We start from the raw sequence: 57448 nt of genomic DNA, 5'->3' as shown, positions 1-57448 counted from the left end.
CACCTCGGCCACCACCCCACGGACGAGAACCCGTCCCCTACGGATACGAAGGAGGACGACTCACGTCCGTGAGGGCGGTCGGCCGACCGGCGAACCTCAGAACCTCAGAACCTCAGAACCTCAGAACAGGGTGTCGGCGAACCGGTCGACCTGGTCGGTGTCCGGGGACCAGCAGTAGAGGATCACTTCGTCGGCGCCGAGGTCGGTGTACGTACGCACCGCGGCCTTGATCTCCTTCGGATCGCCCAGCAGTCCGTCGGCGAAATGGGACGCGTCGCCGAGGAACGCGTAGTAGTGGCCGACGTTCTTGCGGGCTTCCGCGACCACCGCGTCCGGGCCGATGGCGACGTTGAGCTGGGCCACCAGCCGGGGCGCCGACGTACGCCCGGCGTCGCGCCAGGCCTGTTCCGCCTGGCGGAACAGGCGGTCGGTGAAGTGCGGTGACGGCGCGGCGCCGAGGAAGCCGTCACCCCAGCGGGCGGCGCGGGCGATCGCGGCGGGGGTGAAGCCGCCGAAGAGCACTTCGGGGCCGCCGGGTGTCACGGGCGCGGGTCCGATCGGTCCCACACCGTCGCCGTAGGGCTCGCCCGCCCAGACGCGGCGCAGTACCGCCATCTGCTCGTCGAGCCGGCGGCCGCGCCGGTGGACGTCGACTCCGGTGGCAAGGTAGTCGTCCTCGCGTCCGCCGATCCCGATGCCGAGGGTGAAGCGGCCGCCCGAGAGGTGGTCGAGGGTGGCGGTCTGCTTCGCCAGCAGTGCGGTCCGGTGCAGAGGTGCGAGCAGTACCTCGGTCTGTACGCGGATGCGGTGGGTGGCACCGGCGAGGGCGGCCAGGGTGATGAGTGGTTCGGGGTTGTCGTGGACCAGCCGGTCCAGCAGTCCGAGGGTGGTGAAGGGGCCGGCGTCGGCACGACGGGCCCAACTCAGCAGCCGACCGGGATCGTCGACGGGAAGACCGAGACCGATGTTCATGTGTGACTCCTCAAGAAGGGCAGACGAAATCGATGCCGCCCCTCCGTGATCTCGCACGAACGATACGTGCGGGCGCGCTCCCGTTTGCGGGGTACCTCCAGGGAGCGGTGCTCGGAGTCCAGCCATCCTAGAGCAAGCCGCGAGGGACGAGTGGGGTCTTGGGACGGGATCAGGACACCGCGGCGGGTCCCGGCGCCCAGTGGGCGCGCTCGCATAGGGTCACGTGGTGGCTTTGATCAGGATCGAGCGCTCCTCCCCACTGCCCGTCGACGAGGTGTGGCGGCGGCTCACCCGCTGGGAGCGGCACGCGGCCCATGTGCCGCTGACCAGGATCACCGTCACCACCCCGCCGCCCACGCGGCTGGGCACCGTGTTCGTGGCGCGGTCCGGCCTGGGGCCTGTCGGGTTCGACGACCCCATGGAGATCGTGCGCTGGGAACCGCCCGCGCCGGGTGGCACCGGCCGTTGCCGGCTGGAGAAGCGCGGCACGGTCGTCGTGGGGTGGGCCGAGATCGAAGTGGCCGCGCGGGACACCGGATCGCGGATCGTGTGGACCGAGGATCTGCGGGTACGGGGACTGCCGCGGCTGTTCGACGGTCTGACCGTCCGGTCCGGCCGGCTGATGTTCGGCCGGGCGATCTCCGGACTGCTCGCGGAGGCATAGCCCCGGCGTGCCGGGGCGCCCGGTCGCGACGACGAAGAGAAGGACATCGGTGATGGACGAACGGCTGGTCGTGGTCGGCAGTCTCAACATGGACCTCTCGGTCACGGTGCCGCGTCTCCCCCGGCCGGGCGAGACGGTCTCCGGCGCCGATGTCGTCCGCGGACCCGGCGGGAAGGGCGGCAACCAGGCGGTCGCCGCGGCGCGGCTCGGCGCACGGGTCCGGATGGTCGGGCTGCTCGGGGACGACGCCCATGGCGTGGAACTGCGGGCGGCCCTGACGGCGGAGGGGATCGACGACAGCGCGGTGGGCACCCTCCCGGACACCGCTTCCGGACTGGCGCTGATCGTGGTGCAGCGCGACGGCGAGAACACCATCACCCTCTCCCCAGGCGCCAACCACCACCTGGACGAAGCCACGTTGCGGAACCTCACGGAAGGCATCGTCGCGAACCGCGCCGACACCGTCCTGCTCCAGCTCGAAGTGCCGCTGCCCACCGTGCTGGCCGCGGCCCGCGAGGCGCGCGCCGCCGGGGCGCTGACCGTGCTCAACGCCGCTCCGCTGCCCGGTCCCGGCCCGCTGCCGGCCGAACTGCTGCGTGCGGTCGATGTCCTCATCGTCAACGAGACCGAGGCCGCCGGACTGCTCGGCCTCCCCGACGTACCGTCCGGGGGCCGGGACGAGGATTGGACGGCGCGCGCGGACCAGCTCCGTCGGCTGGGGCCCGGGACCGTCGTGATCACGCTCGGCGCGGCCGGCGCGGTCGCCGCCGATGCCCGGGGTCCGCTCACCGAACCGGGCTTCCCGGTCGACGCGGTGGACGCCGTCGGTGCGGGCGACGCCTTCTGTGCCCAACTGGCCATCGCTCTCGGTCTCGGCCGCCCGCTCGCCGAGTCCGTCCGCCGGGCCTGTGCGGCCGGCGCCGTGGCCGCCACCCGGCGCGGCGCGCAGAACGCGCTGCCCACCCGGGCCGAAGTCGACTCGCTGCTCGCGGCAACTCCCCGATGATCGCGCGGCAAGGCAACGGTTTAGCCTGGGAGCGACCCGAGTCGGGTGGTCCCGAGTGAAGGAAGAACATGAACGGCGTCACCGGATTCACCAGCGTTTCCCCGACCACGCTCGCCGACGTCCTGGGCCATGAGCAGGTCATGGACATCGGCATCCGCCCGCTGTGGCCCTCTCCGCGGATTGCCGGCCCGGCGTTCACCGTACGGTGCCCTCCCGGCGACAACCTGATGCTGCACGCGGCCATCCACCGCGCGGAGCCCGGCTCGGTCATCGTCGTCGAAGCGGGTGACGTGGACTACGCGCTCGCCGGCGGCAACGTCTGCGCCGTCGCCCAGCGCCGGGGGATCGCGGCGTTCGTGCTCGACGGTGTGATCCGTGACCTCGCCGAGGTGCGCGAGATGGGCTTTCCCGTCTTCGCCAGGGGCGTCATCCCCATTCCCGGGACCAAGAAGGCCGTTGCGCCGCTCAACGGCACGGTGCGGTGCGGCGGCGTGAACGTGAGCGCCGGCGACATCGTGGTCGCCGACGAGGAAGGCATCGTCGTCACTCCCGGCGCCCGTCAGGAGCAGGTGCTCGCCGACGCCCGCACGAAGCTGGCCAAGGAGGCCGGCGAATCCCTCGATGCCTGGGAAGCGGCGCATCGTGCCCGCATCGACGCGATCCTGGCCGAGAAGGGCTTCACCGGCTGACCGAGGCCGTTCGGCTCAGGGGGCGTCGTGCCGCGGCGCACCTCGTGCGGTCCGGTCCGGTTGGTGCGCGCGGTGCTTCCGGTGCCAGTGGGGGCGGTGCACGGAGACGGCCGTGGCCCGGCGCGTCAGGGCTCCGAGTCCGATCAGTGTGACCGTCCAGGTGCCGACGAAGGTGTAGATCAGCGTCGGTGCGTCGGCGCGTACCGCTTCGATCAGCAGGATCAGGGATCCGGCGGCCAGTCCGCCGAGCAGCGCCACCAGCCAGCGGACCGGCGGGCGTCGCACCCTGCGGTAGGCAGGGGCGACCCAACTGGCCAGCCGGCGCAGGAGTCGGCCTTCACGGCGGAAGTTGACCTCCATGCTGCTGAGGATCCGGCGTTCCTCGTCGGTGAGTTCTACAGCTCCCATCGTGTGGGTCCCTCCCCCGTGCGGCTGAACGGACTGATGGCGCGGCGGTCCGCACCGTGCTTCCCGGGGGTTGGAGGGGCGGCGCGCTCGGCTGCCGACGCGGCCGCTCCGGGAAGATCGGGAACCTCGACCAGGGCAGGTAAGTCCGGTGTGAGCTGTGAGTGTTCGTCAGCGTCCATGGGGTGTCTCCGCGATGTCTGGCCCCCGGGCGGAGGCCGCCTCCTGCGCTCCTTCGTCAACGCCGGCCGCGCTTCCGGCCGGACGATACTCCATGCTCCGCACCGTGCCGTCGTACACCCTCGTGGGTGGCAGGTCTCCGGCCGGTTCAGCTCCGCACGGGGGCGGAGGTCCGCCGGCCGGCCGGAGAACTCTGTACTGAAGCCGCTTCCCCCGGCTCGGGGAGGCAAAACGCCCGGCGCGTGACAGGGCTCCCGTGGTCCACGTGGACCCGAGCGCGCCCGTCGACGCGCCGCGGACCGGTGCGCGGCACGCCCGGGAATCCTGGCGTGCCGCGCACCGGTCCGCGGCGGACGGGCGGGAGTTCGGGCCGTCAGAGGCCCGACTTCTCCTGGGGGATGCGTTCCAGCAGCCCGCGCAGGTCGTCCGCGTGCTCCTCCTCCTGCGCGAGGAGCTCCTCGAACACCCGGCGGGTGGTCGGGTCGCCGTTGCCAAGCCACTGGGCGATCTCCGTGTAGGAGGCGATGGCGACCCGTTCCGCCACCAGATCCTCCTTGATCATGTCGATCAGCCCGAGGCTCGCGTCGTACTCGGCGTGCGACCGCTTGGTGAGGGTGTCCGGGTCGAAGTCCGGCTCCCCGCCCAGCTGGACGATCCGCTGGGCCAGCTTGTCCGCGTGCGCCTGCTCCTCCTGGGCGTGCTCCAGGAACTCGGCGGCGACGGGCTCGGAGTACAGCCCGGTGGCCGTGAAGTAGTGCCGCTTGTAGCGGAGCGTGCACACGATCTCGGTGGCCAGTGCCTCGTTCAGCACCTGGATGACCCGTTGCAGGTCAGCGCCGTAGGCATCCGTCACCGGACCCTTCTCGATCTCCTTGCGTGCCCGGCTCCGGAGCGTTTCGATGTCGGTCAGGAACTCCGCCATGTCGTACTACCGTCCTTCGTGATCTGCGGCCAAGACGAACGGGAGACCCGTCCACGCGCTGCGCGTACCCGGCCGTCCCGCCCGGTACGCCCTCCCCGGCCGGAGATCAGCCACCCGGCCCCGGCGTTGCCGGTGGCAGCGGGTCATCCGGCCGAATCCGGCTCCCCCGCCGCGAACCGCACACCCGGTCGCACCGACGGCGTTCGGCCCGTGCAGACGCCCCAGGACGGGGTAGCAGACCGGCATGGGCTCGGATCCTGTTCCCGGTACCCGCCGCACCGCGCACTCCGGCTCGGACGGTCCGTCGTCCCGCCGGGGGCCGAAGCCTGCCCGGGTGGCGCGCCGGATCTGGCGGCGGGGCGTGGAGATAGAGCTGATGCAGCGGTCGATGGGCTTCGCCGCACTCGGCCTGGTGACGCTGATTCCGCTGCTGATCGTCGTGGCGGCGGCGCTGGGGCACAACGGCCAGGGGTTCGTGGCGTGGGTGCGGGACGCACTGGGGGTGACGGGCGGTTCCGCCCGCGCGGTGGAGAGCCTGTTCAGCAGCCCGGCGCGGGTGCTGAGTACGACGACCGCGCTCAGCCTCGCGTCCCTGGCGGTCTTCGGGCTGTCGTTCATCGCCGCCATCCAGACCGCCTACGAACGCATCTGGGACCTGCCGTCCGCACCCTGGCACGCCACCTGGCGGCGGGCGCTGGCTCTCGCGGTCCTGGTCGGCTACCTGCTGACGGCCGAGTACGCAGACCACGTCCTGCAGGACACTCCGCTGCAGCCCCTCATCCGCATCGTGGTGACGGGAGTCGGGGGCGTGGCGTTCTTCTGGTGGATCCAGCACTTCCTGCTGTGCGGCCGCATCGGCCAGCGGCTCCTGCTGCCCGGCGCCCTGCTGACCGTGGGCGGGCTGGTCGGTCTCCGGTTCTTCTCCATCACCGTCTTCTCGCCGCTGATCGCCGGCAGCGCGGTCTCGTACGGGCCCATCGGCACCGTCCTGATCGTCCAGTCCTGGCTCATCGGCATCGGATTCGTGATCTATGCGGGAGCGCTGGCTGGGCAGGGGCTGTACGAGCGCAAGCGTCCTCAGTGACGTGACCGTGCCACCATCCGACCGGTTGGGAGAGGACGACAGTGGAGCGTTGGCAGTACGGCTTTCTGTACATCGGGTACTACGGGCCCCCGGGGGCGGAAAAGGTCTACGAACTGGTGGTCACCGGCGAAGGCGCGGAGATCGTCGCGCTGGAGGACTCGACGCTGCAGACCCCCACCCTGATCCTGGCCCGGCTCGACCGGCTGGGCGGCGAGGGCTGGCTGCTCGAGGCCCGCGGCGATGCCGAGTACAGCGCACAGGGGATGGCACCGGCCTGGATGCTCGACAAGGTCAGGGAGCTGGATCCCGGGGGCGAGATGGGGACGTACTCCATCTACACGATGCGGCGGACGCTGGACTGACCGCTGTCAGCCGATGTTGCACTTGCGGGCGGTCAGCGGCGGGCCGTCCACCGCGCAGTGCATACGCGGCGCGGGCTGCTCCTCCTCCCCCTCCTCCTGCGGCGCTGCCGGCGCTTCGGCGGGCGGCGGAGGTGGGGTGCGGATCGTGATGGCGGCCAGCGCGGCGCCCGCGGCGAGCAGCGCCGCCGCGATGACCAGCGACTGGTGGAATCCGTGCGAGAACGCCTCGGGGTCGTCGTAGCTGCGGCCCGTCAGTCCGGTGACGGCGGGCAGCGCGGCGACGGCGATGAGGCCGGCGGCGCGGGCGACCGCGTTGTTGACCCCCGACGCCACGCCGGCGTGCTCGGCGCCGACGGCGTCCAGGACGGTGGCGGTGAGCGGGGCGACCAGGACGGCCAGGCCGAATCCCAGCACCACGACGGCGGGCAGCACGTCCTGGACGTAGTCGGCGTCCGGCCCGATGCGGAACATCAGCAGGATCGCGGCCGCGCAGATCAGCGGTCCGATCGTCATCGGCAGCCGGGGCCCGATGCGCTGCGACAGCCGGCCGAAGCGCGCGGAGAGCAGGAGCATCATGATCGTGATCGGCAGCATCGCCGTCCCGGCGGCGATCGGCGAGAATCCGGAGACGACCTGCAACTGGACGGCGAGCAGGAAGAACACTCCGCCGAACGCCCCGTAGACGGCGAACGTGACTCCGTTCGCGGCGCTGAACTGGCGTGAGGAGAACATGCTCAGCGGCAGCATCGGGTGCGCCTGGCGTGCCTCCGCGACGAGGAAGCCGGCCAGGGCGGCGATGCCGAGCGCACCGCTGACGAGCACCGTCGGCGACCCGGCTCCGTGCTCCGGGGCGGCGATGATCGCGTAGGTGACGCCGGCCAGTCCGACACAGCTCAGGGCCGCGCCGAGCACGTCGATCCGGCCGGTGGCAGCCGGATCGCGGGTCTCGGGGACGTGCCGCCGCGAGATGAGGACGACGGCGACGGCGAGCGGGGCGTTGATGAGGAACACCCAGCGCCAGGAAGCGGCCTGGACGAGCCAGCCGCCGAGGAACGGGCCGATCGCGGTCGCGACACCGCCGAAGGCGGACCAGGAGCCGATCGCCCGCGCCCGGTCCTCCGGGTGGAAGGACGCCTGGATCATGGCCAGGCTGCCGGGCATCAGCAGCGCTCCCCCGACGCCCTGCAGCGCTCGTGCGGCGAGCAGCAGGCCGGATGAGGGCGCCAGCCCGCACAGCAGGGAAGCGGCGGCGAACCACAGGACGCCGACGTTGAAGACCCGGCGCCGGCCGTACCGGTCGCCCAGCGCTCCGCCGAGCAGGATGAGTGAGGCGAGTGCGACGGTGTACGCGGTGACCGCCCATTGCAGGGTGCCGAATCCTGCGCCGAAGTCACGGCCGATCGCCGGCAGGGCGATGTTGACGACGGTGGCGTCGATGCCGGCGAGCGCCGACCCGAGGATCGAGGCGACGAGCACCCACCGCCCGGCGGCGGAGCGGACGCGGATCTCCCCGGCCGTCCCGGTCCCGCCGGGTTTCCCGGCCACGCCCGCCTGCCCGGCCTCGTCCGTCTTCCGGCGGGCCGCCCGCGACAACGAGAACATGGCAGGGCCTACCGTTCTGATCCGGGCAGCCGGAGCGATACACCGCCGGTGGCGGGTGCGGGCGCGCGGTCCCGGAACTCGATCGGGTCCGTGGTGATCGCCTCCCAGGTCAGCGCTGCGCGATCCGGTGGGCCGGGGGCCCGGCCGGCACGGTTCACGCTAGGTGCGCCGATCTCCTACGGCAAGCGGTCCGGGAGCCCGGACGGCGACCACGCGGCGCCCCGTGGCCGCCGGTCGTGCGACGTCAGGCGTCGATGTCCCGGAGGCGTTCCATCGCGCGCCGGTCGCGCTTGGTGGGGCGTCCCGCCCCGCGGTCGCGGTGGCCGATCGCCAGGAGGTCCGCACGGGCGGGCGGCGGCGGGCTGTTGTCGACGAAGCACTCCGCGGCGACGGGCGCCCCGACGCGCTTGCGCACGATGCGCGAGACGACCACGATCCGCTCGGCACCCTCCCCGCGCAGCCGTACCTCGTCCCCGGCCCGCACCGTGTGGGCCGGTTTCACCCGCTCTCCGTTGACCTTGACGTGGCCGGCGCGGCACGCCGCGGCGGCCATCGACCGGGTCTTCGTCAGCCGTACGGACCAGATCCAACTGTCGACCCGTACGGTCCCCTCGTCTGCAGCCATGACACGACCTTAAAGCCGGCGCGGCCCGGCGTGGCCAGGATGGGGTCAGCTGCCGCCGACGGCCCCGCTCTCCAGGGGTACCTGCCGCAGTCCGGCACGGCGTCCGGTCGCACGGGAGGTTCGGCCGGACGGGACCGCCGCGCGCCACAGCCGTACGCACGACAGCAGCGTCGCGGCCGCCAGCAGGCTGTTGCGCGCCAAGAGGACGGCAACGCCCTGCCAGGAGCTGTTCAGCACCGCGCCGAAGAACAGCGGGAAGTCCACGGCGGTGACGGCGGTGGCGAGGAGCAGCAGTACCGCCACCGGGCGCTGGGTGGTGCCGCGCACCGTCAGGCACACCGCGGCGAGGGCGATCAGCCAGATCAGGTACTGCGGGCTGATCACCCGGCTGGTGGAGGTGAACAGCAGCACCGCCGTCAGGGCCGCGTCGTAGACGGTGGCCTCGCTCCAGACCCTGGCCCGCCAGCGCCACAGCAGCAGCCATCCGAACGCCACCGCGGTCAGCAGCAGGGAGCCGCGGGCGACGCTGGAGACGTAGGGGCCGAGGAACTCGAACGAGCCGTAGTGCATCCTGACGCGGCCGGGCCAGCCGCCCAGCCGGGCCAGGTGCAGCAGGGTGCCGCCCATCGACTCGACCTCGACGCCCCGGTTGCCCTGCGAGGACAGGAATCCGAACGTCCCGCGGAAGCCCAGCGCCAGCACCGTCAGCAGCACCGCCGCGGACCCCAGCACCGCGCTCCAGGCCTGGCGGGTGGACCGGCCCCTGGGGGTGCCGAGCACGATCAGCGCCGGCCACACCTTGATCATCGCGGCGAGCCCGGCGAGGGTGCCGCCGAGCCACGGCCGCCGGCCGATGACCAGCAGGGAGAGCACGGCCAGCGCGGTGACCGCCACATCGAACCGCGCGAAGGGCAGTGCCAGCAGCAGGGGCAGACCGCCGGCCCACAGCCAGGCGCCGGCCGCGCTGCCGGACCCGCCGGCCGGACCGCCACTGCGCGCGGCGCGCACCAGGGCCAGCACCACAACGGCGTCGGCCAGCACCATCAGTGCGACGAATCCCTGCAGGTACGACACCACGGGCAGCAGACGGGGCGCGAGCATGACCAGCCCCGCGCCCGGTGGGTACTGCCAGGTGACGTCCCCGGCCGGGAACGATCCGGCCGCCAGTTCGCCGGCCCAGCGCGTGTACAGCCGGTGCACCTCTTCCGCGATGTCCCCGCGCCCGGTGCGCAGCATGGCCAGCATCACCAGCCGCGAGGCCACCCAGTAGGCCGCAAGCGGCCACCAGCGGGACCCGATGCCGAATCCAGCAGGCGCCGTACGCTCCCGGTCCGTTTCGCACGCACATCCCGTGCACTCGGCCTCACCGCACGACGCCACCCGAACCTCCACAGTCCACGCCACCCGCCAACCACACCACCCCGACGCTAAAACATCACAAAAGCCGCCAAAATGACCAACACGCTGAAATCGTTCACCAAAGCTCAGCCTGCTCAGCGGCTCAGCCGGGCAGGTCCTGCTCCGCCACCAGGTCTTCCAGGAGCGAGACGGCCCGGTCGGCGCCCGGCAGGGCGGCGATCTCGTCCCGCAGTCCTTCGGCGGCCAGCCGGTAGGACGCGTCCGCCAGTACCTCGACGACGGCCTCGCGGACGTGGTCCGGGGTGGCCGACACGGCGTCGAGCACGCGGGAGACACCCAGCGCGGCACAACGGGCCGCGTTCTGGGGCTGGTCGGCGCCCATCGGGATCAGCACCGACGGCAGACCGTACGCCAGCGCGCCGATCACGCTCCCGGACCCGCCGTGCGAGACGACCACGTCGCAGTGCGGCAGAAGCGCCGCCTGCGGGACGAAGCGCTCGATGCGCACATGGCCGGGCTGCGGTCCGAGTTCCGCGGGGTCAATGTCCTTGCCGACCGTCACGACCACATTGACCGGCAGATCCCGCAGCCCCTTCAGCACCCGCGCGAAGAGGTCCCCCGACTCCACGTTGAACACGGTGCCGAGGGTGAAGTAGACGGTCGGAGCGTCGTCCAGTTCCCCGATCCACTTCGGCACGGCTTCCTCCGCCACCGCGTCGAGGCCGCGCGGCCGGAGCGCCTGCCCGGTGGGCGGCAGCGGGAAGTCCGGGTGCCGGAAGCCGGGCGGGAAGGGCGCCAGGACGAGGTGGCGGCCGAGCATCTCCAGCCCGGGGTCGGCGGGCAGGCCGTGCTCGGCGCGCAACTGGTTGAGCGGCTCCGCGATCAGGTGGTGCCGGACGAACGAGCCCTCGGCTATGACGAGCACGCGCGCGTACGGCAGCCCCAGGCGCTCGGCCACGACCACACTGCCGAAGTCCATCTCCTCGCACACCAGCAGATCGGGCTCCCACGCGGCATACACGTCGACCCCGCTCGCCGCGCGCTCACGCGCCATCCGGCCGGCGAAGGCGTCCCGCAGGACCTGGTCCTCGCGCTCGGTACTGACCGCGAGGAGCGGACGCCGCTCCGCCTGCCATTCGCGGCCGGTGTCCTCCTCCAGGACGTCGAATCCCGCCGCCGCCACCGTCCTGGCCATGCTGGGACGGCAGGTGAACACGACGGTGTGGCCGGCCTCCCGTGCGGCGTCCGCGATCGGGATCAGCGGTTCGAAGTGGCCGTTCCCTCCGACGAAGGTGAACAGAATGCGCACGGTGGCGTCCCCTCTCGCTCGCGAAGGTCGACATCATGCCATCGTTCCGCGAGCGGGAGACGGGGGACGGTCCACGACCGGACAGCGGGCTCGGCCCAGGGCGAGCCGCGCTACTCGGCGGGATCGGGCTCCACCAACAGCCGGGCTGATCGGCCGCACCCGGGCCGCGCTGCTGCCGGCCTGACGGAACCCGCCTCGACCTCCGCGCTCGCCCACCGCCATGCCTCGCGGGCGGCACCGTATCGGAGCACCTGTCGGTGCTGCGGGACGCGGGCTTCGTCGTCGGCGAGCGCCTCCGGCACGAGATCCGCCACCGCCGCACGGAACTCGGCCACGCGGTGGCGGAGCGCGGGCACGGCGCCGGGTAGCGCACTGAGGCGGCGGCGACCGCCGTCAGGACGTGGGGCGCTCGTAGAGTCGGTCGAGCCGGTGGTCGAGGGCGACCAGGTCCGGATGCCGGGCGACGAAGCGCTTGCCGCGCTCCCGTTCCCGGACCGCGTCGCGGACGCTGCGCCGGGCGGCCCGGTGGAGCGCCGCGGCGAACCGGGCGGCCGGTTGCCCGGCGGCGGCCAGCTCAGCGGCCACGGCACGGAACTCCGCGTCGACCTCGGCGAGATGGGGACCGCGCCGGTCGGCCGCGTCCTCGACCGCGATCCGGGCCTCGGCCCGGTCGATGCCCAGTCGTGCGGCAAGCCGGAACGCGATCGTGTCCAGAACACGCTGCTGCTCGGGCGTCATGGATCCAGTGTTGCGCACGGAACGCCGTCGCGATAGTGTGCCGGGCCCCCTCGTCCGGAGGCAGATCCGCACGTCAGTCCTGGGGCTCGCCGTCCGGCGGGTCGATCCGGCGGGACTCCTCGGCACGGCGGCGCAGGGTGTTGCGACGATATCCGGCCACGGCGATCAGCAGGCCCGCGGCAAGGCTGACGCCGACCCACAGGCCGAGCCACTCCAGAACCGTGATCACCAGCGCCGCCACCTCCTTGTCTCGCCGGCTGCGCGGGGCAGATGGCGGCGGGTGAGGCGAACCCGTCAATACAACGCATTGCTACCGGATCATGCCGAACCGCTCTTACCGGAGTGTCCCAGCCCGTCGGCGTCCAGGAGGACAACTTCCCGCAACGGTCACTCCTCCGGGGGAGGTTGCTCTCAAACCTCCACACCGTATTCCGCTCCCGAGCGCTCCTCCTCGTAGCGTTCCCGCAGTTGGCCGGCATAGCGGCGCAGGCTGTCGGGGCTCAACGGCTGACCGCCGCGGCCGGAGACGTTGTAGCGGACGAAGAGACTCTTCGCGAGATCGTCGAAGGTCGGGTACTGGCCCAGGGCGTCGGTCAGTTCGACGAACGCGGCGTAAATGGTGTCGAGGCGCGAGGCGGCGCCGGCGGGACCCGCGGGCGCGGCGGCCGGCTGCTCGCGCGCGGCCACCGGTTCCGGCTCGGGCGCCGTGCGGTCGTCCGGCGCCGGGTACGCGCCGAGCTCGCCGGACTCGTCCGTGGGCAGCACCGGGACCGGGGTGAACCAGAGGTTCTCGTATCCGTCGCTCCCGTCGTCCTCCGCCGGCTGTCCGGGGTGGGCCCGGCCGTCGACGCTGTCCGGGCCGGGGGCGGCGGACTGCTCATGGCGCGTGGCTCCGGCGTCCTCGCCCTCTGCGGTGGCGCCGTCCGGTCCCCCGGGGCCGGCGGTGACGGCGGGCACGGTGGGAAGGGTGATGCCGGCGGCGGCGAGGCCGAGGGTGGCGGTTTCGGCGAGGGGGATGCCGTAGCGGGCCAGCCGCAGCGGCATGAGGGCCTCGATGGGTGCTTTGCGGCGCCAGGCGCGGCCGTAGCGGGCTTGGAGGCGGGCCTGGTAGACGAGGCGGTCCTGCTCGAGGCGGATGACCTGGTCGTAGGAGCGCAGCTCCCACAGTTTCATGCGGCGCCACAGCTTGAAGGTGGGGAAGGGGGCGAGCAGCCAGCGGGTGAGGCGGACCGATTCCATGTGTTTGTCGGCGGTCAGGTCCGCGACCCGGCCCACCGCGTGCCGGGCGGCCTCGACGCAGACGACGAACAGCACCGGGATGATGCCGTGCATGCCGACCCCGACCGGGTCGGGCCAGGCGGCCGCGCCGTTGAACGCGATGGTCGCGGCGGTCAGCAGCCACGCGGTCTGGCGCAGCAGCGGGAACGGGATCCGCATCCACGTCAGCAGCAGATCCAGCGCCAGCAGCACCACGATCCCGGCGTCCACCCCGATCGGGAAGACGTTCGCGAACCAGCCGAAGCCCTTGTTCTGCGCGAGCTCCCGCACCGCGGCGTACGATCCCGCGAAACCGATCGCGGCGATCACCACCGCACCGGCGACGACCACACCGACAAGAATCCGGTGCGTCCGGGTCAAACGTATCGCGGGCACCCGCGACCCCTCCTGTAGGTGTCGTACATCAGTTCAGCGGTGCCCAGAGTCTCATGGGCCGAGCCCGCCGGAAGTGACACCCCTCGAACACCCCTGACATGAGACGGCTCCCGCACCGCCGAGGGCGGTGCGGGAGCCGGTCACGGTGTCCGCGGAGAAGCGCCGTTACCGGGCGACGGACAGCGACAGCCCGAACCTGCCGCCCGTATCCGTCCACCAGTGGCGCAGGTCGAGCCCGGAGGCGTCGAGCTCCTCGCGCAGGCCCTCCTCGCGGAACTTCGCGGAGATCTCGGTGCGCATCTCCTCGCCCGGCTCGAAGGTGACCGCGAGGTCGAGCTCGGGGATCTTCACCGTCAGGTGGGAGCGGGCCCGCAACCGCATCTCGATCCACTCGTGTTGCCGGTCCCACAGAGCGATGTGGTCGAACTCACCCGGGTCGAAGTCGGCGCCGAGTTCGCGGTTGATGACGTGCAGCACGTTCTTGTTGAACTCCGCGGTCACCCCGGCCGCGTCGTCGTAGGCGGCGACGAGGGTGGCCTCGTCCTTCACCAGGTCCGTGCCGATCAGCAGCGCGTCGCCGGGGGCGAGTCCGGCGCGGACCGCGGCCAGGAAGCGGGCGCGTTCGGCGGGCAGCAGATTGCCGAGGGTGCCACCGAGGAAGGCCACCAGCCGCGGCCCCTCGGCCCCGGGCACCCGCAGGTCGCCCAGGAAGTCGCCGATGAGGGCGTCGACACGTAGCCCGGGGTACTCCTTGAGCAGCGCTTCCCCGGCCTGTTGCAGGGCCGCCTCACTGACGTCCACGGGTGTGTACGTCTTCAGCGTCCCGGCGGCGAGCAGCGCGTCGAGGAGCAGCCGGGTCTTGTCGGACGATCCGGAGCCGAGCTCGATGAGGGTGGCCGCTCCCGTGGCGGCGGCTATCTCCTGCGCTCTGGTCTGCAGGATCTCCCGTTCCGCCCGGGTCGGGTAGTACTCCGGGAGCCGGGTGATCTCCTCGAAGAGCTCGCTGCCGCGGGCGTCGTAGAACCACTTGGGCGGCAGCCACTTGGGGTCGGCGGTGAGCCCTTCGCGTACGTCGGCGCGCAGGGCGTCGGCGTTGGCGTCGGCGGGCAGGCGGCGGGTGAGCGTGAAGGTACTCAACGGTTCGGCTCCTTGAGCGTCGTGAGCTGGATCTCGTCGGGGGTGGCGACGAGCAGGGTCCGGTCGGGGACCCTGACCCAGGTGTCCTCGTCGTCGTGGGGTTCCGAGACGACGAGGACCGAACGGCCCGGCTCGTGGCGGTAGTAGAGGGTGTCGCCCCAGGTGGTGGCGGCGATGACGGCACCGTCGGTGAGAAGGAGGTTGAGGCGCCCCCGGTCGTGCGGGGCGAGGTCGGCGATGGTGCCGGCGAGAGCGTCGCCCGGCGGCTCCCCGGCCCGCAGCCGGTGCAGTGCCAGGGCCCAGACGAACGCGGAGTCGCAGCGCGCGTCCAGGGAGAGCAGTTCCGCGGCGGAGAGCCGCGCGGCGGCGGGCTCCAGGGTCGCGGGCCAGCCGGTGAGCGCCCCGTTGTGGCTGAAGAGCCAGCGGTCGGCGGCGAACGGCGCCGCGGCGTTCTCTCCCGCCGCACCGCCCTCGGTCGCGGAGCGGACGGCGGCCAGCAGCGCGCCGGTGCTGATGACGCGGGCGAGGTCGGGGAAGGAGGCGTCGGCCCAGATCGGTCCTTCGCGGCGGTAGCGAGCGGGCACCGGATCGCGGTCCGCGTACCAGCCGACGCCGAATCCGTCGGCGTTGACCGTTCCGTGGCGCTGCTCGCGGGGCGCCCAGGACTGCCGGTACAGACTGTGCTCCGGCTCGGTGAGCACGGTGCGCAGCGCGACGGGCGGCCCGAGATAGGCCAGATGCCGGCACATCAGCGGCTGTCCTGGGAGCGGGCGGTGCGGAAGCCGGAGAAGATCTGCCGGCGTACGGGGTGGTCCCAGTTGCGGAAGGTGCCGCGGCACGCGACCTGGTCGACGGCGAACGCTCCGCCGCGCAGCACCTTGTAGTCGCCGCCGTAGAAGACCTCGCTGTACTCCGGGTAGGGCCAGGCGGCGAATCCGGGATAGGCCAGGAAGTCGCTGCCGGTCCACTCCCAGACGTCGCCGATGAGCTGGCGCACTCCGAGCGGGGAGGCTCCGGCGGGGTAGCTGCCGGCGGGGGCGGGCCGCAGGTGCCGCTGGCCGAGGTTGGCGTGTTCCGGTGCCGGGTCCTCGTCCCCCCACGGGTAGCGCCGGGAGCGGCCGGTGGCCGGGTCGTGGCGGGCGGCCTTCTCCCACTCGGCCTCGGTGGGCAGCCGGCGGCCGGCCCAGCGGGCGTAGGCGTCGGCCTCGTACCAGGACACGTGCAGGACGGGCTCGTCCGCGGGCACCGGTTCGGTGACGCCGAAGTGCCGGCGCAGCCACTGGCCGCCTTCCCGGCTCCAGTACAGCGGGGCGAACAGCCCGGCCCGCTGCCGGTGCTCCCAGCCGGGACCGGTCCACCAGCGCGGGTCGTCGTAGCCGCCGTCCGCGATGAACTCCAGGTAGGCGCCGTTGGTGACCGGCGTGGTGTCGATGTGGAAGGCGTCGACCTGGACGCTGTGGGCGGGGCGTTCGTTGTCCAGCGCCCAGGGTTCCGCGGAGGTGCCCATGGTGAACGGTCCGCCGGGCACCAGGACCTCGCGCGGCAGCGTCGCGGCGTCGGCGGGCGCGGCGGGCGGCGACGGGGCGCTGAGGACGGCGGGGCCGGTGCGCAGCTGATGGGTGATCAGCATGGTCTCGTCGTGCTGCTGCTCGTGCTGGGCGACCATGCCGAAGGCGAATCCCGCGTCGAGGAGGCCGCTGCCGTGCAGCGGGGTCTTCTCGATGAGGTCCATGACCCGGCCGCGGACCTCGTGGTTGTACCCGCGGGCCTCACCGGGCGGCAGCAGGGGCAGCCGGGGCCGTTCCGCGCGGGGGTGCTCGAACGCGTCGTAGAGCGAGTTGATCTCACTGGGGAAGATCGGCTCGTGGCCGCCGACGGTGCGCAGCAGCCACAGCTCCTCCTGGTTGCCGATGTGTGCGAGGTCCCAGACCAGGGGTGACATCAGCGGTGAGTGCTGGGCGGTGAGGTCCGGGTCGTCGACGCACTCGGTCAGGGTCCGGGTGCGGGCGCGCGCGGTCGTCAGGGCCGCCGCGATGCGGGCGCGCAGCGCGTCCTCGTCCGGTCCGGGGGCGGTGCTGTCGTTCACGCGCGGTCCTCCTTGGTCGGCGTGCCGGTCCGGGCCGGCGGGCGGCCGGACGCGGAGCGGACCTGGTCGATCAGGTCGTCGGCGGGACATCGGCCGCGCGCTATGTAGCGCTCGGCGAACTCGGTGACGGTGGCCTGGACGTGCGCGGGTGCGCCGATCCGTGGCAGCGCGTCGAGGGCGGCCCGGAAGCAGGCGTCGGCAGCCCTGCGCAGGGCCGGGTCGGTCAGGCCGCGGCGGGCCGCGCGGACCCACAACGGGTTACGCGGGGCGGGCGGGCCGCCCACGCCCAGCGGCAGCAGGGCCTGCAGCGCCGCCTGGTGGGCGACGGGGTCGTCGAACAGGGCGGTGACCACGGCCAGTGGCACGATCCAGCCGTCCTCGCCGGACTGCGCGTCGATCATGCGCAGTTCCAGGTGGCCCTGCGGGCGGACGGGCGGGAACAGGGTGGTCAGGTGGTAGCGCAGATCGTCGAGGGTGGGTGCGGAGCCGGCCGGGCCGCCGTTCCCGATCCAGTCACGGAAGGTGAGTTCGGTGGGTGCGGTCCAGGGCAGGCCGTCCTCCTGCCGGATGCACATCACCGGCGCGTCGAGGGCGTACCGGGCCCAGGCGGCGCGGGGTTCGCGGTCCAGCGGCGGGGCGAGGGTGCGGGCGGTGTCCATCAGCGACCACACGGCCTGCCGGGTGGACCGCCAGCCGCTGGGGACCCCCTGCCGCAGCGGTGAGTTGGCGAACGCGGCGACCAGGACCGGGCCGAGCAGATGGGCCAGCCGCCAGCGGGAACGGATGCCGTGCGGGCCGGGGCTGTCGGTGCCCGCGTCCACGCAGACCTGCACGGAGGCGGTGCTGCACATCATGGAACGGCCGGCGGTGCCCGCCCGGTCGAAGTACTCCTCCATCGCGACATAGCGCGGGAGGTCCAGGATGCGGCGCGGTGTGCGGTAGGGATCGTGGCCGTGGCCTGCGGCGACGAGGCCCCGCGCCTTGAGATGGCCGCGGACGGCGGCCAGGTCGGCCGAGGTCTCCTCGACGCACTGCGCGAGGGAGTCGGCGGGGCGGGAGCTGAGTTCTATCTGGCCGCCCGGCTCACGGGTGAGCCCGGCGTTCAGCGGGAGCTGTTCCAGGCCGCTGACGGCGTCTGCCAGCCGGCCGGGGTCGATGTGCAGGGCCGGGTCGTGCGCGTCGTGCAGAAACCACTCGAGCTCGGTACCGATCCTGGTCGGTGGGCCGGTCTTGAAACAGATGCCGTGGATGAACAGCTCGGCCTCTGCCTCGGTGACCGGTCCGGCGGAACCGGGCTGCCGCCGGGCCGGTCGCCTGGCGGTGCCTGCCATGTCATGGCGCATGGTGATGTCTCCCATCGGGCCGTTGTAACGGCCGCTAACCAATGTGCCTCACTACGGCCGATCGCGCTCACTTTTTCTTATGGTTTGTTCGAATATGTTCACTTTTTGGCCGGTGTTCTCTTGCGTCACATGCCCCCCGCATGCGTCACCGGTCCCCCGACCGCATTCCCGGCCGCTTTTCGGCGAAACGGGCGATCCGGTCGGCCGCCTCGGCGAGCGCCGGCTCCGGCAGCGCGAAGTTCAGGCGTGCGTAGCCCTCCCCCGCCGCCCCGAACCTGGCGCCGTCCGTCAACTCCACCCCGCACGCGGCCAGCAGCACCTCGCGGATCCCGGCATGCGGCGCGACACCCTGCGGCAGGGCGCCGCCGAAAGCCGCTCCGCGCAGCCACAGCAGGAAGGACGCCTCCGGCACGCATGCGACCGCTCCGGGAACCGCGTCCGCCAACCGGGTGACGATCAGGTCCCGCCGGTCCGTCAGCCCGGCAGTGAGTGAACGCAGCCACGGCTCGCCGTGTTCCAGCGCGACCTCCTGGGCGAGCGCCCCGAGCAGTCGGCCGCCCTCGAAGAAGCCCCATCCCTCCAGCGTGGCGACGACACGTCGCCGCAGGCCGGCGTCGGGCACGAGGAGGAACGCGTCCGCCAGGCCGCTGACGTTGAAGGCCTTGCCCACCGAGTGGACGACGACGGTGTGCCGCGCGAACTCCCCGGCGGCGTGGACGGCGGTGATGTGCCGGTGCCCGGGATGCACGATCTCGCAGTGCACCTCGTCGCTGATCAGCAGCCCACCGCAGTCGGCCGCCGCCGCGGCGAGCGCATGCAGTTCCGCGGCGTCCCAGACCCGGCCGGTGGGATTGTGCGGGCTGCTCAGCGCCACCACGGCGCCCGGTTCCCGGCGGCACGCGTCGGCGAACCCGTCCACGGCCAGCCGATAGCCGCCGCCCGTCCGGTCGAACGGGATCTCCCGTACGGACCGGCCCGCGGCACCGGCGACGGCCGAGAAGCCGCCGTACTCGGGCGTCGGCGTCAGCACCGGGCCGCGCGGCGCCGGGCCGGCCGCGGCCGCGTCGAGCAGCACGCGTACCGCGGTGCGGGGACCGAACGGCAGCAGCACCACCCAGTCGGGGTCGATCGCGGCCGCGTGGCGGCGGGCGTACCAGCGCGCGACCAGCTCCCGGGCGGCGGGATCGGCCCGGGTGTACCCCAGCGCGCGATGGTCCAGCCGGTCCCGGAGCGCCGTGTAGAGGGCCGGAAATCCCGGCAGGTCCATATCGGCCACGCCCAGCGGGATCCGCCCGGCGTCCTGCTCCACGCCCGCGGTCAGCCACTTCACGCTCCGGGTGCCCGTCCGGTCCAGCCCGCGTCCGCCGTCCATCGGTCTCCCTGTCGTCGCCGCCGACCAGCCCGTCCGTCCCTGCCTACCCGTCCAGTCGAAGTAAACAGCGAAAATCGCTTGCCCCTCCGATCCGGAGGAGTAATTTTGATTACATGATTACAGCGAAGGATCGTGAAGCGGTACGCGGCTGGTTCGCCGGGCGCCTGCCAGAAGGGCTGTTCACCGAGCTCCTGGACGTCACCGTCGACCGGGAGGAGATCACCGTCGTCGGCCGGATCCCCGAGGCCGAACTGGCCGCCGGCGTCTCACAGGCGGAGCGGGACGCGGCCCAGGAGGGGCGCATCGCGGAGTTCCGCGGGCGCACCCGCGGCGCCCGCATGGAGGTGGCCCGGGAGGCCGAGGAGAAGTACGGGCGCAAGGTGTCGTGGGGTGTGCAGTGCGCGGACACCCGCAGCTGGTACACCACGGTCGCCGCGCCGGTCATGACGCGGCTGCGGCAGCCCGAGCGCCAGGTGCTCGACACGCTGATCGCCGGGGGCGTGGCCCGCAGCCGCAGCGACGCGCTGGCCTGGTGCGTACGGCTGGTCCAGCGCAACGCCGACGAGTGGCTCGGCGACCTGCGCGGCTCCCTGGAGCACGTCGAGCAGGTGCGCGCACAGGGGCCCGACACCGACTGACACCCGTCCGCCGCGGACCGACACCCCCTGCGTGCCGGCGCCGTCCCGCCACCGCGGGACCGCGTCGGCACGCGCATGTCTCCCAGGCGCCGTTGACACGGCCTGCCGGGCTCCTTAAATTCAGGGGAACCGCATTAGTAAAGTTCCTTAACTTAAAACTCGGCACCCCTGCCCAGGCGCGAACCCCCCACGAGCCACTGGGAGATCCAGCGTGTTCCTCCGTCCGGCACCACACCATCGACGGCAGGCCACCGCGGCGGCACTCGCCGTCCTCGGTCTCGCCCTCGCCCTCGTCCTCCCCGCCAACGCAGCTCCCCCGTCCCCCACCGCCGCCCGCCCGGCGGCACCGGTCACCGCGACCGCGTCGGGGCCGGGCTCGGCGACCGCCCTCACCGGCTACGCCATCCAGTCGTCCGCCAAGGTCACCGACTCCCCCACCGCGGTCTCCACGCCCGGCTACCCGGCCGCCGGCTGGTTCCCGGCCGGTCCGCGCTCCACCGTGCTCGCGGCACTGCTCGCCACCGGCCGCTACGCGGACCCGTTCTACTCGCAGAACCTCAAGAAGATCCCCACCGCGGACTTCGCCGTCCCGTGGTGGTACCGCTCCGACTTCACCGTCAGCGACACGTCCGCGCGCACCTATCTCGACTTCAGCGGCGTCGTCTCCGCCGCCGACGTGTACGTCAACGGCGTCCGGATCGCCACCAAGGACGCGGTGGCGGGCGCCTACACCCGGCATGAGCTGGATGTCACCGCGCAGGTCACGGCGGGTACCAACACCGTCGCCTTCCTCGTCCAGCCGAACGATCCGCGGAAGAACCTGACCATGGGGTGGATCGACTGGCTCCAGCCGCCGCCCGACGAGAACATGGGCCTGGTCCGGGACGTCCTGGTGCGCCGCGGCGGACCGGTGGCACTGCGGGACGCGCATGTGGTCACCGCGCTGGCGCTGCCGTCCCTCGGCTCGGCCGACCTGACCGTGAAGGCACAGGTCCGCAACGACTCGGCGGACCCGGTCACCACGACCGTGTCCGGCACGATCGGCGCCATCACCTTCAGCCAGAACGTCAGCCTCGCGGCACACCAGACGAAAGCCGTCGCCTTCGCGCCGTCCGGCTACCCCCAACTGCGGCTGAACCAGCCGGCGGTGTGGTGGCCGGCCGGCATGGGCGCCCAGGCGATGTACGACCTGCAGCTGACCGCCACCGTCTCGGGCACCGCCTCGGACAGCGCCCAGGAGCGCTTCGGCATCCGGGACGTCAAGGCACCGGTGGACGGCAACGGCGCGCGCCAGTACTCCGTCAACGGCCGCAAGCTGCTCATCAAGGGCGGCGGCTGGTCACCCGACGTGTTCCTGCGCTGGGACCGCACGTACACCGAGGACCGGCTGCGGTACGCGCTGGATCTGGGCCTCAACACCATCCGGCTCGAAGGCCATATCGAACCGGACGAGTTCTTCGACCTCGCCGACCGGTACGGCATCCTGACGATGCCCGGCTGGGAGTGCTGCGACAAGTGGGAGGGCAACGTCAACGGCGGCGAGCCCGGCGACAAGTGGACCGCGGCCGACTACCCCGTCGCCAAGGCGTCCATGGCCGGTGAGGCCGCCCGGCTGCGCGACCACCCCAGCGTCATCTCGTTCCTCATCGGCAGCGACTTCGCCCCGGACGCCACCATCGAGAAGGGGTACGTCGACGCTCTGAAGGCCGCCGACTGGCCGACACCCGTGGTCGCGGCCGCCTCCGCCAACTCCGCGCCGCTGTCGGGTCCGTCCGGCATGAAGATGAGCGGGCCCTACGACTGGGTGCCGCCCAACTACTGGTACGCCAAACGTGAGGGCGGCGCCACCGGCTTCAACTCCGAGACCAGCGCCGGTCCCGACATCCCCACCATGGACACACTGCGCCGCACGCTGTCCCCCGCCGAACTCGAAACCCTCTGGAAGGACCCCACCGCCCCGCAGTACCACCGCTCGCCCTCGTCGACCTTCAAGGACCTCAAGCTCTTCGGCAACGCGCTGACCGGCCGCTACGGCAAGCCGACCGGCCTGGACGACTACGTCCGCAAGGCGCAGCTGGCCCAGTACGAGGCCGTGCGCGCCCAGTTCGAGTCCTACGGCCGCAACGCCTCCGACAGCTCCCAGCCGGCCACCGGAGTCATCTACTGGATGTTCAACAGCGGCTGGACCTCACTACACTGGCAGCTCGTCGACCGCTATCTCGACCAGGGCGGCGCCTACTTCGGCGCCAAGAAGGCCAACGAACCGCTGCACGTCCAGTACTCGTACGACTCCCGCTCGGTGGTCCTGGTCAACAACCGGCACGCGCCCGCGTCCGGACTGACCGCCCGGGTGAGCCTGTACAACACCGACGGGACCATGAAGTACGACAGGACCAGTACCGGACTGACCGTCGGCGGCGACGGCGCCAAGACCACCGCACTCACCGTGCCGGCCACGGTCAGCGGGCTGTCCACCACCTATCTGGCCAAGCTGGTGCTGACGGACTCCTCGGGCGCCGAGGTCAGCCGCAACGTGTACTGGCTCTCCACCCGGCAGGACGTCCTGGACTGGAACAACACCGACTGGTACTACACCCCCACGACCGCCTACGCCGACCTCAAGGGACTCAGCTCCCTGGCCCCGGCCACCGTCACCGCGACGGCACGGACCACCGCAGGAAGCGACGGTACGTCCACGACCGCGGTCACCCTCAGCAACACGGGCACGGGCAAGGCGCCCGCGCTGCTGACCGACGTCCATCTGGTGGACGGCGCCGGCGCCCCGGTGCTGCCGGTGACCTGGTCCGACAACGAGGTGAGTCTCTGGCCCGGCGAGTCGGTGACACTCACCGCCTCGTACCGGACCGCGGACCTGCACGGCTCGGCGCCCCGCGTGCGGGTCTCGGGCTGGAACACCGCCACCGCCACCGTCCCCGCGAGCCGGTAGTCCCCGCGAACCGGTAGCCGCCGCTACGCACGGATGCCGCGCCCGGCCGCTGGTCACAGCGGCCGGGCGCGGCATCGTGGGCTTACGGGTAGCTGACGAGGTCGGCGACGTTGCTGCCCGAGTTGGACGGGCCGCCGGTGGAGTTGATGACGTGGTTGATGGTTCCGGTGCCGCCCAGGGAGACGGTCACCATGTTGTGGAACTTCACACCCGAGGTGTTCGGTACTTCGAAGGAGTGTTCCTCGACGACCGCGGGATTGCTGCTGAAGTAGCAGTAGCTGCCGAAGCCCCATGCCTCATGGCTGGTGACCGAGTCCGCGACCTTGTAGGCGGCGTAGCCTCTGGTGCCGCCGTTCATCCAGGCCGCCTGGTTGGGCGGATCGTAGGGAAGCTCGTTCTGGTAGAAGTACGTGCGGCCGCCGTTGCCGTTCCAGATGGTCTGGTACTGCTGGTAGTGCTCGACGAACAGCCCGTACATCGTGACGTTGTTGCCGTTCACCACCAGGCCGGTGGCCGCGGTGTTGGACGTCCATCCGACGCCGCTGCCGTGGTCGGCCCGCCACAGCCACATGTGGTCGCCGATGACGTTGGAGCTGTTGACCACCAGGCTCTGGGTGGCCTTCCCGACGCCCGCGCCGCCGATGCGGAAGAACACGTCGTGCAGGGAGGTCGGGTCGGCCGAGTGGCTCTGGCCCGAGCCGGCCGGGCCGACCTGCATGAGCGTCGCGGAGTTCACCGAACCGGCGTCGATCAGCAGTCCGGCCATCTTCACCCCGTCGACGTCCGCGACCGACATCGCGGTCACGCCGTTGTCCGGGACGAGCGTGGCGAGGCCCAGGCCGAGGACGACGGTGTCAGGACGGGTCACCCTGATCGTGTCGTTGAGGTGGTAGACGCCCGGGGTGAAGAGCAGGTCCTTTCCCTGCGCGAGGGCCCCGTTGATGTCGGCCGAGGTCGCGCCCTGCTTGACGATGAAGAACTGGCTGATGGGCAGCGAGGAGCCGGCGGCCGTGCCGTTGGCCCACGTGGTGCCCTGCGAGTTCGACCGCAGCGCGGGGACGAACACCTGGTAGGCGCCCGACGCGTCGATGTAGAGGAACGGCTTCTCCCGCGTGACCGGGGTCTGGTTCACGGTGGTGTAGGGCGGGTTGGGGAAGGTGTTGGCGGGCGCGTTGGTGTCGCCCACGAAGACCATGTTCCAGTTGGATCCGGTCCAGCTGCCCCACTGGCTGTTCCGTGACAGCCACTGCTGCTGCGAACCGGAGCGCACCTGGCCGTCGACCTTGGAGTCGGCCATGAAGCCGCCGCTGGACCAGCCGCCGTCGTCCAGTGCGAGATTGCCGCGCACATGCATACGCCGGTACGGCGCGGCCTGCGAGACGGCCCACCGGTCGGTGCCCGAGGTGGGGTTGACGGAGAGGTTCTCGGCGGAGCGCCAGAAGTTCTGGGTGGCGTTGCCCTGGAACCAGTCGGCTTCCGCGTGCACACCGCCGTTGATGGTGACCGCGTCGGGCGACAGGCCGAGACCGGCAACCTGCGTGTAGAAGCCGACGTTGACGTCGGCGTTGTAGGTGCCCGGCTTGAACAGCAGCGCGAAGCGGTTGGCGCCGAACTGGTTGGTCTCCTGCTGGCTGAAGACGGTGTTCAGCCGGCTCTGGATCGTCGACGCGGACATCGACGGGTCGAAGACGGAGACGTTCGGGCCCAGGTCGGGGGTGCCGGGCGGGTTGTCCGGCGGGGTGCCGGTCACCGGGGTCACCTGGAAGGACTGGGCCGTGGTGCCGTTGCAGGCCCACTGCTGCAGCTGGACGCTGTTGGCGGTCGAGGCGCTCGGCACATCCAGGCACTTGCCGCTGTTGCGGCTGACGAAGTGGTACGAGCCGCCGGTCTCCTCGACCGGCAACCACTGCTGGTTGTTGCCGCCGCCGTAGGTCCACAGGTGGATCAGGCCGCCGTCGGCGGTGGAGACATCGGCGACGTCCCACACCTGGGCGGCGTTGCCCTGGCTGTTGACCCGGACGTAGCCGTCACTGGTGGCCTGGAACTGCCACTGCTGCGCGGCGGTGCCGTTGCAGGTGTACTGCTGCACGGCGGTGCCGTTGGCCGTCGAGGCGGCGCGGGCGTCCGCGCACAGGCCGCTGTTCTTGTTGGCGACGGTGACCGGCCCGGTGGGCAGGGCCGCCGCCGACGCCTTGCCGGCCGGCGCCAGGAGCGTCCAACAGGTCAGGGCGAGGACGACGAACGCCAGCGCCAGGGGTGCCGCTCTTCGGGCGGTGAGCGGATGGTTCGAGTGTCGTGCGGTCACGGAGTACTCCTGTCGTTGTGGGGTGCGGCGGTCATCAGCTGGGGAGCACCCACTGCTGATTGGCCGACCCCGCGCAGTCCCACAGCTGGAGGCGTGTGCCGTTGGCCGAGCTCTGCCCGGTGGCGTCGAGGCAGCGGCCCGAGGCGGGGTTCACCAGCGTGTTGCCGGAGCGGGTCCACTTCTGGGCACCGCCGCCGGAGCAGTCCCACAGCTGGATCTTCGTGCCGTTGGCGGTGCCCTGGCCGGTGGCGTCCATGCACTTGCCCAGCGCCTTCAGGGAGCCGTCAGCTGAGACGGTCCAGTTCTGGGCGCCGGTGCCGTTGCAGTCGTAGAGCTGTACGGCGGTGCCGTTGGCCGAACTCGCGGCCGCCACGTCGACGCACTTGCCGGCGATGCCGGTGATCCGCCCGGTGGGCTCGGTCCCGCCGCCACCGTTGTTGCCGGTGATCGCGTTGAAGGTGCGGGCGAACTGGTACGGGCTCTGCGAGGTGCCGCTGCAGCTGTCGGACAGAGTGCCGTTGCTGGCACAGGCCTTGTCACGGCCCAGTGCCCAGAAGGACAGCTCCTGGATGCCGTGGCTTGCGGCGAAGGTCTCCAGCGAGGTGGCGTTTGCGGTGGTGAAGACCTCGTTTGTCGAGTCGTTCACCCCGATCATGGGGGTGTTGCCCTCCATGGCCCACAGCTGGTCGGAGGTCTTGGTGTTCCAGATCTGGCCGAGTTGGCCGTGCAGGGCGGTGGCGGCGTTGATGGCGGCCTGGCCCATGTCCATCGAGGGCCCGTAGTCCATCGTCATGATGTTGACGACGCTGACGTTGAGGCCGCGGCTCTTCGCGTTGTTCAGCAGGCTGATGGAGTTCGACTCCAGCCCGGTCGGGTTGACCGGGAGCGTGTAGTCGACGGCGAGGGTGCGGCCGGCCGCCGCGTACTGCTGCTGCAGCGCGGCGAGCGCCTGGTTGCGGCGGTCGTTGGCGGCGGTGTCGTTGAGCGCCCCGCCTTCGATGTCCAGGTCGATCCGGGTCAGGTTGAGGGTGTCGACGACGCGCTTGTACTGCGCCTGCAGCGTGGAGACCGACGTACACGCCTGGCCGAGTTCGGTTCCGGCGGCGCCGCCGAAGGAGGCGATGACATCGCCGCCGGAGGCGCGCAGGCTGTTGATCGCGTTGGTCCAACCGGCGTCACCGATATCCGTGTTGCCGTTGAACGTCGCGTTGCACCCCCCGCCGCCGATGACGAAGGCGAGCGTGAAGTACTTGAGGCCGGTGGCGGCCTGCGCACTGGCCATCGCCGAGGGCGAGTTCCAGGTCTCGACGTAAGGAGCCGCGTAGTGCGCGGGGAATCCGGGTCCGGGGTTGGCGGCGGCGTTCGCGGCCGGGCTGCTGCCGAGCAGCAGCCCCCCGGACATGATCGGGATCGCTGCGGCGACCAGGGTTTTCTTCAGGCGTGACCAGGGCATGGCTGTCCTTCGGAACGTGCGCCGGGAAGCGCGTGGGGGTGCCCGCCGCCCCAGGGGTGGCGGAGTCCTGACCGGTGGTGCGCAGACCGCGGCACGCCCCGGTGTGGTGCGGCTCCGGGCGTGTCGTGGCCGGTCGTGCGACCGGTGCACGGCCGGTGTGCGGCCGTGCATCAGCTGTGGTGGGACGAGCCGCCGGTGATCTGGTGGGGGTCGGCGGCGGCCGCCGGAGAAGGCCGCGTAAGGAAGTTGCGGAAGCGCGGCTTCTTTTATCACCACTTAGTTCAAGGGGTGATTGAACTCGCGTGATCATGGTCGCGTCAAGGGTCTGGACCAATCAAATGGAACTCTCCCCACCACGGCCTTTCCGCTGCCGCCGCGCCCGCGCGACAGGTGGTGGCCGTACCCGGGCCGTTGGGTGAAGATGACTTCTGGACGCCCACCCCCTGCAGACAGGCCCTCTCATGAGCCCTTCCCCTCAGTCATCCGGGACCACGACGTACGACGTCATCGTGATCGGCGCGGGCCCGGTGGGCGAGAACCTCGCGGACCGCACCCGCGCCGCGGGCCTCACCACCGTCGTCGTGGAGAGCGAACTCATCGGCGGCGAATGCTCCTACTGGGCCTGCATGCCCAGTAAGGCGCTGCTGCGCCCGGTGGCCGCGCTGGCGGGCGCCCGCGGCGTCGCCGGTTCCCGCGAAGCGGTGAGCGGCGGTCTCGACGCCGCCGCGGTGCTGGCCCGGCGCGACAGTTTCGCCTCACACTGGAAGGACGACGGACAGGCCGCCTGGCTGAAATCCGTCGATGTCGACCTGGTACGCGGCGAAGGGCGGCTCGACGGGCCGCGCCAGGTCGTCGTCCGCGCACCCGACGGAACGGAGCGGACGCTGACCGCCCGGCACGCGGTCGCGGTCTGCACCGGCAGCCGCGCCGTCCTGCCGGAGCTGCCCGGCCTCGACGCGGCACACCCGTGGACGAGCCGGGAGGCCACGTCCTCGCCGGCCGTGCCCGGCCGGCTGGTCGTGGTGGGCGGCGGCGTGGTCGGCGTCGAGATGGCAACGGCCTGGCGGGCGCTGGGCTCCGAGGTCACCCTTCTGGTGCGCGGCGCCCAACTGCTGCCCAGGATGGAACCGTTCGCCGGCGAGTCCGTCGCGACATCACTCACCGAGGCGGGAGCCGTCGTCCGCACCGGAGTCGACGTGGCGGCCGTCCGCCGGGAGTCGCCGTCCGCACCGGTGACGGTGATCCTGGAGGGCGGGGAGGAGATCGAGGCGGACGAGGTCCTCTTCGCCACCGGCCGCGCCCCGCGGACGGACGGACTCGGCCTGGAGACCGTCGGGCTCACCGATGGATCATGGCTGGAAGTCGACGACTCCTGCCGGGTCACCGCCGTCGACGGCGGCTGGCTGTACGCGGTCGGCGACGTCAACCACCGCGCGCTGCTGACCCACCAGGGCAAGTACCAGGCGCGGATCGCGGGCGCCGCCATCGGCGACCTGGCGGCCGGCCGGCCACTGGACACCTCACCGTGGGGCCCGCACACGGCGACCGCCGATGTCGCGGCGGTGCCGCAAGTGGTGTTCACCGAACCCGAGATCGCCTCCGTCGGCCTGACCTCCCAGGAGGCCGAACGCGCCGGGCGCCGGATCCGCGTCATCGACCACGACCTCGGCCAGGTCGCCGGCGCGTCCCTCTACGCGGACGGCTACCGCGGCCAGGCCCGCATCGTCATCGACCTGGACCGCGGCCACCTCATCGGCGCCACCTTCACCGGCCCCGGCGTCAGCGAACTGCTGCAGTCCGCCACCATGGCCGTCGCGGGCGAGATCCCCATGGACCGCCTCTGGCACGCCGTCCCCGCCTACCCGACGATCAGCGAGGTCTGGCTGCGCCTGCTGGAGGCCTACCGGCAGTAGCCCGCTCAGCGGCCGGTCCTGGCCGCGCGTGCCTGACCGCCCGAGGAGGCGTTCGAAGCGGGTTCCGGCGCGGGCGCGGCCCTGACGGCCCGGGCCGTCAGGCGGGCGCGCCGAACCAGTCCAGGCAGACGACCAATGCGTCGTCGTCGCCCTGGGACGAGCCGCGGTGTGTGGTGAGTTCCCTCAGTACGGCCCGCGGCACATCGGCCGCGGGCAGGAGCCGTGTGGCCAGCAGCGCGCGGGCCAGTGCCCGGTCGCCGTACGCCTCACCGCCGGCATTGGTGACGGCGTGCACCCCGTCGCTGACGAACAGCAGCCGGTCGCCGGGCAGCGCCCGGATCGACTCGGGTTCGTAGTGGGTGCCGTCGAACATGCCCAGCGGGAGCTGGGCGTCGAACGTCAGGGGCCGTACCGTTCCGTCCCGCAGCACGAACGCCCTCGGTGATCCCGCGTCGATGATTTCCACCAGGCCGGTGGCCAGCTCGAACCGCAGTAGCAGGCACGCCAGGTGCCAGGTGCCGCGGTGCTGGCCGTACACCGCCTGGTCGGCGAGCGCGGCCTGGTCGGCCAGCGGGAGTCCGGCGCGCCGGGCGTTGCGCAGCGCGCCCACACCCAGGCTGGTGAGCAGCGCGGCGTTGATGCCGTCGCCCATCCCGTTGGTGATCGACAGGGTGAGCGCGTCGGGCGAGGCGGACCAGTCGAAGTTGTCCCCGAAGGTGTCGTACGCGGGCTCCAGCTGCGCTCCGAGGGCGAACTCGGGACGGGTGCAGGAGCGGGCGGGCAGCAGCTGCCACTGCATCTCGGCGGCGAGGGTGAGCCGGTCCAGCCGGCGCGCCTGGACGTAGAGGTCGGTGTCGCGCTCGGCGACCACCACCTCGCGGGCGAGCAGCCCGGCGATCTCCAGCAGTTCCGCGGTGGCGGCCGGGTCCGGCGGCTGCGCGAACGTGACACTCAGCACGCCGAGCCGGTCACCGCGCGCGGTGACCGGCAGGTGCAGGACACTGCGGCCGTCCCGCCGCTCGGCGTATGGTTCCTGCGAGCCGAAGGCCCGGCCCGCGCCCGATCCGTCCACCGGCAGCGGCGGTACGCCGTGCGGCGGGACCGTCATCGCCTGCAGGTGGCCCAGACCGTAGTCGGCCATCAACAGCTCCGCGTCCAGGGCGTCGTGGCAGCGGGCCAGGACCGGCCGCAGGGCGTCGAGCAGGGCGGGAGGTGTCGCGTCGCGCAGGGCGCGCTCGGAGTCCTGGAGTGCGTTCACTGGTGGCCGGCCACGCCTTCGGTCGATGGGGCGGTACTCACCGGCGGGAGCCGGAAAGCTGACAGTTGGGGTCGGACAGTGCGAAGGTGAAGGCTATGCACTCCTCCCGATCCGCAACCCACCTCGAGGAGGCGGCAGGCGCCGCCTCGGAGATCACTGAGCTTCTCGAGGTGTTGTGGGGCCGTGGACGTGACGATTCCGCGGCTCCGGTGTCCGCCTCGCAGCTGCGTGTGCTGTTCATACTCGCGGACAACGAGGGCATCAATCTCCGCACCCTGTCCGAGGCGCTGGGCTCGGCCCCGCCGTCCGTCAGCAGACTCTGCGACCGGCTGCAGGCCGTCGGATACCTGGAGCGCGATCCCAATCCGGCGAGCCGGCGCGAGGTCCGGCTGCGGCTCAGCGGACGCGGCGTGAAGTTCCTCGACGAGTTGCGGGCCCGCCGCCGCGAGCAGCTGTCGCAGGTGCTGGCCACGATGGAGCCGGCCGCGCGGACGGACCTGCTGAGCGGGTTGCGCGCGTTCCGGGACGCCGCCGCTTCCGAGGCGTCCCCGCTCCCGGCGCACACGGTCGCCGCGCACATCGCGTAAGCGCCGTCCACGGCGCGCGGGCTGTTCACCGCAGTGATGTTCACCGCAGCCGGAATCCGATGATGCAGGTGTCGTCGTCGGTGTCGGAGTTGCTGTGGGTGAGCAGCCGGTCGAGGTCCTCCTCCAGGTCGCCGGTGGGCGGCCCGGCATCGCGCAGCAGCTGCTCCAGGGACTGGTTGACGGTACGGTCCCGGCGTTCCAACAGCCCGTCGGTGTAGAGCAGCAGGGTGTCCCCCGGCTCCAGGACGACCGTCTCCTCCGCGTAGCTCGCCTCGGCGACGGCGCCGAGCAGGATGCCGGCGGGCAGCGGCAGCACCGTGGACCGCGCGCCGCGGACCAGGACCGGCGGCGGGTGCCCGGCCCGGGCCCAGCGGACGACCCGGGTCGACGGGTCGTAGAGCCCGCAGACCACGGTGGCGGTGACGTGTTCGGTGAGCCGGTGGGCGACGGTGTTGAGCCAGCCCAGCATCCGGCCGGGTCCCGCACCGGTCGCGGCCAGACCGCGCAGGGCGTTGCGCAGCACGACCATGCCGGTGGCGGCGTCGATGCCGTGCCCCGCGATGTCACCGACCACCAGCAGCACCTGCTTGCTGGGCAGCACGACGGCGTCGTACCAGTCACCGCCGACCAGGTGGCCCTTCTCCGCGGGCCGGTAACGGACGGCGACCTGCAGCCCGGACGCGTCGATGGGCGCGGGGGCCGCCGGCATGATGGCGCGCTGGAGCTGCAGGGCGAGCAGATCGCGTTCGTCGGCCCGCTGCTCGGAGTCGGCGAGCTGGTTGCGGGTGGCCGCCAGGGCGACCTCCGTCCAGTGCTGCGCGGAGACGTCCTGGTAGGCGCCGTGCACGGTCATCGGGCCGCCTTCCGGGCCGGCCGCCGGTTCCGCGACCACCCGGATGTACCGGACGACTCCGTCGGGGCGCAGCAGCCGGAAGGCCGTCGACGCGGAACCGCGCTGGTGCAGCACCTCCCGCAGAAACCTTCCGATGATGTCGGCGTCGTCGGGGTGGGCGTGGTGGCGCAGCCGTTCCAGCGGGATCGGCGCGGAGTCCGGCGGCAGCCCGTAGATGTCGAACAGCTGGCTGTTCCAGATGACCTCGCCGGTGGCCGGGGTCTCCTCGAAACCGCCGATCCGGCCGAGGCGCTGGGTGTGCTCGACCAGTGCCGCCAGCCGGGTCGCCTCGTTGTGGGTGCGCCAGCTCACCAGCAGGGCGTCACCGTACCGTCCGATGCCCAGCGCGGCGGTCGGGTGCGGCGCCGTGCTCTCGGCGGCGGCCGGCAGCACCGTCCGCTCGGTGCGGAACGGCTCGCCGGTGCTGTGGACGCGCAGCGCCCGCTCGTACAGGCCGCCGTCCGCGGCCGCGAGCGGGTAGGCCTCCAGCAGTGGTCGTCCGGTGATGTCGGCCCGCGGGCGGCCGGCGAAGTCCGTGAAGTGCTCGTTGGTGTACGTGATCCGGAAGTCGCAGACCTGACCCTGGTCGTCCAGCAGCGGTTGGAGGACCAGCGCCGGGTCCAGGAGACCTTCGGCGAGGCCGCCGAGCCGGGCGGCGCTGTCGGCCCGGACCGGTTCGCCGCCGGGTGCGGCGGTGCCGGTCCCCTCCAGCGTGTGGGCGCACAGTCCGGCAAGGGCGGTGAGCTGGCGGTGGACGGCGCGCGGCAGCGGTGTGCCGGGCTCCGGCCAGCACACCTCCAGGACGCCCACCGTGCGGCCGGCCCGCTGCGCGGGGATCAGCGCCCCGGCGCCGGCACCGCTGCCGGACAGGCCGATGGACGCGGCCGACGCCGGCGGGGCGCCGTGCCACAGCGTCCGCCCCGACAGCAGCGCCTGCTGGGCGAGCGTCCCGACGCGCGGCGGCACGTAGCGCCAGCGGACGGCCTCCGCCGCGGGGAATCCCGCGCTGCCGGCGAGGGTGAGCGAACCGTCCTGGTCGGCCTGCCACACCGCGGCGGCGGTGGCGCCCAGCGGCTCCAGCGCGTGGACGAGAAGTGACTGCGCGACCGTCTGCGCGTCGGTGCCGCTGAGCGCTCCGGCCTCCGCGATCCGCAGCCGGACGGAAACGGGAGGCGCCGCCCGGTCGGTGCCGTCGTCCGGCGCCGGGACGGCCCGCGACAACGGGTCGTGCGCCGCTTCGTTGACGATGTCGGCGGCCAGCTCGGCGGTCGGCAGCCCGGCGCGGGCGGCGAGTTCCTCCAGGTGCCTGGCGGCCTCGGCGGGTCCGTCCACGCCGCGTTCGACCAGGATGCCCTTCGCCACGTCGAGCAGCCCCTGCGTGGCGGCCGCGCTCTCCTGCGCGTCGAGCCTGCGGCGCAGCCGCTCCACGACCGCCGCCAGCCGTTCCACACCGGACCCGCCCGTGCCGGTCCCCGCGAGCGGTCCGGGGGGCACCGGCCGCCCGGTGTCCGGCGCGGATTCGGGGGTGGGGTCGTTCACGGGCGCGGGTCCTTCGGGTCGGGAGAGCGGTTCCGGCCGGGCGTCCGCCGCCGGATGCGGTGTCGACGGCCCAGGTGGTGCGGGTGAGGTGGGTGGCGTGAGTGGCGGGTGCCGGCTGCGCTACCGCAGCCAGCGCCGTATACAGGCCACCAGGGCTGCGGAGTCCACCGGTTTGGTGACGTAGTCGTTGGCGCCGGAGGCCAGGCTCTTCTCCCGGTCCCCGTGCATGGCCTTGGCGGTCACCGCGATGATCGGCAGATCGGCGTAGTGGGGCATCGCGCGGATCGCGGCGGTGGCCGCGTACCCGTCCATCTCCGGCATCATCACATCCATCAGGATCAGGTCGATGCCGGGGTTCAGGTCCAGGGCGTCGATGCCCTTGCGACCGTCCTCCGCGTGCAGGACCCGGACCCCGTGGAGTTCGAGCATGCTGGTGAGCGCGAAGACATTGCGGGTGTCGTCGTCGATGACCAGGATCGTCCGGCCGTCGAGTCCGACGGCGGCGGCGCCGCGGGCGGTCTCCCGCGGCCGGTAGGACTTCAGGTGGCGGGCGATGCGCTCCCGCAGTTCGTCCAGTCCTGAGAGCACTTCCAGCGGACGGGTGCGGGCCCGCTCGGCGATCTGCCGTTCCCGCTCGGGGTCGAGCCGCCGGGTGGGGTGGACGAGGACCGGTACCTCGCGCAGCGCCGGTTCGCTCATGATCGCGTCGAGCGAGCGCAGACCGGCCTCGCCGTTCGCGTCGAGTCCGAGCACCACGCAGTCGTACGGCTCGGTGGCGAGCGCCTCCACGGCCTCCGCCGCCCCCGCGGCGCTGCGCAGCCGGACCCGGCCGCGCGGATCGGCCGGACCGCGGCCGTGGTCGAGTTCCGCGACGACGCTCTCGGCGACGAGCGAGAGCAGTCCGCGGGGCTGGTCCTCGATGACGAGCAGCCGGCGCCGCTCGGTCTCCCGCTCCCCCTCGCGGTCATGGCCGCGGTTGCGGTTCTGGTCCCGTTCCCGGTCCGGTTCCGGGGACGACAGGACGAGCGGTTCGGCTGTCGCGTCGCCGGTCGCCGCCGCGTGCAGCGCGGCGAAGTCGGGCTGGGCGACGGGCAGATGGAAGGTGAAGACGCTGCCCTCGCCGGGGACGCTGGCCGCCTGGATGGAACCACCGAGCAACTGGGCGATCTCCCGGCTGATGGACAGGCCCAGGCCGGTGCCGCCGTAGCGGCGGCTGGTGGTGCCGTCGGCCTGCTGGAACGCCCCGAAGATCGCTTCGAGCTGTTGTTCCGCGATCCCGATCCCGGTGTCGCGGACCTCCAGGGCCAGCATGGGGCCCTGGGAGACCGCCGCCGCCGGAAGGTCGCCGGGCGGGGCCACGAAGACGCGCAGCGCGACCTCGCCCGCTTCGGTGAACTTCACGGCGTTGGACATCAGATTGCCCAGGACCTGCCGCAGCCGGGCGTCGTCGGTGAGGACCTCCATCGGCGTACCGGACGCCACCTCGACCCGGAACTCCAGGCCCTTCTGCGAGGTCAGCGGACGGAAGGTGGATTCCACGTAGTCCACGAGCTGGCGCAGCGGCACCCATTCGGGGGCGACGTCCATCCGGCCCGCCTCGACCTTGGACAGGTCGAGGATGTCGTTGATCAGCTGGAGGAGGTCGGATCCGGCGGAGTGGATGACGCCGGCGTACTCGACCTGCTTGGGCGTGAGGTTGTGGTGCGGGTTCTGGGCGAGCAACTGGGCCAGCACCAGCAGGCTGTTGAGCGGGGTGCGCAGCTCGTGGCTCATGTTGGCGAGGAACTCGGACTTGTACTTGGAGGCGAGCGCGAGTTGCTGGGCACGCTCCTCCAGCTCCTGGCGGGCCTGCTCGATCTCCAGGTTCTTGGTCTCGATGTCGCGGTTCTGGGTCGCCAGCAGCGCCGCCTTCTCCTCCAGTTCGGCATTGGAGCTCTGCAGCTCCTCCTGCCTGACCTGCAGTTCGCTGGAACGGGCCTGCAACTCGGCGGCGAGCCGCTGCGACTCGCCGAGCAGCTCGTCGGTGCGGGCGTTGGCCACGATGGTGTTGACGTTGGCGCCGATGGTCTCCATCAGCTGGTCCAGGAAGTCCCGGTGGATCTGGGTGAAGCGGTGCACCGAGGCGAGCTCGATGACGCCCAGCACCTGGCCCTCGACAACGATCGGCAGCACGATCAGGCTGGCGGGCGGCGTATGGCCGAGCCCGGAGGAGATCACATAGCCGGCCGGGATGTCGTCGACGGCGATGGTGCGGCGGCTGCGGGCCGCCTGTCCGACGAGGGACTGGCCGAGCTTGAACCGGCTGGGCCGGTCCTGCGATCCGGTACCGGACGGATAGCCGTAGGAGCAGATCAGCTGCAGCTCGGTGCCCTCGGGGGCGTCCTCGGCGAGGTAGAACGCGCCGTACTGCGCGGCGACGAGCGGCGTCAGCTCGTCCATGATCAGTTCGGCGACGACGCCCAGGTCCCGGCGGCCCTGCATGAGGCCGGAGATCCGCGCGAGGTTCGACTTGAGCCAGTCCTGCTCCTGGTTGGCCCGGGTCGTCTCGCGCAGCGACTCCACCATCGAGTTGATGTTGTCCTTGAGGTCGGCGACCTCGCCGGAGGCGTCCACCGAGATCGACCGGGTCAGGTCGCCCTCCGCGACGGCACCGGTGACCTCGGCGATGGCGCGGACCTGCCGCGTGAGGTTCCCGGCCAGCTCGTTGACGTTCTCCGTGAGCCGCTTCCAGGTGCCCGAGACGCCCTCGACCTCGGCCTGGCCGCCGAGCCGGCCCTCGCTGCCCACCTCGCGGGCGACGCGGGTGACCTCGGCCGCGAACGACGACAGCTGGTCGACCATCGTGTTGATCGTGGTCTTGAGCTCGAGGATCTCACCGCGCGCGTCCACGTCGATCTTGCGGGTGAGGTCGCCCCGGGCGACGGCCGTGGTCACCTGCGCGATGTTGCGGACCTGGCTCGTGAGGTTGTTCGCCATGGAGTTGACGTTGTCGGTCAGGTCCTTCCAGGTGCCGGCCACGTTCGGCACCCTGGCCTGCCCGCCGAGCATGCCCTCGGTGCCGACCTCGCGGGCGACCCGGGTCACCTCGTCGGCGAAGGCGGACAGCGTGCCGACCATGGTGTTGATCGCCTCGGCGAGCGCGGCGACCTCTCCCTTGGCCTCGACACTGATCTTCTGCGACAGGTCGCCCTTGGCGACGGCCGTCGAGACCTGGGCGATCGAGCGGACCTGGGTGGTGAGATTGCCCGCCATGACGTTGACGGAGTCGGTGAGGTCCTTCCAGGTGCCGGACACGCCCGGTACGACCGCCTGGCCGCCGAGCCGGCCGTCGCTGCCGACCTCGCGGGCCACCCGGGTCACTTCGGAGGTGAAGAGCGACAGCTGGTCGACCATCCCGTTGAAGACGGTGGCGATCTCGCCGAGCAGCGCCGTGTCACCGGGCAGCCGGGTACCGAAGTCGCCGTCACGGACGGCGGTGAGCTCGGCGAGCAGCCGCCGGAGCTCCGCCTCGCCGACCGGTCCGCCGCGGTCGGCGGAGTCCGCCGTGTGGTCCGGGGCCCGGTCGTCCGTGCGGTTCTGCGCACCGCCTGACCGGCCGCGCGGTGGTTTCACCCGTGCGTCCGCATCCACCATGTCGCCCATGTCAGTCCCCATCCCGCCATCACGTCGTCACCGCATGTCGAGCGGGTGCCCGAGGCTCTTCCATCTTCATTGCCACATGACAAATGTTGCCTTGCACTTCGCAGGCTAGCCCAGCATCCCGCCTTCCCGCGCCACACGCCAGAACTTCTTCCACGGCCGCCGCGCGAGGCAGGGGTCGCAGGGGTGCGATCCTTTGGTACGGGGCGGGCAGACTCCCCATCGAGCACAATGCATCCTTGAGGGCGGAAGCCGCGGTGTGGTCGCGGACGGGGCCGCTGTCGATGGAGGGGTAGTGGAGATGAGCGCGATACCGCAGGACACGACCCGCCGCGGCGAGTTCGCGCATCCGGCGCTCCTCTACCGTGGCAGCGACGCCTACCTCGCCGGAACCGTGCCCTTCATCACCGAGGGACTCGACCGGGGCGAGCCGGTCGCCGTCGCCGTTCCCGGCCCGAATCTGGCCCTGCTCGAGAAGGCGCTCGACGACCGCGCCGGCGAGGTGAGCCTGCTCGACATGACACGGGCCGGCCGGAATCCGGGCCGGATCATCCCCGGCGTGCTGCGGGCCTTCGCCGACGCCCACCCCGGCCGCCGGGTGCGGATCATCGGCGAGCCGATCTGGCAGGGGCGCTCAGCCACCGAGTACCCGGCCTGCGTCCAGCACGAGGCACTGATCAACCTCGCCTTCGCCGACCGCGACGTCACGATCCTGTGCCCCTACGACGTCGACGGGCTCAGCCCGGACGTCCTGGCCGACGCCGCAGCCACCCACCCGGTCCTCATCGACGACGCGGGCAGCGTCCGCAGCCCGGACTACGCCCCCACCTACATCGTCGCGAAGTGGAACCTGCCGCTGCCCGAGGCCCCGGACGGCGCGCTGACGCTGGCCTTCGACAACGCGACCCTGACCGAGCCCCGGCTCGCCGCGTCCCGGTACGCCGTCGGCGCCGGCCTGGACCTGGGCCGGATCCCGGACGTGGAGCTGGCCGTCAACGAACTGGCCACCAACACCATCCTGCACGGCGGCGGCTCCGGCACTCTGCGGCTGTGGACCGAGGACGGCCACCTCGTCTGCGAGCTGCGCGACCGCGGACACCTCACCGATCCGCTCGTCGGCCGAATCCCGGTCGTGCGCGCCACCCCCGGCGGCCGCGGGATGCTGCTCGTCAACCACCTCGCCGACCTGGTGCGGATGCACACGACGGCGGCCGGCACGACGCTGCGCGTGTACTTCGCCCTCACCGCGTAGGGCCGCCGGTCCGCTCAGCAGGCCGTGCAGGGCCGTCGGTGCCGTCAGCAGGACTGCCGCGGCCGGCTCAGCACGCCGGTGGGGCCGCTCGCGCACTGTCCGCGAGCGGCCCCACCGCCGGTCCTCACACCTTCTGCCGGATCACTCCTGGATCAGCAGCTGACCGCGCAGCCGCGTCAGGGTCCGGGTGAGCAGCCGCGAGACGTGCATCTGCGAGATCCCCAGCTCCGCGCCGATCTCCGCCTGGGTCATCTCGGCGCCGAACCGCATGTTCAGGATGCGGCGGTCGCGGGGGGCGAGCTCGGCCAGCAGCGGTTTGAGGGACTGGAGGTTCTCCACGAACTCCAGCGCGGGGTCGAGGTCGCCGAGCCGGTCGGCCAGCACGCCTTCGCCGCTGCCCTCCTCCTCGCCCGCGGGGATGTCGATGGACCCGGCCACGTAGCCGTTGCTGGCCAGCTGGCCCTCGGTGACCTCCGCGGGAGTCAGGTCGAGCAGCGCCGCCAGCTCGTCGGTGGTGGGCGCGCGGTCCAGCCGGCCGGCCAGCTCCTCGGTGGCCTTGGCCAGCTCCAGGCGCAGTTCCTGCAGCCGCCGCGGTACGTGCACGGCCCAGCTGGTGTCCCGGAAGAAGCGCTTGATCTCGCCGGTGATGTACGGAATGGCGAACGTGGTGAACTCCACCTCGCGCGACAGGTCGAACCGGTCGATCGCCTTGATCAGGCCGATCGTCCCGACCTGCACGATGTCCTCGCGCGGCTCGGACCGGTTGCGGAACCGCCCGGCGGCGAAGTTCACCAGCGATATGTTCAGCTCGATGAGGGTGTTACGGGCGTACTGGTATTCGTGGGTGCCCTCATCGAGCTCCCGCAGCCGGTCGAAGAACAGCTTCGACAGCTGCCGCGCGTCCTTGGGTGCGAGCTTTCCCGGGCACTCCACCCGCGGCAGTTCCACCCGGTCCACGTCCGCCTCCGGCAACCGCACAGCGGTCGGGGAGGTCCTCGTCACTACCGAGCCCGCCATGTCGTCCTCCTCAGGAAGTCCACACCGTCGAGGCCTCGTATACCCCGGCGCTCCGGGCACACACGTGACGGTTCCGGCGGGACCTCAGGCCTCCAGGACGCCGGTGCCGAGCAGGGAGAACAGCAGGACCCCGATGATGATGCGGTAGACCACGAAGAGGTTGAACGAGTGCTTGGCGACGTACTTCAGCAGCCAGGCGATCGACGCGTAGGCGACCACGAACGACACCAGCGTGCCCACGACGAGAGAAATCGTGTCGACACCACCGCCGGTGGCGTCCTTGAGCTCGTAGAGTCCCGCGCCGGTGAGCGCCGGGATCGACAGGAAGAACGAGAGCCGGGTCGCGGCCAGCCGGTCCAGGTCGCGGATCAGGCCGGTGGAGATCGTGGCGCCGGAGCGGGAGAAGCCGGGGAAGAGCAGCGCGAGGATCTGGGAGGAGCCGACGATCATGGCGTCCTTGAGGGTGATCTCGTCCTCCCCGCGCTTGAACCTGGCCATCTGTTCGGCCACCCACATCACGATGCTGCCGCCGATCAGCGAGCCGGCCACCACCCACAGCGAGGCGAGCGGGCCGTCGATGAGCGGCTTGGCGAGGAGGCCGACGACGACGATCGGGATCGTGGCGTAGATGACCCACCAGGCGAACTTGTAGTCGTGGCTGTCGCGTTCGCTCTTGTTGGCGATGCCGCGTCCCCAGGCGCTCGCGAACCGCACGATGTCGCGGAAGAAATAGACCAGGACGGCCGCGATGGCCCCGACCTGGATGACCGCCGTGAAGCCGACCACCGCCTTGTCGTCCACCGGGATGTTCATCAGCCCCTCGGTGATCTTGAGGTGGCCGGTGGAGGACACCGGGAGGAATTCGGTGACCCCTTCCACCACTCCGAGAATGGCGGCTTGGCCGACGCCGATCGCGCTCATTGGTCCCGTCCCTGGAAATTGCGTCGAATGACCGGCTTGGCGGCGCCGTTGTCAACGAGGGCCCTCATGGGCACACCCAACGTCTACAGAATTGTAGACGTTGGGTGTGACTGTAGACGACGGCCCGCCGACCGGGCAGGCCGGGACCAGGGTAGCGAGGGTGCTACGTGATCGAGAAGTCGTCCCCGTAGACGTTGCCCTGGGCGTACCAGCCGTGCAGGTACACGGTGACCGTTCCGGAGGCGCCGGTGGTGAAGGGGACAGTGAGCTTGGTCCAGCCGCCGGAGGACGTCCAGGTGCTCGCCGAAGCACCGCCGCTCACCCCGAGGTAGGCGTAACTGCCCTGCACCCACCCGGACAGGGTGTAGCTGTGGTTCGGCGCCAGGGCGACGCTCTGCCCGCACTGGCCGGTCTGGCCCGACGTGGGCGCCACCAGCAGCGCGTGGGTGCCGGCGTGCGCAGGAGTGGCGACGACCGCTCCCCCGGGCTGGCAGGTCCACGGGGTCAGACTCCCGCTCTCCAGACCGCCGTTGACCAGCACGCCCGATCCGCCGGGACCGGTGACGGTGAGGGCGTACGTCGTCGAGTGGCTGCCGGACGCCGCCGAGCCGGTGACCGTCACCGCGTACGTTCCGGCCGCCGCCGTGCCGGAGGCGGTGGCCGTCAGGGTCGCGGACCCGCCGGCGGTGACCGAGGCGGGGCTGACGCCCACCGTCACACCCGCGGGGGCGCCGGACGCCGTCAGGTTGACGGTCTGCGCCGAGCCGGCCGTGACGGCGGTCTTCACCGTCGCGGTCAGCGAGGCGCCGGGGTCCACCGATCCGGCGGCGGGTGCGGTGGTGACTGAGAAGTCATTGGTGACCGGGCCTCCGCCGCCGGTGAACGGCGCGAAGGCGTGGCTGAAGAACCAGGTGCTCTGCGCGATGCCCGAGCAGGAGTCCGATCCCCCGGTGCCGGGGCAGCCGCCGTTGTCGCGCTGGAGTGCCCAGAAGGACAGCGAGGCGATGCCCTTGGAGACGGCCCAGTTGTAGACGGTGGCCGCGTCGGCGGTCCGGAACGTCTCGGCGGGGCCGAAGTCGTCGATGCCGGGCATCTCCGTGATGCCGACCATCCCCCACAGCTGCGCGTCGCTCTTCGCGGGGTAGAGCGTGCCCAGTTGCCCGCGCAGGCCGGTGGTGGCGGTCTGGGTGTCGGTCGCCATCTGGTGGGAGGCGCCGTCGTAGTAGTCGAACGTCATCAGGTTCACGACGTCGATGCGGGCGTTGTTCGTCACGGCGTTGCGCAGGACGGCCAGTCCGCTGGAGGCCAGTCCGCTGGTAGTGGTCGGCAGCGTGTAGGAGAACTGGACGGTGCGCCCGTTCGCCGCCGCCCAGTCCTCGACCAGCTTGATCGCCTTGTTCCGGCGGTCGATGCCGGCGGTGTTGGTGAGCGAGTTGTCCTCGATGTCGAGGTCGATCCGCGTCACGTCGTAGGTGGTGATGACGTTCTCGAAGGCGGCGGCGATGGAGTTGACGTTCGTGCAGCTGTCCGCCAGCTCGGTGCCGGTGTTGTCCGCGGTGTAACCGCCGAAGGACGGGATGACGTCACCGCCGGCCGCCCGCAGGGTCGCGATGTCGGCGCCGAAGCTGGACTGGGCGATCGGCATGCCCGTGTCGCCGTTCCAGTACGGCGTGCAGGAACCCTTCGACGGCGTCTGGATGAACGCCATCGTCAGGTACTTCGCACCGGACTGCGCGGACAGCGCCGACATGCTGTCGCCGTTGTACGCCTCGAAGTACGGCGCGAAGACATGGGCGGGGATCGGGGTCGCGGCATGCGCGGCGGTGCCGCCCGCGACCACCAGGCCGAGGGACGCGGCGGCCGTGGCCAGTGCGGTCAGCAGTACCCGGACAGATCTTGGTCGTCTCATGAACGCTCCCACAGAATGAGCCGGCGAATGGGGGATACGCGGTGCGGTGTCACGAGGAGAGCCGAGCAGTGCCCATGATTGGACTAGACCAACGGACTGTCAAGGCTCTTTACCATTCGCCCGCGACCGTCTCCCGCAGCAGGCCGAGTGCCACCAACTGCCATGTGGCGAGGGCCCGTTCAGCGATCTTGAGGCTTTCCGGTGGGCGGGCCCGGGGCGCACCCTTCCCGCCGGATCCGCGCCCATGAGACCGGGATGCCCCCTACCCCGCGGCCCGATCCGGGAGCAGCATCGACAGTGTGGCGGGATCAGCGGATCTGGCAGCCTGTGACGAGTGCGGCCGTACCGATCGGACGGTCCGCGACCTTGGCCTGCGCGCGCCCCTGGCCCTGTGCGACAGCTGCTTCCGTGCCCTGCTGGACGTACGGGCGCGCCGTCAACCGCTGCCGCTGTCACGGATTCTGGACGATGTACGGCATCGCTCCCCGGGACACGGGTAGGCGCCGTAGGGCCGGGAACCACTCGGCGCACCACGGGTCGTCCCGTCGTCGGGTCGTCCGATCGTCGAGGCGGTCTCGTGGGAATCGAGAACCAGGCCGAGAACACTCCCGACAGGACCGAACGCCGTCCGGTCGGGCACCTCGTGCCACTCACCCAAGGAGTACGACCATGCTGATGGCCCATCCCGCTGTCCTGCGCGACTTACTGGAGCGCTACGAGGCGCTCGCCGCGCAGGTCCGGGGCGACTCGGCCGGGTCGCTGGACCACCGCCGGCTCGAGGACACCGCCTACACCCTGTGCGTGATCACCGGTGTCCGCACGGTCGGCCGGGCGGTCGAGGCCGCCAGGCAGCGGCTCGCCGCGGACTCCGGGCCGTCCTCCGCGCCGCAGGCCGTGGCCTCGTAGTTCCGGGTGCCGCGGGGCCGTCACAATGAGGGGGTGACACGGAACAGCGCACGCCCTTCAGTGACGGCCCGGCCCGCCTCGCCCTGCCCCTGCGGACTGGACGCGTCCTACCGCGACTGCTGCGGCAGGCTCCACAGCGGCCAGGCCGCGGCTCCCACCGCGGAGCGGCTGATGCGCTCGCGCTTCAGCGCGTTCGCCGTCCGCGATGCCGCGTACCTGCTCAGGACGTGGCACACCACCACCCGGCCGTCCGGCATCGAGTTCGAGCCGGATCAGCAGTGGACCCGGCTGGAGATCGTCGGGACGACGGACGGCAGCGCCTTCCACACCGAGGGCACGGTGGAGTTCCGCGCCCACTACCGACTGCACGGCCACACGGACTCGCAGCACGAAGTGAGCCGCTTCGTCCGCGAGAACGCGCTCTGGGTCTATCTGGGCGAGGCCACCGCCTAGCGTTCCGCAGTGCGGCCACGCCGCGTGCCGCTCACGGTATGAGGTCGCCGAGCAGCTCGGCGAACTCCTCCGGGGCGATCACCCTGATCCCGAGTTCCGCCGCCTTGGCCCTCTTGGAACCCGCCTTCTCCCCCGCCACCAGCAGACCGGTCTTCTTCGACACGCTCGACGACGCCCTGCCGCCCGCACTCTCGATCAGCTCGTTCATCGCCGTACGGGACAGCTCCGCCAGCGCACCGGTCATGCTGCCGGTGACCACGACCGTCAGGTCCGCCAGCGGGCCGGCCGGAACGGCCTCCTGCGGCTCCGCCGCGCCGTCGGCGTCGCCGTCACCGGGCATCCGCGCCGGCACTCCGGGCTCGGTCATGTTCACCCCGGCGGCCGTCAGCTTGTCGATGAGCGGGGCCAGTTCGGCGATCTGGGCGACGACGACCCTGGCCTTCTCGGCGCCGATGCCGGCAACGGCCTCCAGCGCGGCGGCGTCCGCCGCGCGGATGGCCTCCATCGTGCCGAAGTGCCGGGCGATCCGCCGGGAGATGCTGCGGCCGGTGCCGAGGACGCCGAGCGCGCAGAACACCCGGTTCAGCGGCCGGTCCTTGGCGGCCGCGATCGTCGCCAGCAGTTTGTCCGCGCTCACCTCGCCCATCCGGTCCAGCGCCAGCACCTGCTCGCGATCGAGGGTGAACACGTCGGCGAAGTCGGTGACCTGACCGGACTCCACCAACTGCGTCACGAGCTTCTGCCCCATCCCGTCGATGTCGAGGCAGTCCCGCGCCACCGCGTAGCGGATCGAGGCGAGCTGCCCGCACTCCCGGCCGCGCACACAGCGCCAGCGCTCCTGGGTGGTGTCGATGTCAGAGGCGCAGCGGGGGCATTCGGTGGGGAAGTCGATCGGCGTCTCCGCCCCGGTGCGGAGCTGGACCACCGGGGCCTCGATGCGCGGGATGATGTCGCCGGCCTTGTAGACGGTGACCTGGTCGCCGATCCGCAGGTCCCGGCGGGTGATGTCGGCCGGGTTGTGCAGCGTCGCGTAGGTGACGGTGCTGCCGTCGATCTCGACGGGTTCGAGCACGGCGCGCGGCGCGATGACACCGGTCCTGCCGACGTTCCATTCCACGGCGAGCAGCCGGGTGACGCGCTCCACGGCGGGCAGCTTGTAGGCGATCGCCCAGCGCGGGGCCCGGGAGCTGAAGCCGGCCTTCTCCTGGTCGGCCGGGTCGTCCGCCTTGATCACCACTCCGTCGATGCCGAACGGCAGCGCGGCCCGCAGCGCGGCGATCTCCTCGACGCGGCTCTGGACCTCCTCGATCGAGGCACAGGTGCGCAGCCCCACGGGAGTGGCCGCGGTGGTCTGCACACCCGCCTCCGCGACGATCTCCATGACACGGCTGTGGGCCAGCGCCGCGAGTTCCGCCGAACCGTCCTCCAGCGGCAGTCCCGAGTAGGCCCAGAACGTCATCTCGATGACGTACGGCCGTTCCTTCGCCCGCAGGGTGCCGGCCGCACCGTTGCGGGGGTTGGCGAACGGGGTGGCACCGAACTCGGCACGTATGAGGTTGGCCTGCTCGAACTGCTCGGTGGTGAGCAGCACTTCACCGCGGACCTCGAACGTCACCGGGGTGTCGAGCCGGTCCGGCAGTCCGGCGATGGTCCCGATGGCGTGGGAGACGTCCTCACCATGGCTGCCGTCACCACGGGTGACCAGCTGTACCAGGCGGCCCTCCCGGTAGCGCGCGGCGACGGCGACCCCGTCCAGCTTCGGTTCGACCGCGTAGCCGCCTGTCACCGGTCCGCCGAGCCGCTTGGCCAGGGAGTCCGCCCAGGCCGAGAGTTCGGCACCGTCGAAGACGTTGTCCAGTGACATCATCCGCGCCGAATGTTCCACCTCACCGGCCGGCACCGCGCCGCCCGCGACCTTGCCGGTCGGCGACGCCGGCACGATCTCGGCGGGGTGCTCGGCCTCATAGGCCGCGATCGCCCGCGCCAACCGGTCGTAGGTGGCATCGTCGAGGCGGGAGTCCCCGCCGCTGTAATAGGCGGCGGACGCTTCGGTGGCCTCGGTGACGGCCCGCGCGTACGACTCGGCGTCGGCCAGCTGGGCCGTGGTGATCTCGGTCATGAGGACATCGTGCCGCCCGCCACTGACAATGCGCCGTGGCGGCGTGGAAGAGTGGTTTCCATGAGCCCCACGAACCCCGTCGAACCCGCGGAACCGGATGGACCCGCGGGACCGGCGGGACCGGCGGGACCGGCCGGCCGCGACGGCTCCGCCGGACCGCCCGACACCGTCGCCGAGCCGGAGGGCGGCGAGTCCGCCTGCTGGCTCGACCGCGTCTGCCCGCAGTGCGACGCGGTGTCCGACGGACCCCCGCCCGCCCGCTGTCCGCGATGCGGCGCCGGGCTGCGTGGCTAGGCTGCCCTAGAGCGCGTCGCCCGCGGGTCCGAGGGTGATGACGGCCGCACTGCCCTCGGACCGCACGGCCCCGACCTCGCTACCCGTCCCCGACACGAGGACCGCGTCGAAGCGGTCGAGCCGGCCGTCCTCAGGAGCGACGGCGGGGACGAGAGCGGGGTCGGCGAAGAACCCGACGTCGTCGGTCAGGGCGACGAGGAGCACGGAACCGTTCACGGGGACCTGGGCCGTGTGCGTGCCGTCCACGATCCCGACCGTCGCCGCCGCCCGTCCGCGCCGGATCATCACATTGAGATTGACGATGGGGCCGCCCGTCAGCCGGCAGTCGGTGACGGCGTCGCCGGGGAACGCGAACGGGCGCAGCGGACGGATCGGCGGGTGGATGGCACCGTCGATCGTCAGCACCATTCCCGGGCCGTCGACCACGGTGATGATCCTGTCGACATCCGGGAGGGCCGAGTACGGCCCGTCCCCCACGACATCGGCGAGGCTCACCCGCCAGCCGAAGTCGGCCAGGCCCGCGTGCGCCGGGTCCACCGTGATCTCACGCGTCACGCCGCCACCGTTGCTCCAGGGCGTCGGCACACGGTCACCGGCCCGCAGAATCCGCGCTTCCATGCCGTTGATCGTCGCGGCGCGGCCCTCTCGCGTCAAATGGTCCGCCGCCGCGTAATCGCCCCAACCCGCGCATCCCACACATCTGCGGATATCCACCCCCACCTGCGATTTCCCTGAATGCAAACGGTGTTGCCGGGTAGGGGCGGCCCTCATGTGGCGTCACGCACCAGGTGACGCACGTGACCGAAGGGACCATCCATGTCGCAGCGCAGCGCCTTCTCCCGCAGAGGATTCCTGCTCGGGACCACCACCTTGACGGGTATGGCGGTGGTACCGGGGCTGCTCACGGCGTGCAGCCGCACCGAGACCGGAACGGGAGCGCCGAAGGGCGAGGGCGACCTGTTGGCGAAGCTCAGGAAGCAGGGATACGTGCGGGTCGGGTTCGCCGGCGAGGCGCCGTACGGGTTCAAGGACGGCACCGCGCTGGCCGGTGAGGCCCCGACCCTGCACAAGGAGATCTTCGCCGCGCTCGGGGTGGCCGACCTCCGCCCCACCCTCACGGACTTCGGCGCCCTCATCCCCGGACTGGCGGCGGACCGTTTCGACGTGGTGAGCGCCGGGATGGCGATCACACCGGAGCGGTGCGACAAGGTCATCTTCTCGGAACCGGAGTTCATCTCCCCCACCGCGCTGATGGTGCGCAAGGGCAATCCCAAGGGCCTGAGCGATCTCGCCTCGTGCGCCGCGAAGGGCGCCACCGTAGGAGTGCTGACAGCGGCGGTCGAGGCCGGGTACGCCGCCGGGGCCGGGGTCGGGGACTCCAAGGTCAAGTCGCTGGCCAAGCAGCAGGACGGGCTCGACGCGCTGGTCGCGGGACGGATCGACGCGTTCGCCCTGACCGGGATATCCCTGCGCTGGCTGGCGAAGACCAACAAGGGCGCGGACGTCGAGGTGCTCGAGCCGTTCGTGCCGGAGCTGAAGGGCAAGAAGCAGTACAGCCCCGGCGGCGCCGTCTTCCGGCAGAACGCCACCACACTGCGGGACGCGTTCAACGGCCAGTTGAAGAAGATCACCGGCGACCCCGAGCACTATGTCGCGCTGATCGGGAAGTACGGCTTCACCAAGCAGGAGGTACCGCCGGCCACCCTGCGGACAGCCGACCTGTGCAAGGCGTGATGGGCGCACCTGATGAGCGAATTCCTCACACAGTTCTCCCGGTCCCTGCCGAGTGTGTGGCAGGGCGTCTCCGTCACCCTCCAGGCCACCGTGCTCAGCGCGCTGCTGGCCCTCGTCCTCGCCTTCGTCCTCGGCTTCATGTCCCGCTCGGACCACCTTCTCGTCCGGGGCCTGTCGCGGGTGGTCGTCGAGTTCCTCCGCGGCACCTCCCTGTACGTCCAGCTGTTCTGGCTGTTCTTCGCGCTGCCGATCCTCGGGTTCAAGCTTGAGCCGCTGGCCTGCGCCGTCGTGGCCTTCGGTCTCAACTACGGCGCCTACGGCTCCGAAGTGGTGCGCGGCGCGCTGAACGCCGTACCCCAGGCGCAGTGGGAGGCGGCCGTCGCGCTCAACCTGAGCCCCTGGCAGCGGATGCGCCGGGTGATCCTGCCCCAGGCCTGGGTCCAGATGATCCCGCCCTTCAACAACCTGCTCATCCAGCTGCTCAAGAGCACACCGCTGCTGTCGTTGATCACCATCTCCGATCTGACGTTCCAGATGGACCAGTTGCGCTCGACGACGGGCAACACCGCGGCCGCGTACGTGACGCTCCTGGTCATCTACTTCGTGCTCGCCTACGCGCTGACGCTGCTGATGAACGCCCTGGAGGCAGTGGCCAAGGCCCGGCTGGGCCAGGGCAGCGGACTGCGCCACGTCCTCAAGCCGCCGTCCGCCGGCATCACGGATCCCGACGGCCGCGCCGCAAGGGCGGGTGGTGTGTGATGTGGGACTGGAACACCGCCCGTGAGGGACTGCCCGTGGTCCTGCACGGCTTCGGGATCACCCTGCTCGCCACGGTGCTCGGATCCGTCGTCGCCATGGTGCTCGGGCTGCTGATCGCCGTGCTCCGCCGCGCCCCGACCCGATGGGTCACCGTGCCCGTCCGCATCGTCGTGGAGTTCGTACGCTCCACCCCGGTGATGATCCAGCTGTTCGCCGTCTGGGTGCTCGTGCCCGGCCTGGATCCGCTGACCATCGGCATCGCCGTCCTCGGCATCCACTACGCGATGTACACCTCCGAGGTGTACCGCGCCGGAATCGACGCCGTGCCCCAGGGGCAGTGGGAGGCGGCCGTCGCGCTCTCGCTGCCGCGCGGCCGGGTGTGGCGCGCGGTGATCCTGCCGCAGGCCGTCCGCAAGGTCGTTCCGGCACTGGGCAACTACGTGATCTCCATGTTCAAGGAGACGCCGTTCCTCTCGGTGATCACCGTGCAGGAGATGGTCCACGAGGCGAACGAATACGGCAGCGTCCACTTCGCCTATCTGGAGGCCTTCACCCTCGCCGCCGCGATCTTCCTCGTCGCGAGCTACCCGACCTCGATACTGATGAGAAGACTGGAGAAGCGCCTTGCTCAGTGACACCGACCCCAAGGAAGAGACCGGCCCCGGCAGCCACGCCGAGGCCGTGGACGACGCGCTCACCAACAAGGGCGACGCTCTCCGCAACGATTCCCCGGCCAACGATTCCCCGGTCGCGGACATGGTCCGCTTCGACCAGGTGGTGAAGCGGTTCGGCGACCACACGGTCCTGGACCAGCTCGACTTCGGGCTGCGACGAGGTGAGCGGGTGACGCTCATCGGGCCGAGCGGCTCCGGCAAGACCACCATCCTGCGGCTGCTCATGACCCTCGAACGCGTCACCGAAGGCACCATTCATGTCGATGGGGAGCCCTTCTCCCACATGCCGGGCGGCCGGGACGGACTGGTGCCCGCCAACGAGAAGTACCTCCGCGAACGCCGGCGCCGGATCGGCATGGTCTTCCAGCAGTTCAACCTGTTCCCCAACATGAAGGTGCTGGAGAACGTCACCGAGGCGCCGGTCCACGTCCTCGGCCTCAGCCGCGACGAGGCCGCGGAACGCGGCCGCGAACTGCTGGACCTGGTGGGCCTCGCCGACAAGTGCGACGCCCATCCGACCCAGCTCTCCGGCGGCCAGCAGCAACGCGTCGCCATCGCCCGCGCGCTCGCCATGCGGCCCGACATCCTCCTCCTCGACGAGGTGACGTCCGCGCTCGACCCGGAGCTCGTGGCAGGTGTGCTCGACGTCCTGCGGGACATCGCCCTGAGCACCGACATCACCATGCTGTGCGTGACGCACGAGATGGGCTTCGCCCGCGATGTCTCCGACCGGGTGATGATGTTCGACCACGGCCATGTCCTCGAAGTCGGGCCCCCGGACCAGCTGTTCGAGGCCCCGGAACACACCCGCACCCGCGAATTCCTCAGCGCGGTCCTCTGAAGGACACCCTGCCCCTCTGAGGGGGTGCACCGCGCCGTGGCCGGGCACGCCACCCCGCCCCGCCTCGGTTTCGGGGCGGGGTGGGACGTCGTGACGGCATCACGGCGTCTGACGGCGCCTGGGAGGCGGATGCGCGAACACCCGCTGAAACGCCGCTTCTCGAATCCGCTCACACCGGGCCGGGCGTGCACGGACGGTGCCTCTGCCGCACCCCTTTCGCCTTCTGTACGGGAGGATCGGGACTGCCTCGAGCTTCCCCCTTCCGGGCCCGCGCGTCACCGTGCGAACACCGTGCGCCGGCGCGCGCCGTTCGCACGGGGCGTGAAAACGGGGCGTGAAAATGGGGCGTGAAAGCGAGCGCCGTCCCGGAGCCGCTCGCGAGGTCGCCAGCGGGGCGCGGGGAACCGGCTGGGGCCACCGGCCAGGACCTGCAGCACAATGGGCCGATGACTGAGGGAATCGATGCGGCGACCGCTCACGCCTGGGCCGCGCTCGGCGGTCCGGCGGAGCTGGTCGAGGGGCTGTCGTACATCGCGTCACGCGGTGTTCTGCCGTCCCGGCTTCCGGTGCGGGAGCTGGCGCGCGCGACGGTGGGGGTGTGCTCGCTGGCGGCCGCGGAGCTGTTCGCGCGCCGCGCCGGGGGATCCGTACCGGAGGTGCGGGTGGACGAGGGGGCGGTGGCCACCGCCTTCGTCAGTGAACGGCATCTGCGGATCGACGGCCGGAAGCCGACGTCGTTCGCCCCGCTGTCCGGCTTCTGGCCGGCGGCCGACGGCTGGGTCAGGACCCACGCCAACTACCCGCACCACCGCGCCCGGCTGCTGGCCGCACTGGAGATCCCGGACGAGGGCGACGACGGCGCATTGGCCCAGCAGCTCGCGGACCGGCTGCTGACCCGTCCCGCCCGATGGATCCAGGAGACGGTTCAGGCGGAGGGTGGGCTGGCCGTGGCCGTCGCCATGGCGGAGGGCAGCCGAGCGGAACTCCCCCTCGTCGAGTCCCGTCGGTCCGGGGACGGCGCGGCCGGCACCCTGCGGGCCGCGGCGCTGCCGGCCGCCGGCGTCAGGGTGCTCGACCTGACCAGGGTCATCGCCGGACCGGTGGCCACCCGCACGCTGGCGCTGCTCGGCGCGGATGTGCTGCGCGTCGATTCCCCCCGGCTCCCGGAACATCCGGACGCCCACGCCGATACGGGTTTCGGCAAGCGCTCCACGCTGCTGGACCTCGATGTACCCAAGGACCGGCTGCTGTTCGAGGAACTGCTGTCCTCGGCCGATGTCGTGATCACCGGCTACCGGCCGGGGGCCCTGGACCGCCACGGTCTCGCTCCGCGGGCACTGCTGGAGCGGCGGCCCGGACTGATCGTCGCCCAGCTCTGCGCCTGGGGCTGGGAAGGGCCGTGGGCCGGACGCCGCGGCTTCGACAGCCTGGTCCAGGCCGCCTGCGGCATCGCCGGGATCGAGGCCGCACCTGACGGACACCCCGGAGTGCTCCCTGCCCAGGCCCTGGACCACGGCACCGGATATCTGCTCGCCGCCGCGGTGCTGCGCGCGCTCACCGACCGTCAGGACACCGGCGGAGGCCGGCAGCTGCGGTTCTCCCTGGCGGGAACCGCCTCCTGGCTGAGGCACGGTATCCGCCCCGCCGCCACCGGCGGTGCGGCCTACGACCCGGGCTCCTGGCTGGCCGAAACGCCCTCCCCGTACGGCTCCCTGCAGTACGCCCGTCCTCCGGTCGGCTACGCCGGCGGTCCCGGCGACTGGACCCGTCCGCCCACGTTGTGGGGCACCGACAGCCCCGGCTGGATCTGATCTCAGCCACCCGACCCGTCCGTCAGCTCCCGCCACCGACGAAAGGATTCCCGTGGCCCTTCCTCCGGCCGCCGACCGGTCCGGCGCGCTCGCGCCCGCGCTGGATTCGATGACCCTGCTCGCCGCGGCAGTGATCGTTCACGATGTCGGGAAGCGGCGGGTTGTGCTGCTGCAACGCGGTCCTGGGGCGAAGTACTGTCAGGGCAAATGGGATCTTCCCATCGGCAAGAGCGATCCGGGGGAACCCGTCACCGACACGGCAGCCCGTGAACTGCGGGAGGAGACAGGCCTCGTGGTCGACCCGGCGGCGCTCCGCGTCGCCCATGTCATCCACGGCGCCTGGGGCGTCGAATCCCCCAACGGCTTTCTCACCGTTGTCTTCACCACGCAGGACTGGTCGGGAGAGCCCGTCAACAGCGAGCCGGAGAAGCACTCCGCGGTCCGCTGGTTCGACATCGACGCCCTCCCCGCGGAGATGGTGCCCAGCACGGGTCACGCACTGCGCTGCGTCCTCGACGACGGCCCGCGAATCTCGCTGCACGGCTGGCAGGACCGTACTCCGGGATAGCGGCTGTCACGAATCTGCGCGCACCCCTCCGACCTGGTCCGTCGTGAACGGCCGCGCGAATGCGGGGCGTACGGACGGCGACTCGCAGGTGGGCGGTTCGGGATCCGCGGGGATGGATGCGTTGCACCACGCGCAACACGCGTTGCGGCGGTCGGCGGACTCTGCTCCCCTGGAGCACCGCACAGCAGCGGACCGGCAACGCAGTATCGGGAGGTGTGTCGCGTGGAGGTCAACGCAGGCATGGGCAGGCGGGGTCTGCTCGCCGCCGCGGCGGCGGCTGCCGCCACGGCGGGACTGGGGTGCGCCCCAGGGGCGACCGCGCGGACGGAGCTGCCTGCGCCCAAGGCGCAGAAACCTTCCGCCGCCGGGACCAAACCGCTCTATCTCGGCGTCTACACCTCGGTGAGCGGAGGCGGCAAGGGCGTCGCACTGACGGCGTACGAGCCCTCGACGGGTGCGATCACGTCCACCGGAGTGGTGACCGGAGTCGCGGATCCGTCCTTCCTGGCCTTCGGCCCGTCCACCGGCACGCTGTACACGGTCAACGAGCGCTCACCCGGCGCCGTGACCGCGATAGCCCTGCACGGCGGCAGCAACGGCGCACCGAAGGTGCTCGGGTCGCGGCCCACCGGCGGCGACGGACCGTGTCATCTGTCCGTTCACCCGGGCGGCCGATACCTGCTCAGCGCGAACTACGACTCGGGCAGCGTCGCCGTGCACCCGATAGGCCAGGACGGGAAGCTGGGCGCGCGGACCGCGCTCGTACGGCACAGCAGCCCACCGCCGGGACCCGGGCAGGACGGGCCGCACGCCCACCAGATCATCACGTCGCCGGACGGCCGCTTCGTCCTCGCCGTCGACCTCGGCAACGACACCGTGTACACGTACCAGCTCGACGAGACGGCCGGCACACTGCACCAGGTCTCCTTCGCCGCGCTGCGCCCCGGCGCCGGACCGCGGTCGCTGACCTTCCACCCCGGCGGCACGTTCGCGTACCTGGCGAACGAGCTGGACAACACCGTCGTGGTCTGCGCGTACAACGCCGCGACCGGGAAGCTGACCCCCGGCGCGCCCCAGTCCACCGGGACCGGGAGCGTCAAGAGCTACCCGGCGCAGCTGCTGGTGACCGCCGACGGGGCGTTCGCGTACCTCGCCAACCGCGGCCACAACAGCATCACCCGCTATGCCGTCGAGTCCGCCGGAGCGACCCTGCGCCTGGTGGACACAGTGCCGGTGGGCGGCGACTTCCCGCGGCACATCGCCTTCGACCCGACGGGCCGGCTGCTCTTCGCCGCCAACCAGAAGTCCAACACGGTCACCGTCCTGAATATCGACACCAAGACCGGGAAACTGACTCTGGCCGGAAAGCCGTTCGCCGCTCCTGGGGTGGTGTGCGTACTGCCGTCGCCGTAGTCCCCCATACCGCCGGAGTTGCCCCCGGGCTCATCGGCGGCGCTCCAACTCCCCCGCAAGCGGGGGCCCTCGACCCGGAAGCGCATCGCGCTTCCGGGTCGAACTTCTTGACATGTCCTGTCAGTACCGCTGTGATGTGGTTGCTTTCGTTCGACCCCGTTGAATTGTGCGCCATTTACCCCCGCATGGAGCCGCACATGCAGCCCGAACGTCACACCATCAGACAGCGTTTGGCGGCCCTGGCCGCCTCCCTGGCCCTCATCACGGGAGGTGGCGCGCTCGCCGCCACCGCCGCCGTGACCGTGCAACTGGCCACGGCGGCACCCGCCGAGGCCGTCGACAACGGCCTCGCACTGACCCCGCAGATGGGGTTCAACAACTGGAACTCCACCCACTGCCGGGCGGAGTTCAACGAGACGATGGTCAAGGGCATCGCCGACATCTTCGTCTCGCAGGGCCTGAAGAGCGCCGGTTACAACTATGTCAACATCGACGACTGCTGGGCGCTGCCCAACCGTGACAGCGCCGGAAACCTCGTCCCCGATCCGGCACGCTTCCCCAACGGCATCAAGGCCGTCGCCGACTACGTGCACTCCAAGGGGCTCAAGTTCGGCCTCTACTCCAGTGCCGGGACCAAGACCTGCGACACCCTCGGCTTCCCCGGCGGGCTCGGCCACGAGCAGCAGGACGCCAACCTGTGGGCGTCCTGGGGTGTCGACTACCTCAAGTACGACAACTGCAACAACACCGGTGCGGACGCCCAGACCCGGTACAAGGCCATGGGCGACGCCCTCAAGGCCACCGGCCGCCCGATCCTCTACAGCATCTGTGAATGGGGCTCCAACCAGCCCTGGAACTGGGCCGCGAACGTCGGCAACTCCTGGCGCACCACCGGCGACATCAGCGACTCCTGGTCCAGCATGATCGGCATCGCCCACCAGAACCAGTCGCTCGCCCCGTACGCCAAGCCGGGCGCCTGGAACGACCCGGACATGCTCGAGGTCGGCAACGGCGGGATGACGGACACCGAGTACCGCACCCACTTCAGCCTCTGGTCGCAGATGGCCGCTCCCCTGCTGATCGGCAGCGATCTGCGCAGCGCGAGCGCCGCGACGCTCGCGATCCTCAAGAACACCGACGTCATCGCCGTCGACCAGGACAGCCTCGGCAAGCAGGGCACCGTGGTGTCCAGCTCCGGCGGCAAGGTCGTGATGACCAAGGCGCTGGCCGGTGGCGACCGGTCGGTGACGCTGACCAACGAGAACGGGTCGGCGCAGACGATCTCGACGACCGCCGAGGCGGCCGGTATCGGCGGCGCGTCCTCGTACGCGCTCAAGGACCTGTGGTCCAAGCAGACCAGCTCCACCACCGGCACCATCAGCGCCTCGGTGCCCGCGCACGGCACGGTGATGTTCCGGGTGACACCCGGCAGCCCCGTCCCGCCGCCGACCGGGATCAACCAGCTCAGCGATCTGCCCTGGACGTCGGCCACCAACGGCTGGGGCCCGGTCGAACGGGACCACAGCAACGGCGAACAGGCCGCCGGTGACGGACGCACCCTCACCATCAACGGCACCACCTACGCCAAGGGCCTGGGCACCCACGCCCCCAGCGAGATCAGCTACTACCTGGGCGGCAGCTGCCGTTCGGTCAACGTCGATGTGGGAGTGGACGACGAGGTGTCCAGTCCGGGCACGGTGATCTTCCAGCTCTACAAGGACGGCACCAAGGTCGCCGACAGCGGCGTGCGGTCGGCCAGTGACGGTCCCAAGCATCTGACCGCCGATCTGACCGGCGGAAGCCAGTTGAAGCTGGTCGTCACCGACGGCGGCGACGGCATCAACTACGACCACGCCGACTGGGCCGACGCCAAGCTGGCCTGTGGCAACGGCCCGGCGGCCGGCACCAGCGCACTCAGTGACCTCAACTGGACGTCGGCGGCCAACGGCTGGGGCCCGGTCGAGCGCGACCACAGCAACGGCGAACAGCCCGCGGGCGACGGACGCACCCTCACGATCAACGGAGCCACCTACGCCAAGGGCCTGGGCACCCACGCCGCCAGCGCCGTCACCTACTACCTGGGCGGCACCTGCACATCCCTGACCACGGATGTGAGGGTGGACGACGAGTCCGCTACCAACGGATCGGTGGTCTTCCAGATCTTCCGGGACGGCACCAAGGTCGCCGACAGCGGTCTGGTCACCGTCAGCGATGCCGCGAAGCATCTGACGGCCGATCTCACCGGCGGTCTCGAGCTGAAGCTCGTCGTCACCGACGGCGGCAACGGCAACACCTCCGATCACGCCGACTGGGCACTTCCCCGCCTCACCTGCGGCTGATCCCGGCACCGGAACGACCGGCCGGACGGACGTGATCCGTTCGACCGCGGTGACCTGAACCACCAGGGCCTGCCCGGCCTCCGGAGTGTGACCGGGCAGGCTCTACCATCTGCGCAACACGGTGATCGCGTTCCGCCGCCGGGCGGCGCCGACGCCGAGGCCAAGGGAGCGCACATGTCCAAGCAGCCCGCAGTCGGTACGCCGGCCCCCGACTTCACCCTGCCCGGGCTCGTCCTCGGTCAGGGCGACGCCGAGGCGGAACGGGCCGACTACGCGCTCGCCGGACAGCGCGGCAACCCGCTGCTCCTGGTCTTCTACCCCGGCGACGACACGGCCGTGTGCACCAAGCAGCTGTGCTCCTACACCTCCGACCTGGACCGTTTCACCGGCCTGGGCGCCACCGTGTGGGGCATCAGCCCGCAGGACCTGGACAGCCACGAGTCCTTCGCCCGTAAGCACCGGCTCGGCTTCCCGCTGCTGGCCGACACCGACCGCACCGTGGCCAAGGCCTACGGCATAGCCGTCCCCGGACTCGGTCTGCGCCGCTCGGTCTTCCTGCTCGACGGCGAGGGCAACGTGCGCTGGAAGCACGTCGCGCTGGCCGGTCTCACCTTCGTCACCACCGATGTACTGGCGGAGCAGCTCGCGGCGGTGCAGGCCGGCTGAGCGCCGACGGGCACGTCCGCCGAACGCCGGACACGGCGCCGGACCGAACTCCATAATCGAACACGCTCCCGTGCAACCACCGGCTGCGTACAGGCGTCCACCCATCAACCGGTAGCTCCGCGGAAATCCCGTGCCGGAGCCCGTCCGATTCGACGAGGTGCGCCCGACAATGTCCGACCCACGAGACCCCAGACGGTCAGAACCCGAGTGGTCCCTTCCCGGCTACCGCGCGCTGCGCGTCCTGGGAGAGGGCGGCAGCGGCAAAGTGGTGCACGCGGTCGATGAGCGCAGCGGCGCCGAGGTCGCGATCAAGTACCTCAACGAGGAGAGCCGGGCGCGGCCCGGCCTCCTCCGCAGCTTCCGCGACGAGGCCCAGCTCCTGCGGCAGCTAGACTCCCCGCACGTGGTGCGCGTCCACGACTACGTGGAGACCGCCGAAGGCGCGGCGATCGTCATGGAGCTCATCGAGGGCGTATCGCTGGGGGCGATGCTGCGGGCGAACGGCGCCGCCGTTCCCGAAGCGGCCCTGTCGGTGCTGAAGGGGTCGCTGCTCGGTCTGGCGGCGGCCCACGCGGCCGGGGTCGTGCACCGCGACTACAAGCCCGGCAACGTGATGGTCTCGAACCACGGCGTCTCCACGCTGGTGGACTTCGGCATCGCGGTCCGGCAGGGCGCCGACGCCCCGAGCGCCGGCACACCGCCCTACATGGCACCCGAGCAGTGGCGCGGTGAGCCGGCGTCACCCGCCACCGATGTCTACGCGGCGACGGCAACGTTCTTCGAATGCCTCACCGGTGAGCGCCCGTACACCGGGGCGACCATGGCGGAGCTGGCGGTCCAGCACATCACCGCGCCGATTCCGGAGCACCGCGCGCCCGAGGAACTGCGGGCGCTGATCGGGCACGGGCTCGCCAAGAGCGCCGAAGAACGACCGGTGAGCGCCGCCGCCTTCCTCACCGAACTCGAAGCGGCGGCCGGCGCCGCCTACGGCCCGGACTGGGAGCGCCGCGGACGCCGGGCGCTCGTCGCGATCGTCGCGCTGCTCGCCGCCCTGCTGCCGAGCGCCCTCGGCGACGCCAACGCGACCCCGCCG

The 57448-nt window shown here is 71.5% G+C and carries 49 protein-coding genes and 1 pseudogene (1 of these 50 cut by a window edge); 25 read left to right on the top strand and 25 right to left on the bottom strand.

Features of this window, described 5'->3' with window-relative positions:
- Window positions 1-72 carry the 3' end of a phosphatase PAP2 family protein gene (locus G3I60_RS32485; protein ID WP_138353423.1) on the top strand. 780 nt of this gene lie to the left of the window's left edge, so only the last 72 of its 852 coding nucleotides appear in the window; the start codon falls outside the window, past its left edge; its stop codon occupies window positions 70-72.
- Between the two features lie 48 nt (window positions 73-120).
- Here the strand turns inward: G3I60_RS32485 and G3I60_RS32480 are convergent, their stop codons facing one another.
- Entirely contained in the window at window positions 121-972 is an 852-nt protein-coding gene (locus G3I60_RS32480; RefSeq protein ID WP_138353422.1) for an LLM class flavin-dependent oxidoreductase, read from the bottom strand.
- Window positions 973-1198: 226 nt separating this feature from the next.
- On the opposite strand from G3I60_RS32480, the gene G3I60_RS32475 reads away from it, so the two are divergent.
- From G3I60_RS32475 to G3I60_RS32465, 3 genes are all read left to right on the top strand, one after another.
- Window positions 1199-1636: an SRPBCC family protein gene (locus G3I60_RS32475; protein ID WP_138353421.1), complete on the top strand. Its 438-nt coding sequence runs from the start codon at window positions 1199-1201 to the stop codon at window positions 1634-1636.
- A gap of 52 nt (window positions 1637-1688) precedes the next feature.
- Window positions 1689-2642 (top strand): ribokinase, encoded by a 954-nt coding sequence (locus tag G3I60_RS32470; protein WP_203674443.1) that lies wholly within the window; start codon window positions 1689-1691, stop codon window positions 2640-2642.
- A 68-nt stretch (window positions 2643-2710) separates the two neighbouring features.
- Window positions 2711-3331 (top strand): RraA family protein, encoded by a 621-nt coding sequence (locus G3I60_RS32465; protein WP_164292781.1) that lies wholly within the window; start codon window positions 2711-2713, stop codon window positions 3329-3331.
- A 15-nt stretch (window positions 3332-3346) separates the two neighbouring features.
- Here the strand turns inward: G3I60_RS32465 and G3I60_RS32460 are convergent, their stop codons facing one another.
- Both G3I60_RS32460 and G3I60_RS32455 read right to left on the bottom strand, forming a co-directional pair.
- The gene (locus tag G3I60_RS32460) at window positions 3347-3739 is read right to left on the bottom strand and encodes a hypothetical protein (protein ID WP_138353418.1); all 393 of its coding nucleotides are present in this window, start codon (window positions 3737-3739) and stop codon (window positions 3347-3349) included.
- A 550-nt stretch (window positions 3740-4289) separates the two neighbouring features.
- Window positions 4290-4838, bottom strand: a complete 549-nt coding sequence (locus G3I60_RS32455; RefSeq protein WP_138353417.1) for a bacterioferritin — start codon at window positions 4836-4838, stop codon at window positions 4290-4292.
- A gap of 244 nt (window positions 4839-5082) precedes the next feature.
- On the opposite strand from G3I60_RS32455, the gene G3I60_RS32450 reads away from it, so the two are divergent.
- Complete coding sequence (locus tag G3I60_RS32450; RefSeq protein WP_164292782.1) at window positions 5083-5922, top strand: YihY/virulence factor BrkB family protein; 840 nt, start codon at window positions 5083-5085, stop codon at window positions 5920-5922.
- A gap of 41 nt (window positions 5923-5963) precedes the next feature.
- A complete protein-coding gene (locus tag G3I60_RS32445) occupies window positions 5964-6284 on the top strand; it encodes a hypothetical protein (protein WP_164292783.1) in 321 nt (106 codons plus the stop codon).
- 6 nt (window positions 6285-6290) lie between these two features.
- Here G3I60_RS32445 and G3I60_RS32440 read toward each other — a convergent pair whose 3' ends face one another.
- The 12 genes from G3I60_RS32440 to G3I60_RS32385 form a co-directional block, all read right to left on the bottom strand.
- A complete protein-coding gene (locus G3I60_RS32440; protein WP_164292784.1) occupies window positions 6291-7886 on the bottom strand; it encodes an MFS transporter in 1596 nt (531 codons plus the stop codon).
- Window positions 7887-8130: 244 nt separating this feature from the next.
- Window positions 8131-8511, bottom strand: a complete 381-nt coding sequence (locus tag G3I60_RS32435; RefSeq protein WP_164292785.1) for an RNA-binding S4 domain-containing protein — start codon at window positions 8509-8511, stop codon at window positions 8131-8133.
- A 45-nt stretch (window positions 8512-8556) separates the two neighbouring features.
- Window positions 8557-9774 (bottom strand): glycosyltransferase family 87 protein, encoded by a 1218-nt coding sequence (locus G3I60_RS32430; protein WP_269287164.1) that lies wholly within the window; start codon window positions 9772-9774, stop codon window positions 8557-8559.
- 238 nt (window positions 9775-10012) lie between these two features.
- Window positions 10013-11179, bottom strand: a complete 1167-nt coding sequence (locus G3I60_RS32425) for a glycosyltransferase (RefSeq protein ID WP_164292786.1) — start codon at window positions 11177-11179, stop codon at window positions 10013-10015.
- Between the two features lie 393 nt (window positions 11180-11572).
- Entirely contained in the window at window positions 11573-11917 is a 345-nt protein-coding gene (locus tag G3I60_RS32420; RefSeq protein WP_138353411.1) for a hypothetical protein, read from the bottom strand.
- 73 nt (window positions 11918-11990) lie between these two features.
- Window positions 11991-12146 carry a hypothetical protein gene (locus G3I60_RS32415; RefSeq protein WP_164292787.1) on the bottom strand — a complete coding sequence of 52 codons (156 nt, stop codon included), beginning with the start codon at window positions 12144-12146 and terminating at the stop codon, window positions 11991-11993.
- A 182-nt stretch (window positions 12147-12328) separates the two neighbouring features.
- On the bottom strand, window positions 12329-13570 hold the full coding sequence (locus G3I60_RS32410; protein WP_164292788.1) for a DUF2637 domain-containing protein: 1242 nt from the start codon (window positions 13568-13570) through the stop codon (window positions 12329-12331).
- Window positions 13571-13735: 165 nt separating this feature from the next.
- Window positions 13736-14707: an L-histidine N(alpha)-methyltransferase gene (gene egtD / locus G3I60_RS32405; protein WP_164608086.1), complete on the bottom strand. Its 972-nt coding sequence runs from the start codon at window positions 14705-14707 to the stop codon at window positions 13736-13738.
- Window positions 14704-15456, bottom strand: a complete 753-nt coding sequence (gene egtC, locus G3I60_RS32400; RefSeq protein WP_138353408.1) for an ergothioneine biosynthesis protein EgtC — start codon at window positions 15454-15456, stop codon at window positions 14704-14706. The genes egtD and egtC overlap by 4 nt, the downstream gene beginning before the upstream one ends.
- A complete protein-coding gene (gene egtB / locus G3I60_RS32395; protein ID WP_343240802.1) occupies window positions 15456-16793 on the bottom strand; it encodes an ergothioneine biosynthesis protein EgtB in 1338 nt (445 codons plus the stop codon). Before egtB ends, egtC begins: the two co-directional genes overlap by 1 nt.
- Entirely contained in the window at window positions 16790-18124 is a 1335-nt protein-coding gene (gene egtA, locus G3I60_RS32390; RefSeq protein WP_164292910.1) for an ergothioneine biosynthesis glutamate--cysteine ligase EgtA, read from the bottom strand. The genes egtB and egtA overlap by 4 nt, the downstream gene beginning before the upstream one ends.
- 157 nt (window positions 18125-18281) lie before the next feature.
- A complete protein-coding gene (locus tag G3I60_RS32385; protein ID WP_164292790.1) occupies window positions 18282-19508 on the bottom strand; it encodes an aminotransferase class I/II-fold pyridoxal phosphate-dependent enzyme in 1227 nt (408 codons plus the stop codon).
- Window positions 19509-19621: 113 nt separating this feature from the next.
- On the opposite strand from G3I60_RS32385, the gene G3I60_RS32380 reads away from it, so the two are divergent.
- Window positions 19622-20146 carry a hypothetical protein gene (locus tag G3I60_RS32380; RefSeq protein WP_164292791.1) on the top strand — a complete coding sequence of 175 codons (525 nt, stop codon included), beginning with the start codon at window positions 19622-19624 and terminating at the stop codon, window positions 20144-20146.
- 211 nt (window positions 20147-20357) lie between these two features.
- Window positions 20358-23093 carry an exo-beta-D-glucosaminidase gene (locus G3I60_RS32375; RefSeq protein ID WP_164608084.1) on the top strand — a complete coding sequence of 912 codons (2736 nt, stop codon included), beginning with the start codon at window positions 20358-20360 and terminating at the stop codon, window positions 23091-23093.
- Window positions 23094-23175: 82 nt separating this feature from the next.
- On the opposite strand, the gene G3I60_RS32370 is transcribed toward G3I60_RS32375, so the two are convergent.
- The gene (locus G3I60_RS32370; RefSeq protein WP_164292911.1) at window positions 23176-25341 is read right to left on the bottom strand and encodes an RICIN domain-containing protein; all 2166 of its coding nucleotides are present in this window, start codon (window positions 25339-25341) and stop codon (window positions 23176-23178) included.
- A 91-nt stretch (window positions 25342-25432) separates the two neighbouring features.
- A complete protein-coding gene (locus G3I60_RS32365; RefSeq protein WP_164292793.1) occupies window positions 25433-26851 on the bottom strand; it encodes a ricin-type beta-trefoil lectin domain protein in 1419 nt (472 codons plus the stop codon).
- A gap of 461 nt (window positions 26852-27312) precedes the next feature.
- Here G3I60_RS32365 and G3I60_RS32360 point away from each other — a divergent pair, with 461 nt between their 5' ends.
- Window positions 27313-28764: an NAD(P)/FAD-dependent oxidoreductase gene (locus tag G3I60_RS32360; RefSeq protein WP_164292794.1), complete on the top strand. Its 1452-nt coding sequence runs from the start codon at window positions 27313-27315 to the stop codon at window positions 28762-28764.
- 97 nt (window positions 28765-28861) lie between these two features.
- Here G3I60_RS32360 and G3I60_RS32355 read toward each other — a convergent pair whose 3' ends face one another.
- Window positions 28862-30022 (bottom strand): PP2C family protein-serine/threonine phosphatase, encoded by a 1161-nt coding sequence (locus G3I60_RS32355; RefSeq protein ID WP_164292795.1) that lies wholly within the window; start codon window positions 30020-30022, stop codon window positions 28862-28864.
- A gap of 95 nt (window positions 30023-30117) precedes the next feature.
- On the opposite strand from G3I60_RS32355, the gene G3I60_RS32350 reads away from it, so the two are divergent.
- A complete protein-coding gene (locus G3I60_RS32350) occupies window positions 30118-30609 on the top strand; it encodes a MarR family winged helix-turn-helix transcriptional regulator (protein WP_138353401.1) in 492 nt (163 codons plus the stop codon).
- Between the two features lie 40 nt (window positions 30610-30649).
- On the opposite strand, the gene G3I60_RS32345 is transcribed toward G3I60_RS32350, so the two are convergent.
- Window positions 30650-33040 (bottom strand): SpoIIE family protein phosphatase, encoded by a 2391-nt coding sequence (locus tag G3I60_RS32345; protein WP_343241984.1) that lies wholly within the window; start codon window positions 33038-33040, stop codon window positions 30650-30652.
- A 120-nt stretch (window positions 33041-33160) separates the two neighbouring features.
- The gene (locus tag G3I60_RS32340) at window positions 33161-36682 is read right to left on the bottom strand and encodes a HAMP domain-containing protein (RefSeq protein WP_239070514.1); all 3522 of its coding nucleotides are present in this window, start codon (window positions 36680-36682) and stop codon (window positions 33161-33163) included.
- Between the two features lie 298 nt (window positions 36683-36980).
- Between G3I60_RS32340 and G3I60_RS32335 the strand changes: the two genes are divergently transcribed.
- Window positions 36981-37931 (top strand): anti-sigma factor RsbA family regulatory protein, encoded by a 951-nt coding sequence (locus G3I60_RS32335; RefSeq protein ID WP_164608080.1) that lies wholly within the window; start codon window positions 36981-36983, stop codon window positions 37929-37931.
- A 141-nt stretch (window positions 37932-38072) separates the two neighbouring features.
- On the opposite strand, the gene G3I60_RS32330 is transcribed toward G3I60_RS32335, so the two are convergent.
- The 3 genes from G3I60_RS32330 to G3I60_RS32320 form a co-directional block, all read right to left on the bottom strand.
- Entirely contained in the window at window positions 38073-38948 is an 876-nt protein-coding gene (locus G3I60_RS32330; RefSeq protein ID WP_164292798.1) for a SigB/SigF/SigG family RNA polymerase sigma factor, read from the bottom strand.
- A gap of 84 nt (window positions 38949-39032) precedes the next feature.
- Window positions 39033-39869 carry an undecaprenyl-diphosphate phosphatase gene (locus tag G3I60_RS32325; RefSeq protein ID WP_138353397.1) on the bottom strand — a complete coding sequence of 279 codons (837 nt, stop codon included), beginning with the start codon at window positions 39867-39869 and terminating at the stop codon, window positions 39033-39035.
- A 163-nt stretch (window positions 39870-40032) separates the two neighbouring features.
- Window positions 40033-41778, bottom strand: coding sequence for a glycosyl hydrolase family 18 protein (locus G3I60_RS32320; RefSeq protein ID WP_164292799.1), 1746 nt, complete (start codon window positions 41776-41778; stop codon window positions 40033-40035).
- 669 nt (window positions 41779-42447) lie between these two features.
- On the opposite strand from G3I60_RS32320, the gene G3I60_RS32315 reads away from it, so the two are divergent.
- Both G3I60_RS32315 and G3I60_RS32310 read left to right on the top strand, forming a co-directional pair.
- Window positions 42448-42684, top strand: a complete 237-nt coding sequence (locus G3I60_RS32315) for a DUF5133 domain-containing protein (RefSeq protein WP_164292800.1) — start codon at window positions 42448-42450, stop codon at window positions 42682-42684.
- A gap of 33 nt (window positions 42685-42717) precedes the next feature.
- Complete coding sequence (locus tag G3I60_RS32310; protein WP_138353394.1) at window positions 42718-43137, top strand: YchJ family protein; 420 nt, start codon at window positions 42718-42720, stop codon at window positions 43135-43137.
- A 31-nt stretch (window positions 43138-43168) separates the two neighbouring features.
- Here the strand turns inward: G3I60_RS32310 and ligA are convergent, their stop codons facing one another.
- Window positions 43169-45256 (bottom strand): NAD-dependent DNA ligase LigA, encoded by a 2088-nt coding sequence (gene ligA, locus G3I60_RS32305; protein ID WP_164292801.1) that lies wholly within the window; start codon window positions 45254-45256, stop codon window positions 43169-43171.
- 60 nt (window positions 45257-45316) lie between these two features.
- Here ligA and G3I60_RS44745 point away from each other — a divergent pair, with 60 nt between their 5' ends.
- Window positions 45317-45550, top strand: coding sequence for a hypothetical protein (locus G3I60_RS44745; protein WP_203674441.1), 234 nt, complete (start codon window positions 45317-45319; stop codon window positions 45548-45550).
- A 6-nt stretch (window positions 45551-45556) separates the two neighbouring features.
- Here G3I60_RS44745 and G3I60_RS32295 read toward each other — a convergent pair whose 3' ends face one another.
- A complete protein-coding gene (locus G3I60_RS32295; RefSeq protein ID WP_164292802.1) occupies window positions 45557-46168 on the bottom strand; it encodes a HutD family protein in 612 nt (203 codons plus the stop codon).
- 198 nt (window positions 46169-46366) lie between these two features.
- Here G3I60_RS32295 and ehuB point away from each other — a divergent pair, with 198 nt between their 5' ends.
- From ehuB to G3I60_RS32245, 11 genes and pseudogenes are all read left to right on the top strand, one after another.
- Complete coding sequence (ehuB, locus tag G3I60_RS32290; protein WP_164292803.1) at window positions 46367-47284, top strand: ectoine/hydroxyectoine ABC transporter substrate-binding protein EhuB; 918 nt, start codon at window positions 46367-46369, stop codon at window positions 47282-47284.
- A gap of 12 nt (window positions 47285-47296) precedes the next feature.
- Window positions 47297-48043, top strand: a complete 747-nt coding sequence (ehuC, locus tag G3I60_RS32285; protein ID WP_164292804.1) for an ectoine/hydroxyectoine ABC transporter permease subunit EhuC — start codon at window positions 47297-47299, stop codon at window positions 48041-48043.
- On the top strand, window positions 48043-48678 hold the full coding sequence (ehuD, locus tag G3I60_RS32280; RefSeq protein WP_164292805.1) for an ectoine/hydroxyectoine ABC transporter permease subunit EhuD: 636 nt from the start codon (window positions 48043-48045) through the stop codon (window positions 48676-48678). Before ehuC ends, ehuD begins: the two co-directional genes overlap by 1 nt.
- 121 nt (window positions 48679-48799) lie before the next feature.
- Window positions 48800-49558: an ectoine/hydroxyectoine ABC transporter ATP-binding protein EhuA gene (gene ehuA, locus G3I60_RS32275; RefSeq protein ID WP_138353484.1), complete on the top strand. Its 759-nt coding sequence runs from the start codon at window positions 48800-48802 to the stop codon at window positions 49556-49558.
- A gap of 446 nt (window positions 49559-50004) precedes the next feature.
- Entirely contained in the window at window positions 50005-51369 is a 1365-nt protein-coding gene (locus G3I60_RS32270; protein ID WP_203674439.1) for a CoA transferase, read from the top strand.
- A 109-nt stretch (window positions 51370-51478) separates the two neighbouring features.
- Window positions 51479-51937 (top strand): NUDIX domain-containing protein, encoded by a 459-nt coding sequence (locus G3I60_RS32265; protein WP_164292914.1) that lies wholly within the window; start codon window positions 51479-51481, stop codon window positions 51935-51937.
- Between the two features lie 222 nt (window positions 51938-52159).
- Window positions 52160-53350 carry a lactonase family protein gene (locus tag G3I60_RS32260; RefSeq protein WP_343240807.1) on the top strand — a complete coding sequence of 397 codons (1191 nt, stop codon included), beginning with the start codon at window positions 52160-52162 and terminating at the stop codon, window positions 53348-53350.
- Between the two features lie 197 nt (window positions 53351-53547).
- Window positions 53548-55233, top strand: a pseudogene (locus tag G3I60_RS32255) (NPCBM/NEW2 domain-containing protein); the annotation flags it as partial.
- Complete coding sequence (locus tag G3I60_RS45870) at window positions 55225-55689, top strand: NPCBM/NEW2 domain-containing protein (RefSeq protein ID WP_239070526.1); 465 nt, start codon at window positions 55225-55227, stop codon at window positions 55687-55689. The pseudogene G3I60_RS32255 and the gene G3I60_RS45870, both read left to right, overlap by 9 nt.
- Window positions 55690-55863: 174 nt before the next feature.
- The gene (locus tag G3I60_RS32250) at window positions 55864-56355 is read left to right on the top strand and encodes a peroxiredoxin (protein WP_164292807.1); all 492 of its coding nucleotides are present in this window, start codon (window positions 55864-55866) and stop codon (window positions 56353-56355) included.
- A 169-nt stretch (window positions 56356-56524) separates the two neighbouring features.
- On the top strand, window positions 56525-57448 hold a 924-nt coding region (locus G3I60_RS32245; RefSeq protein ID WP_164608076.1), incomplete at its 3' end, for a serine/threonine-protein kinase.

The organism is Streptomyces sp. SID13666 (assembly GCF_010548325.1).
GTDB classification, from domain to species: Bacteria; Actinomycetota; Actinomycetes; order Streptomycetales; family Streptomycetaceae; genus Actinacidiphila; species Actinacidiphila fildesensis.
The sequence above is the reverse complement of the archived record's forward strand: the minus strand, read 5'-3'. Positions and strand labels throughout refer to the sequence as shown.

Coding starts and splice junctions, on each gene's coding strand:
- G3I60_RS32480 (WP_138353422.1), bottom strand. CDS start 972: ATGAACATCGGTCTCGGTCTTCCCGTCGACGATCCCGGTCGGCTGCTG.
- G3I60_RS32470 (WP_203674443.1), top strand. CDS start 1,689: ATGGACGAACGGCTGGTCGTGGTCGGCAGTCTCAACATGGACCTCTCG.
- G3I60_RS32465 (WP_164292781.1), top strand. CDS start 2,711: ATGAACGGCGTCACCGGATTCACCAGCGTTTCCCCGACCACGCTCGCC.
- G3I60_RS32460 (WP_138353418.1), bottom strand. CDS start 3,739: ATGGGAGCTGTAGAACTCACCGACGAGGAACGCCGGATCCTCAGCAGC.
- G3I60_RS32455 (WP_138353417.1), bottom strand. CDS start 4,838: ATGGCGGAGTTCCTGACCGACATCGAAACGCTCCGGAGCCGGGCACGC.
- G3I60_RS32450 (WP_164292782.1), top strand. CDS start 5,083: ATGGGCTCGGATCCTGTTCCCGGTACCCGCCGCACCGCGCACTCCGGC.
- G3I60_RS32440 (WP_164292784.1), bottom strand. CDS start 7,886: ATGTTCTCGTTGTCGCGGGCGGCCCGCCGGAAGACGGACGAGGCCGGG.
- G3I60_RS32435 (WP_164292785.1), bottom strand. CDS start 8,511: ATGGCTGCAGACGAGGGGACCGTACGGGTCGACAGTTGGATCTGGTCC.
- G3I60_RS32420 (WP_138353411.1), bottom strand. CDS start 11,917: ATGACGCCCGAGCAGCAGCGTGTTCTGGACACGATCGCGTTCCGGCTT.
- egtC (WP_138353408.1), bottom strand. CDS start 15,456: ATGTGCCGGCATCTGGCCTATCTCGGGCCGCCCGTCGCGCTGCGCACC.
- egtA (WP_164292910.1), bottom strand. CDS start 18,124: ATGGCAGGCACCGCCAGGCGACCGGCCCGGCGGCAGCCCGGTTCCGCC.
- G3I60_RS32385 (WP_164292790.1), bottom strand. CDS start 19,508: ATGGACGGCGGACGCGGGCTGGACCGGACGGGCACCCGGAGCGTGAAG.
- G3I60_RS32380 (WP_164292791.1), top strand. CDS start 19,622: ATGATTACAGCGAAGGATCGTGAAGCGGTACGCGGCTGGTTCGCCGGG.
- G3I60_RS32365 (WP_164292793.1), bottom strand. CDS start 26,851: ATGCCCTGGTCACGCCTGAAGAAAACCCTGGTCGCCGCAGCGATCCCG.
- G3I60_RS32360 (WP_164292794.1), top strand. CDS start 27,313: ATGAGCCCTTCCCCTCAGTCATCCGGGACCACGACGTACGACGTCATC.
- G3I60_RS32350 (WP_138353401.1), top strand. CDS start 30,118: ATGCACTCCTCCCGATCCGCAACCCACCTCGAGGAGGCGGCAGGCGCC.
- G3I60_RS32340 (WP_239070514.1), bottom strand. CDS start 36,682: ATGGGCGACATGGTGGATGCGGACGCACGGGTGAAACCACCGCGCGGC.
- G3I60_RS32335 (WP_164608080.1), top strand. CDS start 36,981: ATGAGCGCGATACCGCAGGACACGACCCGCCGCGGCGAGTTCGCGCAT.
- G3I60_RS32330 (WP_164292798.1), bottom strand. CDS start 38,948: ATGGCGGGCTCGGTAGTGACGAGGACCTCCCCGACCGCTGTGCGGTTG.
- G3I60_RS32325 (WP_138353397.1), bottom strand. CDS start 39,869: ATGAGCGCGATCGGCGTCGGCCAAGCCGCCATTCTCGGAGTGGTGGAA.
- G3I60_RS32320 (WP_164292799.1), bottom strand. CDS start 41,778: ATGAGACGACCAAGATCTGTCCGGGTACTGCTGACCGCACTGGCCACG.
- G3I60_RS32315 (WP_164292800.1), top strand. CDS start 42,448: ATGCTGATGGCCCATCCCGCTGTCCTGCGCGACTTACTGGAGCGCTAC.
- ligA (WP_164292801.1), bottom strand. CDS start 45,256: ATGACCGAGATCACCACGGCCCAGCTGGCCGACGCCGAGTCGTACGCG.
- G3I60_RS44745 (WP_203674441.1), top strand. CDS start 45,317: ATGAGCCCCACGAACCCCGTCGAACCCGCGGAACCGGATGGACCCGCG.
- G3I60_RS32295 (WP_164292802.1), bottom strand. CDS start 46,168: ATGGAAGCGCGGATTCTGCGGGCCGGTGACCGTGTGCCGACGCCCTGG.
- ehuB (WP_164292803.1), top strand. CDS start 46,367: ATGTCGCAGCGCAGCGCCTTCTCCCGCAGAGGATTCCTGCTCGGGACC.
- ehuC (WP_164292804.1), top strand. CDS start 47,297: ATGAGCGAATTCCTCACACAGTTCTCCCGGTCCCTGCCGAGTGTGTGG.
- ehuD (WP_164292805.1), top strand. CDS start 48,043: ATGTGGGACTGGAACACCGCCCGTGAGGGACTGCCCGTGGTCCTGCAC.
- ehuA (WP_138353484.1), top strand. CDS start 48,800: ATGGTCCGCTTCGACCAGGTGGTGAAGCGGTTCGGCGACCACACGGTC.
- G3I60_RS32270 (WP_203674439.1), top strand. CDS start 50,005: ATGACTGAGGGAATCGATGCGGCGACCGCTCACGCCTGGGCCGCGCTC.
- G3I60_RS32265 (WP_164292914.1), top strand. CDS start 51,479: ATGACCCTGCTCGCCGCGGCAGTGATCGTTCACGATGTCGGGAAGCGG.
- G3I60_RS32250 (WP_164292807.1), top strand. CDS start 55,864: ATGTCCAAGCAGCCCGCAGTCGGTACGCCGGCCCCCGACTTCACCCTG.